Source organism: Rathayibacter sp. AY1E8 (genome assembly GCF_002931415.1).
In the GTDB taxonomy this organism is placed as follows: domain Bacteria; phylum Actinomycetota; class Actinomycetes; order Actinomycetales; family Microbacteriaceae; genus Rathayibacter.
The window spans coordinates 1-52,990 of the sequence record NZ_PSVI01000024.1 but is presented as its reverse complement, the minus strand read 5'-3'; the positions used below and the strand labels follow the sequence as shown (position 1 = coordinate 52,990).

Sequence of the window (52,990 nt, the reverse complement as noted above, 5' to 3'; positions counted from 1 at the left end):
ATTGGCATTGAACATAGTGCACGCTGTTGAGTTCTCAAGAATCGGACACATCCCGCCTCCACACCAGAACGGTGCTTCACAACGGAAGTGATCGAAGATAATGTTGCTTGCGTCATACGCGTCTTCTCGGTAGACTAGGAGAAGTTTCTTTCTCCCTGTCGCCGTGGCAACTTGTATAACTTAGCACATCCGCAGGCCGTGTCAAATTCGGCTTCTTCGCGATGTCGTCACGCTCGTAGGCGCTCCGACGTTGCTCGGTTCAGGACCTGAGTCCTGCGCCGGGCGGCGAAGTTGCTGGATCCGAGGGATCCTGCGAAGGCTTTACATCCGTGCGGCAGACCTGCTCCGAAAAGCTGTCTTGCCGAGTGGATGGTCCCGATTGAGGCCGGGACGTAGGAGCTGCTGCTCTTTCCGTTTCCCTGCGGCCTTTGTGGCGACTCGGAATAAGTTACGCAGCGATCGCGGTGCTGTCAAACGACGGGCCGAAATCGCACATCCCGGGCGTGTCGGGATCGGGGGTCCTCCCCGTCGGCGCCCGGTTCCGCGGGCGGATCCGGGGTCCGAGCCGGCTGCATCGGACCGAGGCGGGCACCCGCGCGCGCGGGATCCGACTCCACCGAGTGGAAGGACCCTCCCCGGAAACGACGAGGAGCGCGCGGCCCGGATCGCTCCGGTACCGCGCGCTCCTCGAGGGGATGCCGGGACTACGCCCCGATGCCGACCGCCTCGGGGGAGACGTCCGCACCGGAAGCCGAGGGCTCGAGCGCCTCGGCGACGCGCTGCGAGAGCGACGAGTCGACGTTCGCCCAGTACTGGAGCACGCGCTGCCGCAGCTCCGGACGGGTGACCTTCGACACGTGGCCGGCGATGTTCGCGACCAGGCGGGCGCGCGCGTCGTCGTCGAGGACCTCGCGGTAGAGCGTCCCCGCCTGACCGAAGTCGTCGTCCTCCGGGTGGAGGGTCGCCGCGGCGCGCGTCAGCTCGCCGTCGGTCTCCCAGCCGGCCGACTCCGCCGCCCGGGCGGGATCGGCGTGGGCGCCGCCCATCGTGTTCGGCGCGTAGACGGGCACCTCGGACTTCTGGAAGTCGAACCGCATGGGGCCGTCCTTCGAGTACGAGTGCACGGGCGACTTCGGCGCGTTCACCGGCAGCTGCGCGTGGTTGGTCCCCACGCGGTAGCGGTGCGCGTCGGCGTAGCTGAAGATGCGCGCGAGGAGCATCTTGTCGGGGCTTGCCGCGATCCCGGGCACGAAGTTCGAGGGGGCGAACGCCGCCTGCTCGATCTGCGCGAAGTAGTTCTCGGGGTTCCTGTCGAGCGTCATGGTGCCGACCTGGATCAGCGGGTAGTCCGAGTGGGGCCAGACCTTGGTGAGGTCGAACGGGTTGAACCGGTAGCTCTTCGCGTCCTCGTACGGCATGACCTGCACGGACAGCGTCCACGAGGGGAAGTCGCCGCGGTCGATGGCGGAGGACAGGTCGCGGATGTGGAAGTCCGCGTCCTCACCGGCGATCTGGTCGGCCTGCTCCTGGCTCAGGATCTCGACGCCCTGATCGGTCTTGAAGTGGTACTTGACCCAGAAGCGCTCGCCGGCGGCGTTGATCCACTGGTAGGTGTGCGAGCCGAAGCCGTCCATGTGCCGCCACGAGGAGGGGAGGCCGCGGTCGCCCATGAGCCATGTGACCTGGTGGGCCGACTCGGGCGAGAGGGTCCAGAAGTCCCACTGCATGTCGTGGTCGCGCAGGTGGCTGCCGGGCAGGCGCTTCTGCGAGCGGATGAAGTCGGGGAACTTGATGCCGTCGCGGATGAAGAAGACGGGGGTGTTGTTGCCGACGAGGTCGTAGTTGCCCTCGCTCGTGTAGAACTTCAGCGCGAAGCCGCGGGGGTCGCGCCAGGTGTCGGGCGAGCCCTGCTCGCCGGCGACCGTGGAGAACCGCGCGAGCATCTCGGTCTCGACTCCGGGCTGGAAGAGCGCGGCACGCGTGTAGGCGCTGACGTCGGCGGTGGTGGTGAAGCGTCCGAAGGCTCCGCCGCCCTTGGCGTGGACGACCCGCTCCGGGATGCGCTCGCGGTTGAACTGGGCCAGCTTCTCGACGAGGTAGTGGTCGTGGAGCGCGAGGGGTCCGTCGGCTCCGACGCTCAGCGAGTGGTCGTCACTCGCGACCGGTGCTCCGGAGTTCGTGGTGGTGAATCGTTCCTCGGTCATGTTCCTCCTGTCGGCGAGGGGCACGGGGCCCGCCGCTGCGGTGTAGCGGATGTCGGTCAGTGGGCCAGGGCCAGGCAGTCGGGGCAGGTGCCCCAGAACGTGACGTCGGCGGTGTCCACGGCGAAGCCGCTCGCGGTCTGCGGATGCAGGCACGGCGCCTCCCCGACGACGCAGTCGACGTCGGCCACGGCCCCGCAGCGCCGGCACACCACGTGGTGGTGGTTGTCGCCGACCCGCAGCTCGAACCGGCGGGGGTGGCCCTCCGGCTCGATGCGGCGGACGATCCCGGCGTCGGTGAACGCCGAGAGCACTCCGTAGACCGCCTGGGCCGAAGCCTCGGGGAGGCCCTCGCGCACTCGGGCCAGGACCGCGTCCACCCCGGAGTGCGGGTGCTCCTCGAGAGCGAGGAGCACCGCGCGCCGGGTGGCGGTGACCTTGAGCCCGGAGGCTCGGAGCCGCTCGTCCACTGTCGTCATGCCGAGGACACTACCCGAGTTGTCTTGAGCGGATCAAAACAACGGGCGGCGTGGCGCGCTCGTCCGGGTGAACGGCCGGGAACGCTCCGGCGGCCACGCGGAGGCTCCGATCAGGCGACCGGACCCTCGACCAGCACGACCTGGGCGGAGCGGGCGGCGCCCGCGGAGTCGGTCCACGAGATCGTCACCGACTCCCCGGGCTCGCGCTGCGCGAGCGAGGCGGACAGCTGGTCGGCCGAGGCGACGGTGACCCCGTCGACCGCGGTGACGACGTCCCCCGCCTCGAGGCCCGCCTGCGCGGCCGGCCCGCCCTCGACGACTCCGCCGATCACGGCGCCGGACGCGGTGGTCGCGAGCGCGCGCGAGGTCGGCGACGCGGTGCCGGAGGAGAGGGAGACGCCGAGGAAGGCCGGATAGCCGATCTCGACGGTGGCCGTGTCGGCGCCCGCCTCGATGGTGGCCACGATGTCCAGGGCCTTCGAGATCGGGATCGCGAAGCCGGTGATGTCGACCGTCCCGCTGGAGGCGGCGGTGTCCATCCCCACGACGCGGCCGGCGGAGTCGACGAGCGGGCCGCCGGAGTCGCCGGAGACGATGTCGGCGTCCGTCTGGATCAGCCCGGTCAGCGTCTCGGCGGAGATCCCCGACTCGGAGCGGGTGGTGATCTGCTGATCGAGACCGGTGACCGTGCCGGTGGCGGCGACCAGGTCGCCCGTCCCTCCTGCGTTGCCGACGGCGGTCACGGTGTCGCCCACAGCGACCCCGTCCGTGTCGAGCGAGGCGGGGGTGAGGCCGGAGGCGTCCTCCAGCTGCAGGACGGCGACGTCGTTCGTCGCGTCGGTGCCGACGACGCGGGCGGTGTAGCTGCGGCCCGTCGACTCCACCGTGACCGAGATCGCGGTGGCGCCCTCGACGACGTGGTTGTTGGTGAGGATCATGCCGTCGGAGGTGAGGATCATGCCGGTGCCGGCCGAGCGGGCGCCCTGGTAGGTGAGCTCGGAGGTGATCGTGACGACGCCGGCGGTCTGCGCGGTGCTCGCGGCCACGGCGTCGGTCGCGCCGGTGGCCGGCTCGGCGGCGGAGGAGCCGCCCTGCGTCGAGCCGTACGGGGAGGAGCCGCCCTGCGTCGAGCCGCCCTGCGTCGATCCGCCCTGCGTCGATCCGCCCCAGGAGGGGACGATCACGTACCCGCCGCCGAAGGATCCCCGCGAGCCGCCGGGGTAGACGATCGTAGCGGCGCCGGCCGAGGCGGAGGAGGCCGCCTCGGTGCGGCCGGCGGTGGCGACTCCGCCTGCTGTCACTCCGATCAGCACGGCGAGGCCGAGGCCGCCGGCGATCAGCGCCCGACGACGACGACGACGGTCGTCCGCGCGCAGCGCGCGCACCTCGTCGGCGCCCGTCGCCTCGGTGATGGCGGGCTGGTCGGTGAGTTCTCGCTCGTCGGATTCGTGTCGCTCGTTCATGGTGTCGTCCTCGTGCCGGGGCCGCCCCTGACGGCGACCGGTTCCCATTCCACGCCCGGCCTCCCCGCGCCGCCTGGACGATGCTTATGCGGTTCCTATGAGCGCTCGCCCCTCTGAATGGTTGTAGCTTCAACCAAAAGCGGGTAGCGTCTCCGCCGTGACCACCTCCTCCCCCGACCTGCTCGCTCCCGACACCGCGATGGGCGCGGTGACCCTCCGCGTCGCCGACCTCGACGGGATGATCGCCTACTACCGCGACGCCGTGACGCTCGAGCTGCTCTCGCATGACGGACCGGTCGCGGTGCTCGGCCGCGGCGGAGTGCCGGCCGTGATCCTCCAGCACGCGCCCGAGCTGGTGCACGCCTCGCCGCGCAGCGCAGGCCTCTTCCACACGGCGATCCTCTTCGAATCGGAGGCGGCGCTCGCCGCGGCCGTGTACAGCGTCGCGACCCGGCACCCCGGCTCCTTCACCGGCAGCTCCGACCACCTGGTCAGCAAGGCCTTCTACTTCGACGACCCCGAGCACAACGGCGTCGAGCTCTACTGGGACCGCGACCGCACGCAGTGGTCGTGGACGCACGGGCGGATCGAGATGAGCACGCTCTTCCTCGACCCGAACGCGTTCCTGCAGGAGCACCTCACCGAGGAGTCGATCGCGCAGCCGCGCCTCGGCGGCGCCTCCGTCGGCCACGTGCACCTGAGCGTGGGCGACGTCGCCACCGCGAAGGAGTTCTACGTCGACCGGCTCGGCTTCGAGACGACGATCGCGTACGGCGGGCAGGCGCTCTTCGTCTCGGCGGGCGGCTACCACCACCACATGGCGATGAACACCTGGAACTCGGCGGGCGCCGGACGCCGGCAGCAGGCCCTCGGCCTCGGACAGGTCGAGATCGTGGTGCCCGGCGCCGACGACCTCGGCGCGCTCGGCGAGCGGCTGGCCCGCTCCGGAGTCGCCACCCGCGACGACGGCCGCACCCTCGCCTTCGAGGACCCCTGGGCGAACGCGATCCGCGTCACGACCTCCTGAGCGCCGCCGACCGCGGGGACCCCCGCGGGTACGATGGTCGCGCGGAAGACCGCACTCCCCCGAGACTCCGGAGAACACGGTGCCCACGATCGTCGTTGAAGTCATGCCCAAGGCCGAGCTGCTCGACCCGCAGGGGAAGGCCGTCGCCGGCGCGCTCGCGCGGCTGGGCCACTCCGCCCTCCACGGCGTGCGGGTGGGCAAGCGCTTCGAGATCACCGTCGACGAGGTGACCGACGAGGTGCGCGCCTCGGTGCAGCGCATCGCCGACGAGATGCTCTCGAACTCGGTGATCGAGGACGTCGTCGGGATCCACTACCCGGCGGAGGCCGCCCGATGAGGATCGGCGTCATCACCTTCCCCGGCTCGCTCGACGACCGCGACGCCCAGCGCGCCGTCCGGTTCGCGGGCGCGGAGCCGGTCGCGCTGTGGCACGGCGACCACGACCTCGACGGCGTCGACGCGATCGTCCTGCCGGGGGGCTTCTCCTACGGCGACTACCTGCGCTGCGGCGCCATCGCCTCCCACTCCCCGATCATGCGCGAGGTCGTCGACGCGGCGAACGCCGGGACCCCGGTCCTCGGCATCTGCAACGGCTTCCAGATGCTCACCGAGGCGCACCTGCTGCCCGGCGGCCTGATCGCGAACGACATCGGATCCTTCGTCTGCCGCGACCAGCGCCTGATGGTCGCGAGCACCGAGACCGCCTGGACGAACGGCTTCGAGCCCGGCCAGGAGATCACGATCCCGCTGAAGAACGGCGAGGGCGGCTACATCGCCTCGGCCGACACGCTGCTCGAGCTCGAGGCGGAGGGACGCGTCGTCGTCCGCTACCTCGGCCACAACCCGAACGGCTCCATGAACGACATCGCCGGCATCAGCAACCGCCGCGGCAATGTGGTGGGGCTCATGCCGCACCCGGAGCACGCCGTCGAGGAGGGCTTCGGGCCCGACACGGCCGCCGCGATGCGCTCGGGTGTGGACGGGCTGACGTTCTTCACGTCGGCGCTGAAGTCGCTGCTCGCCTCCGCCTGACGCATCCGGTCCGGGCGGCTCCGCCCGCCCGCGACGCACGAGACCCCCGGTTCCGGCCGGGGGTCTCGTGCGTGATGGGCGATGTTCGCGGCGCCGCTCAGGGCCCCGTCAGGACCTCGGGCTCGGGGGTCATCGAGATGGTGGGGATCGAGGCGGTGATCACGGTGCCGTCGGAGCGGCGGGTGCCCTCGATGTCGGACGTGGTCGGCGCGCCGTGCAGGCGGCGGCCCTGGTGCGTGAGCGGGACGCGCACGGGGCTGCCGGCGGCGACGTGCACGCGCTCGTCGCGGACGGTGATCGCGGCGGAGTCGCCGGTCTCGACCGTCAGCAGGACCTCGGTCTGCGTCACCTCGACGCGCACGCGCGTGCCGTGGAGGGTGATGCGGAAGGCGAGGCGGTCCCAGTCGTCGGGAAGGCGCGGATCGAGCGTGATCCGGCCGCCGTGGTCGCGCATCCCGCCGAAGCCGTAGACGAGGGCGCTCCAGACGCCGCCCGTCGAGGCGACGTGGATGCCGTCCGCGGTGTTGCGGTGCAGGTCGGCGAGGTCGACGAACAGCGCCGACAGGAAGTAGTGGCGGGCCAGGTCGCTGTAGCCGACCTCGGCGGCGATGATCGACTGCACGACGGCCGAGAGGGTCGAGTCGCCGGTGGTCAGCGCGTCGTAGTACTCGAAGTCGGCACGCTTCTGCTCGGCGGTGAACTCGTTGCCCTGCAGCAGCAGCGCGAGCACGACGTCGGCCTGCTTGAGCACCTGGAAGCGGTAGATCACCAGCGGGTGGAAGTGCAGCAGCAGCGGGCGCTTGCTCGCGGGGGTGTTCTCGAGGTCCCACAGCTCCTTCTCGAGGAAGGCCGCGTCCTGCGGGTGGATGCCCGCCCGCGCGTCGAAGGGGATGTGCATCTTCTCGGCGGCGCGCGCCCACTCGAGCACCTCGCCCTCGTCGAGAGCGAGGCGGTCGGCCATCCGCTCGTACGCGGCGGGCTCGACGGCCTTCAGCAGCTCGACGGCGCGGGCGGCCGAGCGGAGGTTCGCCCGGGCCATGACGTTCGTGTACAGGTTGTCGTTGACGACGGTCGTGTACTCGTCCGGCCCCGTCACTCCGTGGATGTGGAAGTGGTCGTCGCCGTTGCTGCGCCAGAAGCCCAGATCGGCCCACATCCGCGCGGTCTCGACGAGGATGTCGATCGCTCCGCGGGCGAGGAAGTCGTCGTCGCCCGTGGCACCCACGTACTGCATGAGCGCGTAGGAGATGTCGGCGTCGATGTGGTACTGAGCGGTGCCGGCGGCGTAGTACGCCGACGACTCCTGACCGTTGATGGTGCGCCAGGGGAAGAGCGCGCCGCGCTGGTTGAGCTCGGAGGCGCGCGCCCGGGCGGCCTCGAGCATGTTCTGCCGGAAGCGCAGGGCGTTCCGGGCGACGAGGGGCGCCGTGTAGCTGAGGAACGGGAGGACGTAGACCTCGGTGTCCCAGAAGTAGTGGCCGCCGTAGCCGGAGCCCGAGACGCCCTTGGCCGCGACTCCGCCGCCGTCGGTGCGGGCGGTGGACTGGGCGAGCTGGAAGAGGTTCCAGCGGGTGGCCTGCTGGATCGCGGGCTGGCCGTCCAGCTGCACGTCGGAGCGGGTCCAGAAGTCGTCCAGCCACTCGCGCTGCTTGACGAACTGCTCCTCGACCGGCGTCTCGCGGGCGCGGTCGAGCGTGCGGTCGCAGCGGTCGGCGAGCTCGCGCACGGGCACGCCGCGGGAGGTGTGGTAGGTCAGCGTCTTGACCAGGCGGACCGGCCGGCCGGCCTTGGCCTTCACGCGGTAGACGTGCTTGGCGAGGTCGTCGTCGATCTGGGAGGTCTGGTCCCACTCGTTCTCGGTCTCGAGCTGGTGCTCGGCGCCGCAGGCGACGGTCATCTGGGAGTTGGTGGTCCGGTAGCCGAGGAGGTAGCGGGTGCCGCTGACGCGCTTGAGGCGCGGCTGGAGCACGCGGTCCTCGAACGACTCCGCCTTGCGCGGGTCGAAGCCGGCGCCCTCGCTGCCGGAGGGGGCGTGGTACTCGTCCACGCCGTCCTGGCGGTTGAGGATCTGGCTCGAGATCAGCACGGACGCGTCGTGGTCGAGCATCTCGACCTCGTAGTCGAGGATCGCGAGGTGCCGGTCGGTGAACGAGACCAGGCGGCGCGAGCGGATCAGGACGCGCTTGCCGGAGGGGGTGCGCCACTCCAGCTCGCGGGTGAGCACGCCGTTCGCGAAGTCGAGGCGGCGCGAGTAGGCGAGGACGTCGGCCTCGCTCAGCACGAAGGGCTCGTCGTCGACGTAGAGGCGGATGATCTTGGCGTCCGGCACGTTGACGATGGTCTGGCCGACGCGGGCGAAGCCGAACGCCTCCTCCGCGTGGCGGATGGGCCAGGTCTCGTGGAACCCGTTGATGAAGGTGCCGTAGGCGTAGCCGTCGCGCCCCTCCTCCACGTTGCCGCGGAGGCCGAGGTAGCCGTTGCCGGTGGCGAAGAGCGTCTCGGTGCGGCCCTGCAGCTCGGAGGCGAACTCGGTCTCGACGAGGGCCCACTCGTCGATCGGGAAGCGGTTCCGGTCGAGCGGGTCGGAGGTGATGGGGTTCATGCGGCGTCCTCGGGGGCGGGAGCGGTGGGGAGGAAGGGGAGCAGCTCGGCCAGGTCGTCCACGACCAGGTCGGCGCCGTGCTCGAGCAGGGTGTCGGCCCCGACTCCGCGGTCGACGCCGACGACGAGGCCGAAGCCGCCCGCGCGGCCTGCCGCGACTCCGGAGTGCGCGTCCTCGAGGACGGCGCACTCGGCGGCCGGGAGGCCGAGGAGCTCGGCCGCGTAGAGGTAGGTGTCGGGCGCGGGCTTGCCGGCGATCGAGCGCTCGGCGGCGAGGAGCCCGTCCACGACGACCTCGAAGCGGTCGCGGAGGCCGGCCGCCTCGAGCACCGGCACGCCGTTGCGGGAGGAGGTGACGACGGCGACCTGCACGCCCGCGGCGATCGCGGCGTCGACGAAGCGGAGCGAGCCCGGGTAGGGAGCGACGCCGGTCTCGGCGAGGGTGCGGTTGAAGGCGTCGTTCTTGCGGTTGCCGAGCCCGCAGACGGTCTCGAGCGACGGGTCGTCCTCGGGCGCGCCCTCGGGGAGGGTGATGCCGCGCGAGGCGAGGAGCGCCCGGACGCCGTCGTACCGCGGGCGTCCGTCGATGTACCGGAAGTAGTCGGCGTCGGTGTAGCCCTCGGCGATCCCGCGCGAGGAGAGGTACTCCGTGAACAGCCGCGACCAGGCCTGCATGTGGACGTCGGCGGTCGGCGTGAGCACGCCGTCGAGGTCGAACAGGAGCGCGCGGACGCCGCGGAGGGCGGAGGCGTCGGGGCGCGTCGGGGATGCAGTCACGGCGGGGAGGACCTCTGATCGGGGGCAGGCGTTCGGCGGTTCCGCCGATGACGGTCGTCCGCCGCGGACTGCAGGTATCGTATACGCCCCCCGGCCGCCGTGTGGAACCGTTTACACGTCCGTCATCTGCGCGCCGCCGGGGGCGTCGATCCGCTCGGGGGCGAGGCGGTGCCGCCCGAGGGGGAGCATGAGCGGAGTGCCCGAGGTCGGGTCGGTGATGATGCGGCTGTCGAGGCCGAACACGGCGAGCACCGTCTCCTCGGTGAGCACCGCGGCCGGGCTGCCGGAGGCGTGCACCGCGCCGTGCGCGATCGCCACGAGGTGGTCGGCGTAGCGGGCGGCCATATTGAGGTCGTGCAGGACCATCACCACCGTCGTCCCGCGGGTGCGGTTGAGGTCGACGAGCAGGTCGAGCACCTCGATCTGGTGGCTGACGTCGAGGAAGGTGGTCGGCTCGTCCAGCAGCAGCACGTCGGTCTCCTGCGCGAGGGCCATCGCGATCCAGACGCGCTGGCGCTGCCCGCCGCTGAGCTCGTCGACGGAGCGGTCGGCCAGGGCGGCGGTGTCGGTCGCGTCGAGCGCGGTCGCGACGGCCTCGTCGTCGTAGACGCTCCAGCGGCTCAGCATCCCCTGGTGCGGATGGCGGCCGCGGCCGACGAGATCCGCGACGGTGATGCCCTCCGGGGCGATCGGCGACTGCGGGAGGAGGCCGAGCGTGCGGGCGAGCTGCTTCGCCGGCGTCCGGTGCACGGCCCTGCCGTCGAGCAGCACGGCGCCGGAGCGGGGCGCGAGCAGGCGCGACATCGAGCGCAGGAGCGTCGACTTGCCGCAGGCGTTCGCTCCGACGATCGCGGTGATGCGGCCGGGCGGGACGACGAGGTCGAGGCCGTCGACGACGGTCCGGTCGCCGTAGCCGAGGGTGACCCCCTCGGCCGTCAGGGTGTGCGCGGTGGTCACAGTGAGCCTCCCGCTCTGTTGCTGCGGACGATGAGGTAGACGAGGTAGGGCGCCCCGAGGACGCCGGTGACCACTCCGACCGGGTAGCGCAGGCCCAGCCCGAACTGCCCGACGAAGTCGGCGACGAGCACGAGCAGCGCGCCGACGAGGGCCGAGGGGATGAGGAGCGACGCGCCGGGCCCGATCAGGCGGGCGGCGATCGGGCCGGAGAGGAAGGCCACGAACGCGATCGGGCCGGCGGCGGCCGTCGCGAAGGCGATCAGCCCGACCGCGGCGACGATCACGACGAGGCGGGTGGCGTTCACGCGGATGCCGAGCGCGGAGGCGGTGTCGTCGCCGAGCTGCGTGGCGGAGAGGTCGCGCGAGCGCGAGAGCAGGACGGGGGTGAGGACGACGACCGCGGCGAGGACCGGCACGACCTCGCTCCAGCTCGCGCCGTTGAGGCTCCCGGTGAGCCAGCGGGACGCCTCCTGCAGGTCCCACGCGGCGGCCTGCGAGAGCACGTAGGCGGTGAGGGAGTCGAGCATGGCGGCGACCCCGATGCCGATCAGGATCAGCCGGGTACCGGCGACTCCGCTGCGGTAGGACAGGGCGTAGACGAGCAGGGCGACCACGAGTCCCGCGACGATCGCGAGGGCCGAGACCTGCGCGGCCCCGAGCGAGAGCGTCACGATCGCGAATGCCGCGGCGGCGCTCGCCCCGGCGCTGATCCCGATGATGTCGGGGCTGGCGAGCGGGTTGCGGAGCATGGTCTGGAAGCTCACTCCGCCGAGCCCGAAGCACAGGCCCACCAGCAGGGCGAGGACGGCGCGCGGGAGGCGGAGGCGCCCGACGGTGAAGCTCGCCCCGGGGACCTGCTCGCCGAGGATCACGCGGAGCACCTCGTCGGGCGAGTAGACGGTCTGGCCGACCAGCAGGGAGACGGCGAGGACGGCCGCGATCAGGACAGCGAGCACGGCGACGACGATCCGGCGGCGGGCCCCGCGGCGGCGGCGGCCGGCCGCGACGGCGCGGGCGGTGGCGGAGGGCGCCTCGACCAGCGCGGTCACAGCTCGCGCACCTTCTGGCGGCGGACGATCGCGATGAACACCGGGGCGCCGACCAGCGCGGTGACGATGCCCACATCGATCTCGCTCGGGCGCGCGACGACGCGGCCGACGATGTCGGCGGCGATCAGGAGCACGGCGCCGGTCACCGCCGAGAACGGCAGCAGCCAGCGGTGGTCGACGCCGACGAGGAGGCGGCAGGCGTGCGGGACGACCAGGCCGACGAAGCCGATGGGCCCCGTGACCGCGGTCGTCGCTCCGCAGAGCACGACCGCGCCCAGGGCGGCCCCGCCGCGCGCGAGGGCGACCCGCTCCCCCAGGCCCGCGGCGAGCTCGTCGCCGAGCGCGAGGGTGTTGAGGCTCTTGGCCGAGAGAACGCAGAGGACGAGGCCGGCCAGGAGGAAGGGGAGCACCTGCGCGATGCTCGCGGACGTGGCGCCGCCCACTCCGCCGATCTGCCAGGAGCGGATGCCGCCCGCGACGTCGGCGCGCGGCAGGACGATCGCGCTGATCACCGAGACCAGCGCGGCCGAGGTGGCGGCCCCGGCCAGGGCGAGCTTGAGCGGAGTCGCGCCGCCGCGCCCGAGCGACCCGACCGTGTAGACGAAGACCGCGGCGACCGCGGCCCCGCCGATCGCGACCCAGACGTAGGCGGCGGAGCTCGTCAGCCCGAAGAAGACGATGCCCGTCACGACCGCGAGCGAGGCTCCGGTGTTCACCCCGAGGATGCCGGGGTCGGCCAGCGGATTGCGGGTCACCCCCTGCATCAGCACGCCGGCGACGCCGAGGGCCGCGCCCGCGATCGCGGCGAGCACGGTGCGCGGGATGCGCTTGGCGACCGCGGCCTGCGCGAACCCGTCCGTGGACCCGCCGAACGCGGCGACCACGTCGCTCCACGCCACCTCCCGCGACCCCACCAGCACCGAGACCACGGCGGCGGCGAGCAGCACGGCCACGGCCGCGACCAGCCAGAGGGCGCGCAGCCGCCTCGGGCGGCGCACGGCGGCGACGCCCGAGGCGGCGGGAGGAGCGGCGAGGGTCACGCGGGTCGGATCCCGGCTCAGGCGGCCGGAGTGCTCTGCGCGGCCTTGGCGGCGGCCTCGTCGAGCAGGTCCAGGTAGTCGTCGAGGACCCACGAGATCGAGAGCGGCGTCGGGTTGGCGGCGGTGCCGAGCGGGGTGGAGGGCAGGCGCACGATGGCGTCGTCGGCGACCGCGGGGATCTGCGAGAGCAGCGGGTCGGCCTTGAGGGTGCTCACGAGCTCGTCGTCGCCGTAGGTGACGATCACGTCGACGTCGCTGAAGGCGTCGGCCTGCTCGGCGCTCTGCGTGAGCGAGAACTTGTCGGTCGCGGCGGAGGCGGTGGCGATGCTGCCCGGGGTCGCCATGCCGAGGTCCTCGAAGAACGCGGGGCGGGTGTCGTGCGAGGTGTAGAAGCTGACCTGGCTGAGGTCCGTCGGGTCGACGTGGGTGAGGAACATCGCCGAGGTGCCGGCCAGCTGCGGGTGCGCGGCGACCTTCTCCTCGATCTCGCCCTCGAGCTCGGTGATCAGGGCGGCGCCCTCGTCGGCCCTGCCCATCGCCTCGCTGTTCAGCGTGATCATGTCGCGCCAGGAGGTGCCCCAGGCGGTCTCGGGGTAGGCGACGACGGGGGCGATCTCGCTCAGGGTGTCGTAGTCCTCCTGCGTGAGGCCGGAGTAGGCGGCGAGGATGACGTCCGGGTCGGTGTCCGAGACGGCCTCGAAGTCGATGCCGTCGGTCTCGTCGAAGAGGACGGGGGTCTCGGCGCCGAGCTCGTCGAGCTTCTCGCTCACCCAGGGGAGGAGCCCGTCGCCGTCGTCGTCGCCGAAGTTGGCGGCGGCCATGCCTACGGGGACGACACCCAGCGCGAGCGGCACCTCGTGGTTGGCCCAGTTGACGGTCGCCACGCGCTCGGGCGCCGACTCGATGGTGGTGGTGCCGAGAGCGTGCTCGATCGTGATCGGCGTGAAGCCGCTGTCGGCGGCGGCGTCGTCTCCGGCGGCCGAGCCGCTGCAGCCGGCGAGGCCGATCGTCAGCGCGGTGGCGGCGAGCAGGGCGAGGGGCGTGGTGGCGCGGGGCATGGGTCCCTTTCGAGAGGCTGTGCGGGAGGCAGCGCAGGGTCCGAGTGGACCGGCACTAAGGACAGCCTAACCAAAGAATGTGCGTGCTCTCAGCCCCGATTCCTCGCCTCCCGAGGTCGGAGGCGCCCCGAGGTGCCGCTCGCGGAGCCCGGAGGCGGCCCCGCCACGGCCGCGGACGTCACGCCGTCGCGAGCCTCTCGACGGTGCGCAGGTTCCGGGTCGTCGTGGTGGAGCGGTAGGCGGAGCGGGCGAGGATCCGCGCGACCGGAGTGTCCGTCGAGGAGCCGCGCGGGCAGCGCCAGTAGAGGACACCGGCACCCCGGGCGACGAGCTCGACCGCCGGATCCGGCTCGCCGATCGCGGCCTGCGCGGCGTCGAGCGCCTCCTCGTCCGAGCCGAAGACGACGTACGGATGCGCCTCCTCGTCGATCCGCGGGAACGGGTAGGCGGTGAGCACCGCGGCGAGCGCCTCCTGCGTCACGAGCACGATCCAGGCGTCGTAGCCGAACCGCTCGGCGAGCGCCGCCTCGAGCGCGGGCTTCAGCTCGGCGGCCGGGCGGTCGGAGTCGAAGGCCGCGTTGCCGCTCGCGAGGACCGTCCGCACCCGGTCCACGCCGATCCCGGCGACCGTCTCGGCGAGCTCGGCGCTGCGGACGGTGCGGCCGTTCACGTTCACTCCGCGGAGGAGGGCGAGGAACCGGGTCATGCGGCCGACGGTAGCGTGACGGCATGGCACGCGGAAGCGGACGACGACGACCCCGGCGGATCCTCGAGGAGGAGATCCTGCGGGCGAGCGAGCGCGGACCCGGGGCGAGGACGCGGGCGGAGACCGTCCCTCCCTCCGGACGCCGGCTGGTGGCGCCGCCCGCCTCGGGCACCCTGCTCCACGTCGACGTGGACGCGCTGGTGGCGCTCGCCGCGCGGGAGGACCTGCTGATCGCGCTGGAGCGGCGGATCGGCGAGCACGCGGTGGCCGCGACTCCGGTGCTCTCGTGGTGGTCGGCGACTCCGTCGGTCCCGGGCGAGGAGGAGGAGCGCCGGCTCGACGCGCTCGTGCTGCGGACGGTGGAGCTCGGGGCGGGGCCGGCCGAGGACCTGGACTCGCGGCTGCGGGAGCTGGCGCACGAGGGCGGTCTGGACGAGCTGGGCGCCGCTCTGGCGCTGCTCGCGCGGGTCCCGGATCCGCCGGCGGCGTTCCAGGATCCGGACGGGTTCCTGCGCGTGACGGTCCCGGAGTCGCCGTTCGAGCGGCGGCTCGAGGTCCTCGCGGAGGCGCAGGGCCGGGCGGGCGAGCTGCTGGTGCTGCTGCGCGACTGCGCGTTCACCGCGACCCTGCCGCGGCGGCGCTCGGCGATCGCGGCGATGAGCGGGCGGATCCGGGCGGCCGCGGACCCGGGGCGCCTCGACTCCCGGCGGCTGGACGAGCTCGCGGAGGCGGTGGACGCGGCGCTCGAGAAGCGGTGGACCGTGCTCTGACGGCGGTCGGCGTTACGGGCGCGCCTGTCGCAGTGACCGTTCGCGCACCGGTTCAGCCCCCGCGCACTCCGGGTGAATAGGCTGGACGGATGCCTCTCACCGGTCTCGACCTCCGCCGCTTCCCCGCCGCCCTGAACGACGAGGGCGGTCCCGACGCCGCCACCGCCGCGTGGGCCACCGCGATCAACGCGGGCTTCCACGAGAAGGAGTTCACGCCGGAGAAGCTGCGGGACTGGGCCGAGCACATGGTCGCCGACCAGCGCGTGCTCACCGCGGTCGTCGACTCCTCCGCCCCCGAGGGGCTCGACGGCGCGGGCGTGCCGGTCGGCACCTACGCGGCGTTCCCCGGTGCCCTGCAGGTCGGCGGCGGACGCGAGCTGCCGGCGCACCTGGTGTCGCAGGTGACCGTGCGGCCCACGCACCGGCGCCGCGGCATCCTGCGCGCGATGATCACCGAGGACCTGCGCCTGGCGAAGGAGGCCGGCACCCCGGTCGCCGCGCTCACGGCGAGCGAGGCCTCCATCTACCGCCGGTTCGGCTTCGGCCGCTCGGCCTTCACCCGCTCGATCCGCGTCGACACCGGGCCGCGCTTCGGCCTGCAGACCGAGCCCGCCGGCCGCGTCGAGGTGGTCGCGACGAGCTGGCTGCAGCCGCGCATCCCCGCGGTGTTCGCCGCGTTCCAGGCGTCGACCCCCGGCTCGCTGACCCGCCAGTCGCGCTACGAGGCGAACTCCGTCGGCACCGCGTCCGGCGAGACCACGCCCGGCCTCGACGTCCGCTCGGCCGTCCACCTCGACGAGGAGGGGACGCTCGACGGCTTCGTGACCTACCGCGCGGTCGGGCCCGAGGACGACAAGACCCTCGAGATCGTCGACCTCGTCGCCCCCGGCGCCGACGCCTACCTCGCGCTCTGGGGCTACCTCGGCGCGGTCGACCTCGCCTCCGCGGTGACCTGGGACATGGCGCCGGTGGACGATCCGCTGACCTGGGCGCTCCGCGACGCGCGCGTGGTGCAGGTGAGCCACGTGGGCGACCTGATCTGGCTGCGGATCCTCGACGTCGCCGCCGCGTTCTCGGCCCGGCCGTGGACCGCGGACGGCTCGGTCGTGGTCGAGGTGGCCGACGGGCTCGGGCTCGCCGACGGCCGCTACCGCCTCACCGCCTCGGGCGGCTCCGCCACCGTGGAGCGCACCGGGGACGAGGCCGAGCTCGCGCTGGACGTGGCCGACCTGGGCTCGCTGCTGCTGGGCTCGGTGCGGCCGTCGATCCTGGCGAAGGCCGGGCTGGCGCGCGTCACGGGCGAAGCGGGGCGGATGGACCGCCTGTTCGCGCCGATCGCGACGCCGTACTGCATCTCGTTCTTCTAGGGGGCACCGCCCTCCCGGGGGCACCGCCCTCTCGGCGGCAGCGCGCGGCCGGCGGTGTCCGACTCCCGTGCCGCCGCCGCCCCCGCGCACCGCAGCCGCCGCGGACTGCCAGCCGCCTCCGGGCGTCCGCGCATCCCGCGTCGGTCATGCTGGAGGACCCGTCCCCGACACCGGCAGGAGTTCCGCGTGGGTGCATCCGTGATCGTCGACGTCATCGTCGTGCTGAGCCTCATCGGCGCGCTCGTCGACGGTCTGCGGCGCGGCCTGCTCCGGACCCTCGGCGGTCTTGCCGGGATCGTCGCGGGCGCGATCGGCGCCTCGTTCGCCGTGCCCGCCGTCTCGTCGTGGACGGCCGGCAGCGAGTGGCGCCTGCTCGCCGTGATCGGCACCGCCGTGCTGCTGCTGGGCGTCGGCTACGCGATCGGAGCGACGCTCGGCGCGGTCATCGGCCGCGGAGCCGACCGGGTGAAGCTCGGCCTGCTCGACCGGCTCGCGGGCGGCGTCGCCGGCGTCGCGATCTCCGGCCTGGTCTGGATCGCCGTCACCTCGGCCGTCTCCCTCCTCGGCGTCCCCCTCGTCACGACCTCGGTCGCCGGCTCGACGGTCATCCGCACGATCGACGACCTCACCCCCTCCCCCGTCCGCGCCTTCCTCGCCCAGCTGCAGTCGACCGTGGTCGACGAGGGCACGTCCTGGGTCGTCGAGGCGCTCGACGCTCCGACCCAGGCGCCCGCGATCCCGGACGTCTCGACCGACGACCCGGAGGTCGCCGCCGCCACCCGCTCGGTCGTGCGCGTCTCCGGCACGGCCTGGGCCTGCGACGTCGGAGTGACGGGCAGCGGCTTCGTCGTCTCGGACGACCGCGTCATCACCAACGCGCACGTGGTCGGCGGAGTCTCGCAGCCGGTCGTCGAGGCGCCGGGCGAGGCCCCGCGCACCGGCCGCGTCGTCTACCTGGACCCGGCCACCGACCTCGCCGTGATCGCCGTCGACGGGCTCGACGCCTCTCCGCTCCCGCTCGACGACGCCGTCGCCGCCGGGGACGACGCCGTGGTCGCGGGCTACCCCTTCGGCGGCCCGCTGACCCTCGGCTCGGCCGAGATCTCCTCCGACGCCACGGTCTCGCTGATGGTCGACGGAGCACCGACCTCACGGGAGGTGCTGACCCTCGCCGCCGTCGTCAACCAGGGCAACTCGGGCGGCCCGCTGCTCTCTCTCGAGGGCACCGTGTCGGGCGTCGTCTTCGGCAAGGCCGCCTCCGTCGACAACGTCGGCTACGCCATCCCGCTCTCGGTCCTCACTCCCGTGGTCGAGCAGGCCGCCTCGCTGACGGACGCCGTCGATCCGGGGGCCTGCCGCTCGAAGTGAGCGGTCACGGCAGCGGTCCGTCGACCAGCACGAGGGTGAGGTCGTCGAGCCGCACCGTCTCGGGCCGCGCCGACTCGAGGTAGGCGGACACGCGCGGATCGACCGGGAAGCGCGCCGACAGCTCGATCGCGATGGCGACGATCCCTGCGGACGACGGATCGGTCGTCACCCGGTCGCCGATGTAGGGCACGTAGACGCCCGAGGACATGCCCTGCGCGAGGACCAGGCCGCCGTCGAGGCCGCGCTCGCGCAGCACGTCGGCCACCCGCGCGATCCCGGTCGGCCGCTCTTGGGCGATCCCCGCCGTGGTGGCGATCGCGATCACGAGGGAGGCGGCCACCAGCACCGCGCCGACGCCGCGGGCGAGGGGTGCGGGCAGCACGATCCCGCCGCGCAGCGCCTCCGCGATGCCGATGCCCGCCAGCGCGCAGAGGAGCCACGCCCACGCCGCGTAGTAGTGCGGCAGCGCGACCGAGCTGATCGCCAGGTGGAACACGAGCAGGAGCAGCGTCGCGGCGCCCAGGTAGAGCACCAGCGCGCGGCGCCGCGGAGCGAGCAGGGCCAGCAGGGTCCCGAGGAGCAGCACGGCGAGCGCCGCCGGCCCGATGCCGACGACCATGAACCACAGGTTCGCCCACCACGGAGGGAAGACGTACGCGGTCCCGGCGACCTCGATCAGGTGGCCGTCGGCGTTGTGCTCGGACTGGAACTCGAGCAGGTACCGGATCGCCTCGACCGGGTGCACCGGCAGGTAGGCGAGCACCCCGGTGACGACGAACGCGACGGAGAGGGCGAGGCCGCCCCGCAGAGCCCGGGCCCTGCTCCCCGACCACAGCAGCGGCAGCAGGAGCACGGGCGCGAGGACCGCGGTGGTCAGCTTCGAGGTGACCGACAGCGCCAGCAGCGCACCGGCCAGCGCGATCAGCCAGCCGCTCCGCCTGCCCGGCGAGGCGCGCGACCAGGTCCACGCCGCCGCCATCGCCGCGACGGCGAAGAGCACCATGAAGGGCTCCAGGAGCGCGAGGCGGTCGATCCGGGTGCCGGCGCCCACGGCGGTGCGCGGGAGGAGGAGGAACAGGCCGGCCGGGACGAGCGCGAGCGTCGGGCCGAGCTCGCGCCGGAACCAGAGCCAGAGCACCACCCCGGTGAGGAATGCGGCCGCGCCGGCGGCGATCCTGCCCGCGAGCAGCCCCTCGCCGAGCAGCACCTGCGCGAGCCCGATCAGGTACTTCGCCGTCGGCGGATGCTCGAGGTTCGCGCTCACGTCGCCGTGCAGGTAGTCCCAGCCCGCGGCGAGGTACACGGGCTCGTCCGACGAGATGTTCGCCGCTCCGAGGTTCCCGAAGCACTGGTAGAGCCCCCACAGCACGGTCCCGATCAGAGCCGCCCGCTTCACCCGCCCGATCCTAGGCGCCGGTGCCCGCACCGCTCCACCGGAGGGCCCGGGCCCCGGCGACCGCGGCGGGTAGGATCGACGCGCATCCCGTCCCCCTCCCCTGGAGCCTCCAGCACATGGCAGACAGCCGCACCGCCGTTCCCGACACCACTGCGAACGCGGAGGCGACGCCCGAGCGGGAGCAGCCCTACGCGGCCCTCGGACTCAAGCCCGACGAGTACGCGAGCATCCGCGAGATCCTCGGCCGCCGCCCCACGAGCGGCGAGCTCGCGATGTACTCGGTGATGTGGAGCGAGCACTGCTCCTACAAGTCGTCGAAGATGTACCTCCGCCAGTTCGGGCAGAAGGTCTCCCCCGCCATGAAGAAGAACCTCATGGTCGGCATGGGCGAGAACGCCGGAGTGGTCGACGTCGGCGAGGGCTGGGCCGTCACCTTCAAGATCGAGAGCCACAACCACCCGAGCTACATCGAGCCCTTCCAGGGTGCGGCGACGGGGGTCGGCGGCATCGTCCGCGACATCATCTCGATGGGCGCCCGGCCGGTCGCGGTCATGGACGCGCTGCGCTTCGGGGCGATCGACGACCCCGACACCGCGCGCGTGGTCCACGGCGTCGTGGCCGGCATCTCCTTCTACGGCAACTGCCTCGGCCTGCCGAACATCGGCGGCGAGACCTACTTCGACTCGGTCTACCAGGGCAACCCGCTCGTCAACGCGCTGGCCGTCGGCGTCCTCCGCCACGAGGACCTGCACCTCGCGAACGCCCGCGGTGTCGGCAACAAGGTCGTGCTCTTCGGGGCGCGCACCGGAGGCGACGGCATCGGCGGCGCGTCGATCCTCGCCTCCGACACCTTCGCCGACGGCGGACCGACCAAGCGCCCCGCGGTGCAGGTCGGCGACCCGTTCGCCGAGAAGGTGCTCATCGAGTGCTGCCTCGAGCTGTTCCGCAAGGACCTCGTCGAGGGCATCCAGGACCTGGGCGCCGCGGGCATCTCGTGCGCCACCTCGGAACTGGCCTCCAACGGCGACGGCGGCATGTTCATCGAGCTCGACTCGGTGCTGCTGCGCGACCCGTCGCTCACGGCGGAGGAGATCCTCATGTCGGAGTCGCAGGAGCGGATGATGGCCGTCGTCACGCCCGAGAAGCTCGACGCGTTCCTCGAGGTCGTCGGCAAGTGGGACGTCGAGACCAGCGTGCTCGGTGAGGTCACCGACTCCGGCCGCCTCATCATCAACTGGCACGGCGAGGAGATCGTCAACGTCGACCCGCGCACCGTCGCGGTCGACGGCCCGGTCTACGAGCGCCCGATCGAGTACCCCTCCTGGCTCGACGCACTGCAGGCCGACTCCTCCTCCCGACTGCCCCGCTCGACCGGCGGCGACGCGCTGCGCGCCGAGACCCTGGCGCTCCTGGGCTCGGCGAACCTCGCCGACAAGAGCTGGATCACCTCGCAGTACGACCGCTACGTGCTCGGCAACACCGCGCTCAGCTATCCCGACGACGGCGGCATGGTCCGCGTCGACGAGGAGTCGGGCCTCGGCTTCGCGGTCGCGACCGACGCGAACGGGCGCTGGTGCCAGCTCGACCCGGCGCAAGGCGCCCGCCTGGCGCTGGCGGAGGCGTTCCGCAATGTCGCCGTCACCGGAGCGACCCCGGTCGCCGTCTCGGACTGCCTCAACTTCGGCAGCCCCGAGAACCCCGAGGTGATGTGGCAGTTCCGCGAGGCCGTGGGCGCGCTCGCCGACGCCTGCCTCGAGCTCGAGATCCCCGTCACCGGCGGCAACGTCTCGTTCTACAACCAGACCGGCGACGTGCCGATCTTCCCGACCCCCGTCGTCGGCGTCCTCGGCGTGATCGACGACGTCGCGCGCCGCATCCCCTCCGGCTGGCAGGACGAGGGCGACAATCTCTACCTCCTCGGCACCACCCGCGACGAGCTCGACGGCTCCGCATGGGCCGGCACGATCCACGACCACCTCGGCGGGCTGCCCCCGCAGCTCGACCTGGCCGCCGAGCGCGCGCTGGCCGAGCTGATCTCGGCGGGCGCGAAGGAGTCGCTCATCGCCTCCGCTCACGACCTCGCCGACGGCGGGCTCGTGGTGGCGCTGGCCGAGTCGGCGCTGCGCTTCGGCGTCGGGGCGCGTATCTGGCTCGACGAGCTGATGGAGCGCGACGGCGTCGACGCGACGGCCGCGCTGTTCTCGGAGTCGACCGGCCGCGTGCTCGTGTCGGTGCCGCGCGAGGACGACGTGAAGTTCCGCGGGCTCTGCGAGGGCCGGGGCTACCCGGTGCTGCGCATCGGCGTGACCGACGCGGCGACCCCCGCGGTCGAGGTGCAGGGCCTCTTCACGCTGCCGCTGGACGAGCTCCGCTCGGTGAACGGCGCCGTGCTGCCGCGCCACTTCGGCTGAGCCTCCGGGCGATCCGAGTCCGCAGGAGTCGCGGTGGTCGAGCTGGACCACCGCGACTCCTGCGGTACCGGCTCCGCTCCGGAGTTCCGTGATTACGGAATGTTTGCAATAGTGAAGGCATGACCTCCTCCCGCGACCTCGCCGGCGAGGTCGACGAGCTCCGAGCGCGGCTGGACCGCCTCGAGCGCGCCGACACCCCCGCCGCGCCCGCCGCCGACGATCCGCTCTGGGCCCTGACCGCTCTCCGCGAGCGCCTGCCCTCTCCCGGCGGAGTCGTCTTCGCCGGCTCGGTCGCCACTCCGGCCGGCCCCGTCGAGTGGCAGTACGGCCTCAGCACCGACGCGTTCTTCGAGCGCGACTGGGGAGCGAGCCCCGGGCCGACCGCGCTCGCCGCGCTGGGCAGCCCCGTGCGCCTGCGGTTCCTGCAGGCGGTGGCCGGCGGAGTCGAGACCGTCGCCCAGCTCGCCGAGAGCGAGGGCGCAGGCACCACCGGGCAGATCTACCACCACGTCAACCAGCTGGTCGCCGCCGGCTGGCTGGAGGCGCGCGGCCGCGGCCGCTACGGCGTCCCGCCGGAGCGCCTCGTCCCCCTGCTCGTGATCCTGCTCGCCGCCGGAGGACCCCGATGACCCGCCGCCGCCTCGCCCTCGCCGCCGCCTCCGCCGCGGCCGTCGTCCTGCTCGGCGGAGTGCTGCTCCGTCCCTCCGCTCCGACCCTCTCGACCGAGGAGACGGGCAACGTCGAGATCGCCGGGTGGCTCCGGACCGACGTCGGAGACGGGGCGCGGAACCACCTCGTCGCCGCCGTGATCACGCCCGACGGCGTGCGCTACGGCGGACTCGGAGCCGACGAGCGGACCGAGGTCGAGATCGGATCGGTCACGAAGACGATGACCGCGCTCCTCCTCGCCCGGAGCGCCGCCGAGGGGACGGTCGGGCTCGAGGACCCCGCCGCGGAGCACGCCGACGTCGGCGGCTTCACCGGGACGCTCGAGGAGCTGGCGACCCATCGCTCCGGCCTGCCGCGACTCCCCACCGGTGTCGGCGACCTCGCCTCGACGCTCGTCGCCCAGCTGCGCGGCACGGACCCCTACGCGGGCTGGTCGGCCGACGACGTCCTCCGGCAGGCCGCCGAGGCGGACCAGGGCGAGCACGTGCACGCCTACTCGAACCTCGGTGCGGCGGTGCTGGGCCAGACGCTCGCCCGCGCCGAGGGCCGCGACTACGCCGACCTCCTCCGCGAGCGCGTCCTCGATCCGCTCGGGATGACCGCGACCTCCGTCCCGGAGACCGCGGACGCCCTCCCCGGCGACGCGCCGACCGGCTTCTCGGCGAGCGGGCGGTCCGTCGACGCGTGGACGATGGCGGGCTACGCACCGGCGGGCGGCGTCCGCTCCACCGCGGAGGACATGCCCCGCTACGCGCAGGCCCTCCTCACCGACGACCCCGCGCTGGGCGTGCCCGCGGCGAGCGTCCTGGATCCCCGGTTCGACGCCGACGGGGCGCGGATCGGCCTCGGCTGGTTCACCTCGGAGTCGGAGGACGGCGGATCCGTCACCTGGCACAACGGAGGGACCTCCGGCTACTCGACGATGCTCGCGATGGACCGGGAGCGCGGCCTAGCCGTGTTCGTCAACGGGGACACGGCGAGCTCGGTCGACGAGCTCGGTCTGCGCCTGCTGCAGCGCGCCGGGGAGGAGTCGTGATGATCGCCTCGATCCTCGTCCTGCTCGTCGTCGCGTTCACCGTCGGCCGCTTCGCCCTGGGGAGCGTCCCCCGGCGCCGGGCGGCCGGGTTCCTCGACCGCGACCGCGTCCGGACGCTCGCCCGCGGCGTCGAGGCCGTCGCCGTGCTGCTGCTCGGGCGGGCACTCGTCGACTGGTCGGCGCTGACGCTGCTCCCCTGGGCCGTGCTGGTGGCTCTCACCGCGGCCGGGGCGGCCGGCGCCGTGCTGCGCTGGGACGGGCTGCCGTGGTTCGAGGACCCGGCGCGCCGCCGCTCGCGGACGACCGGGCTCGCGGCGACCGTCGCCGTGTCCGCGGTCCTGATCGGCGTCCTGCGCTGAGTGCCGCGCGCGTGCCGTCGGGTCCGCGCCTTCCGCGGTGGTCGCGTGCTGCTGCGAGGCGGGAGGAGTGGCGGCGGGCGTCAGCGGCGTCAGCCGGTCTGCGCGGGGAGGTCGTCGGGCTCGGCGTTGTCGAGGACGCGGCCGTTCTGGTCGCCGACGCTCAGGACGGTCGTCGGGCGGAGGTTGAGGGTGTCGCCGCCGTAGAGGCTGTCGATGTCGACGCCGTCGCGGCGCACCGAGTTCAGCGCGGAGAGGTAGTCGGAGCTGATGCAGAACCGGTCCGCGATCCGCTCGCTGATGTCGCCCGCTGCCACCAGGTAGGAGGCCGGGGCGCCGTCGGAGGCGGTGCTCGCCGTCCCGGTCGCGCCGACGCGGGTGCCGCGGTCGCGCACGCGCTCGAGGTCGACGCCGTCGAGCGTCCCCTCGTCGAGCGCCTGGACGACGCACTCGGCCGAGACGTCCTCGACGGGCGCGGGAGTGGTCGAGACGCTCGGCACCGGCCGCGGCGTGGACTCGGCTCCGGCGGCGGGCGGCGCCGTGGAGGCGGTCGGCTCGGCGGGTGCGGCGGCGGGGCTCGTCGCCTCCGCCGTGCAGCCGGCGAGCAGGACCACGGCGGAGAGGGCGATCACGAGGCGCTGCGTCGTCCGGACCATTCCGCGACTCTAACCCGGCACCCGGGCGGCCGAGCGCCACCGCGCCCAGCGGGCTGCGGGCGATCCGGTCGAGGCCGCTGGACCCGGCCGACGCGCAGGCCCGAGGCGGGGCGCGGGGCGGCCCCTGGACGGCGCGCCCCCGATTGACCTCCCCCGTCGATCGCACCCATGCCGAGCACCTGTTGGACACGCGGCCCGAACCGGAGTCGACTGGGACCATGCAGTACACGCACCTCGGCCGCACCGGCCTGTCCGTCTCCCGCACCGTCCTCGGCACCATGAACTTCGGCATGCAGACCGAGGAGAACGACTCGTTCGCGATCATGGACCGCGCGCACGAGCTCGGCGTCAACTTCTTCGACACGGCCAACGTGTACGGAGGCGAGGCCGGCCGCGGCGCCACCGAGGAGATCGTGGGCCGCTGGTTCGCGCAGGGCGGCGAGCGCCGCGAGCGCACCGTCCTCGCGACCAAGGTCTTCGGCGACATGGGCGAGTTCGCCGCTCCCGGAGCCGAGCGCGGCCGCGACTCCTGGCCCAACGGCGGCCGTCTCTCGGCGCTCACCCTGCGCCGCGCGCTCGACGAGAGCCTCCGCCGCCTGCAGACGGACCACATCGACCTCTACCAGTTCCACCACGTCGACCGGACGACTCCCTGGGACGAGATCTGGCAGGCGATGGAGGTCGCCGTCCAGCAGGGCAAGGTCCTCTACGTCGGCTCCAGCAACTTCGCCGGCTGGCACCTCGCCCAGGCGCAGGAGGCGGCGCGCGCCCGCCACTTCACCGGCCTCGCCTCCGAGCAGTCGATCTACAACCTGCTCGTCCGCGACGTCGAGCGCGAGGTCCTGCCCGCCGCGCTGCACTACGGGCTCGGCGTCATCCCCTGGTCGCCGCTGCAGGGCGGACTGCTGGGCGGCGTGCTCGAGAAGACCGCGGAGGGCGGGCGCCGCTCCTCCGAGCGCACCCTCGCCGCGATCGAGGAGCACCGCCCCGCGCTCGAGCAGTGGGAGGCGTTCGCCCGCGAGCGCGGCGAGGCGCCCGGCGAGCTGGCGCTGGCGTGGCTCCTCCACCAGCCCGCCGTCACCGGTCCGATCACCGGGCCGCGAACGCTCGAGCAGCTCGAGAGCGCCGTCGCCGCCGTCGACATCACCCTCGACTCGGAGGCCCTCGCGCGCCTCGACGAGATCTTCCCCGGCCACCGGACCGCCCCCGAGGACTACGCCTGGTGACCACCCACCCCACTGCGAAGGAGCATTCATGAAGCAGCGCACTCTCGGCGACGTCCAGGTCGGCGCGATCGGACTCGGCGGCATGCCGATGTCGATCGAGGGCCGCCCGGACCGCGAGCGCTCGATCGCCACGATCCACGCCGCCCTCGACGCCGGCGTGACCCTGATCGACACGGCCGACGCCTACCACCTCGCCACCCAGGACGACCTCGGCCACAACGAGCTGCTGATCGCGGAGGCGCTGCGCAGCTACGGCGGCGACACCTCCGCCGTGCTCGTCGCCACCAAGGGCGGCCACCTGCGGCGCGAGCCCGGCCCCTGGGACCAGGATGGCCGCCCCGAGTACCTCAAGGAGGCGGCCCGCGCGTCCGCGAAGCGCCTCGGCGTCGACGCGATCGGCCTCTACCAGTACCACCGGCCCGACCCGGCGGTCCCCTACGCCGACTCGATCGGAGCGCTGGCCGAGCTGCTCGACGAGGGCGTCGTCCTCCGCGCGGGCATCTCGAACGCCGACCCGGACCAGATCCGCGAGGCGCACGGCATCCTCGGCGAGCGCCTGGTCTCGGTGCAGAACCAGTTCTCGCCGTCGTTCCGCTCCAGCGAGCCGGAGCTCGAGCTCTGCGCCGAGCTGAAACTGGCGTTCCTGCCGTGGAGCCCGCTCGGCGGCATCTCCTCGGCGGGCGAGCTCGGCTCGCGCTACTCCGCGTTCGCGGCGGTCGCCGAGGCCCGCGGCGTGACGCCGCAGGTCGTCTGCCTCGCCTGGGAGCTGGCGAAGGCCCCGGTCGTGCTGCCGATCCCGGGCGCCTCCCGCCCCGAGAGCATCCGCGACTCCGCCACGGCGGCCGACCTGGAGCTCACGCCCGAGGAGTTGGCCTCGCTCGACTGAGCCCGTTCATGACGGAGGAGGGATCCGGTCGAGGCACCGGTCCGACGCGCATCGCGGGATCTCGGCGCTGGTCCCTCCTCCGTTGCGAGCACGATCCGGCTCAGACCGCGTCCTGCAGCGGCTGCGGGAGGGCCGAGACGAACGCGCGGGCCGCGGCGCTCGGCCGTTCCGGCACCGCCACCATCGTCCGCCACACCAGGAGCGGATCGGCGAGCGCCACCGCCCGCAGCCCGGCCGGGCGCTTCTCGGCGAAGTGCGCCGGCACGACCGCGATCCCCATGCCGTACTCGACCAGGTCGAGCAGCGTGTGCACGTCGTTCACCTCGAGCTCGACCTCGAACGCGAGGCCGTGCGCCGCGAACGCCCGCGCCGCGAGGTGACTCGCCGCCCAGTGCTCCTGCAGTCCCACGATCGTCTCGCCCGCCAGGTCCGGGATGCGGCAGCCGACGCGGCTCGCGAGCGGGTGACCCGGGCGCACGAGCACCGCGAAGCCCTCGCTCGCCAGCGGCATCGTCCGCACGCCGCCCGGCACGGCTCCGATGTCGGCGACCAGCGCCAGGTCGAGGCGGCCGGCGGCGACGGAGTCGAGCAGCGTGCCGGACCCCTCGTGGATCAGCCGGAGCGCGACTCCCGGGTGCTGCTCGCGGAAGTTCGCGAGCTCGCGCGGCAGGTGCACGCCGCCGAGGCACTCCTCCGTGCCGACCGCGAGGCTCCCGCGGAGCACCCCCTGCACGGCGAGAACCGCGTCGCGGGCGGCGAGCGCGCTGGCGACCGAGCGCTCCGACTCCGCGAGCATCGCCCGACCGGCCGGCGTCAGCTCGACCCGGCGCGTGCTGCGGGTGAAGAGGGGGCTGCCCAGCTCGCTCTCGAGCGCGCGGATCGACGCCGAGAGGCCCGACTGCGAGATCTGCAGAGCGCTCGCGGCGCGGGTGAAGTGCTGCTCCTTCGCGACGGCGAGGAAGTGTTCGAGCTGACGCAGTTCCATGGGTCCATCCTCGTCGCGCGGGCGGAGGAGCGGGGACCGGACCCGGCACTCCCCAGCGGCCGCTCGGCCTCCCGGTGCGGAGCCGGCCGTCTGGTACGGCGGCGGCCGTCGCGAGGGCCGGCCCGGCTCAGGCGTCGGCGGCCGAGATCGCGAGGACGATCGCCGTCAGCGTCGCCCGCAGGCGCTCTAGCGACGCGGGCTCCGACTCGTCCTCGAGGATCGACTGCTTGACCGCGTCGTCGTAGCCCGCCACCAGCAGGCGCACAGCCGTCGTCGGCTCGAGGGAGAACTCGCGGCGCACCTGGCGCAGCGCCCCGTGCACGATCTGCACGAGCGAGGCGTCGAAGCCGGCGCGGAAGTCGCGGTACTGCGGAGCGATCCGGGGGTCGCGGAGCGCGAGCAGCTCGAACTCCGACTCGACCACGCACCAGCGGCGGTTGTCGGTGGCAGGACCCTGGAGGAAGTCGAGGATGACCACGGCCAGCGTCTCGGCCGTCAGCGGCTCGTCGGCCGAGACGACGCGCGGGATCGTGCGGTCCATCTGCTCGACGAGGGCGGTCACCCGGGCGCCGTTCTCCCGCTCCATGAGCGCGAAGAACAGCTCCTCCTTGGTGGAGAAGTTGGAGTAGAAGGCGCCGCGCGAGAACCCGGCGCGCTCGCAGATCTGCTCGACGGACGCGCTGTGCACGCCGGTCTCGGCGAAGACGTCGTAGGCCGCGTCGAGCAGGCGCTCGCGGGTGCGGCCGCGGCGGGAGGTCTCGGGAGGGGTGGAGTCGATCGCCGTCATCACCAGCCTCCTGCCCGCCCTGTCAACACCTTCGACGCCGTTCACCTTATCCGATACATTCACGTATCGAATACGGTCCTGTATCGGATACGCTCGTGTATCGGAGCCCGGCTCCGCCCTGGTACAGAGACGTATCGCCACCCTCCCCACCCATCGTCAGGAGACCGCGTGTCGTCGCTGCTCTACCGTCTCGGTCGTCGCGTGTACCGCGCCCACCGCCTCGTCGCCGTCCTGTGGCTGCTGATCGTGGTGGCGGGCGGAGGAGGAGCGCTGCTGCTCAACCAGGGCACCGACAACACGTTCTCCATCCCGGGCACGCAGTCGCAGACCGCCCTCGACCAGCTCGAGCGCACCTTCCCCCAGGTCAGCGGCACGTCCGCGCGGTACGTGGTCGTCGCGCCCGACGGGGGCAGCGTCCAGGACGCCGACGTGAAGGGCCCCGTCAGCGACGCGGTCGCCGCGCTCGGCGACGTCGACGAGGTCGCGGCCGTCACGGACCCCTACTCCGACAGCGTGTCCGGCACGATCTCCGACGCCGGGAACGCCCTCGTCATCACCGCCCAGATGGACGGCTCCGCCACCATCACGAGCCCCGAGAGCCGCGACGCGCTGAAGGCCGAGGCGACGACCCTCCAGGACGCGCTGCCCGCCGGCTCCGTGGTCTCGCTCGGCGGCGACCTCTTCGCCCAGAACCTCCCCGGCGTGACCATCACGGAGGCGATCGGCCTCGTGGTCGCCCTCGTCGTCCTCGTGCTCACCTTCGGCTCGTTCCTGGCCGCCGGCATGCCGCTGGTCACCGCACTGCTCGGCGTCGCCCTCTCGATGTCGGCCATCTTCATCGCCACCCGCTTCGCCTCGATCTCCTCGACCACCCCGCTCCTCGCGCTGATGCTGGGCCTGGCGGTCGGGATCGACTACGCCCTCTTCATCATCAGCCGCCACCAGGACCAGCTGAAGCAGGGCATGGACCCGGAGGAGTCGACCGCGCGGGCGACCGCGACCGCGGGCTCCGCCGTCGTCTTCGCGGGCCTGACCGTGATCATCGCGCTCGTCGGCCTCTCGGTCGCGGGCATCCCGTTCCTCACCACGATGGGCGTCGCAGCGGCGGGCGGAGTCGCGATCGCCGTGGTCATCGCGCTCACCCTGACCCCCGCCCTCCTCGGCTTCGCCGGCGCGCGGCTGCGCCCGAAGGAGCGCCGCGCGAAGAAGAAGGCCGCGAAGGCCGCCGCCGCCGCGGGCACCCACGTCGACACCGAGGCGCACGAGGAGGCGGCGACCGCCTCCCCCGGCGGCCACGTGCACGCCGAGGTCCCGCGCGGGTTCTTCCGCGGCTGGGTCCGGGTCGTCACGCGCTTCCCGATCGTGACGATCATCGCGGTGATCGGCGTGCTCGGCGTCGCGAGCATCCCGGCGCTCAGCCTCCGCCTCGCTCTGCCGGACGCCGGCTACCAGGCCGAGGGCACTCCCGCGCGCACCACCTACGACCTGCTCGCCGAGAACTTCGGCGCCGGCTACAACGGCCCGCTCATCGTCACCGGCACGATCATCGGCTCGACCGATCCGCTCGGCCTGATGGACGACCTCAAGGGCGAGATCGAGAAGCTCGACGGAGTCGCCTCGGTGCCGCTCGCGACGCCCAACGAGACCGCCGACACCGGCATCATCCAGGTGATCCCCGAGGGCGGCCCCGACTCCGAGGCCACCAAGGCGCTGGTCGCCGAGATCCGCGACAAGCACGACTACTTCCAGCAGGAGTACGGCGTCGACCTCGCAGTGACCGGCCAGACCGCGGTCGGGATCGACATCTCGGACACTCTCGCCAAGGCCCTGCTGCCGTTCGGCCTGCTCGTCGTGGGCCTGTCGCTGGTGCTGCTGACGATGGTGTTCCGCTCGCTCTGGGTGCCGATCAAGGCGACGCTGGGCTACCTGCTGTCGGTCGGTGCGTCCTTCGGCGCCGTGGCGGCGGTGTTCGAATGGGGATGGTTCTCGGACGCTCTGCACGTCGACAAGACGGGCCCGATCATCAGCTTCATGCCGATCATCCTGATGGGCGTGCTCTTCGGCCTCGCGATGGACTACGAGGTGTTCCTGGTCTCGCGGATGCGCGAGGACTACGTGCACGGGAGGCCGGCGCGCGCCGCTGTCGAGTCGGGCTTCGTCGGCTCGGCCAAGGTGGTCACGGCCGCCGCGGTCATCATGTTCTCGGTCTTCGCCGCCTTCGTGCCGGAGGGGGACACCAACATCAAGCCGATCGCGCTCGGGCTCGCCGTGGGCGTCTTCGTCGACGCGTTCATCGTGCGGATGACGCTGGTGCCCGCCGTGCTGCACCTGCTCGGCGACCGCGCCTGGCACATGCCGCGCTGGCTCGACCGCGTCCTGCCGTCCTTCGACGTCGAGGGCGAGGGCCTCACGAAGGAGCTCGCGCTGGCCGACTGGCCGGAGCCCGGATCCACGGACGTGATAGCGGCCGAGGACCTCCGCCTCGACGGACCCGACGGTCCCGTCTACAGCGGCGTCTCGCTGCGGGTCGCGCCCGGCTCCTCTCTCGTGGTCCACGGGCCGCACCGCTCCGGCCGCACCGCGCTGCTGCTGAGCATCGCCGGTCGGCTCGCCCCCGACTCCGGGCGCCTGAAGGTCGCGGGCCTGGTCGTGCCGATCCGCTCCGCCGCCGTGCGCGGCCGGGTCGGGCTGGTGCGCCTCGCCGGAGCCGCCGACCCCGTCGCCGACGTCCGGTCGGCCCTGGAGTCGGCTCCGCCGATCCTGGTGCTCGACGACCTCGACACGGTCACCGACCCGCAGCTGCGCGGCGCGATCCGGGCCGAGCTCGACGCCGCCCGCGCCGCCGACGACGCGTTCACCGTGGTCGCCTCCTCCGTCGACGCCGAGGCGCTCGACGACCTCCTCCCCTCCGACCGCGGCGTGCTCGCGGTCTCGCCCGCGGCCGAGCGCCGCGCGATCGCAAAGGTCCTCTGACAGATGGCTCTCCTCTCCCTCGAACGCCCCCGCGGCGTCAAGAAGGTGTCCTGGCTGACCCTTCTCGGGATCGTCCTGGTCCCCCTCGTCATCGGCGGCCTCCTGGTGTGGGCGCTGTGGAACCCGACCGAGCGCCTCGACACGATCACGGCCGCCGTGGTCAACGAGGACACCCCGGTCGAGATCAACGGGCAGACCGTGCCGCTCGGGCGCCAGCTCGCGGCCGGCCTGGTGACGGGCGGCACCGACTCCGCGAGCTCGGACGCCCCCTCCTCCACCCCCTCGGCGAGCGCGACGCCGTCCGCGAGCACGACCCCGGTGCCCAACGTCTCCGGCTCGGACTCGACGGGCAACTTCACCTGGGTCCTCACGGACAAGGACGACGCCGCGAAGGGCCTCGCCGACGGCAGCTACGCGACCGTCGTGACGATCCCCTCCTCCTTCTCCGCCGCCGCCACCTCGTACTCGGGCGACGCCGCGGAGGCGACGAAGGCGACCATCGACATCGCCACCAGCGAGAAGGCCAAACTCGTCGACGACGCCATCTCGGCCACGGTGACCAGCACCGCCACCTCGCTGCTCAACACGCAGCTGACCACGGCCTACCTCGAGAACGTCTACGTCGGCTTCAACACCCTCAACGAGCAGATCGGCCAGGCGGCCGAGGGCGCGGGCACGCTCGCCGACGGCGCCGACCAGCTCGGCACCGGCGCCTCCACCCTCGCCGACGGCACGAGCAGCCTCGCCGACGGGATCGACGAGCTGGCCACCGGCGCCTCCTCGCTCTCGGACGGCGTCGGGCAGATCGGCACCGGAGCCTCGTCCCTCGCCGACGGCGTGGGGCAGCTGGGCACCGGGGCCTCCGACCTCTCCGGCGGAGTCGCGCAGCTGGCCACCGGTGCGCGCGGCCTCTCCGGCGGAGTGGGACAGCTCGCGACGGGCGCCCGCGACTCGGCGACCGGGGCGACCGCGCTGCAGGGCGGCGCCTCCGACCTGGCCGACGGGCTCGACCAGCTGAGGGAGGGAGTGGTGAGGACCGGCGACGGGACCCAGCAGGTCGCCGCCCTCAGCGCCGGCGCCGCCGCCGCCACCGCGGGGACCTTCGAGGCGCTCAGCGCGGCGCTCGAGGGCTGCGAGACGACGCAGTGCCTCGCCGCGCGCGCCGTCATCGCCTCGGCCGACGGACCCACCGGCGCGACCACCCTCGCCACGACGACCGCGGGAGCCGTCGCCGGGATCGACGCGGGCATCCGCCTCGGCGGCGACGGGCAGCCCTCGCTGATCGACGCGGTCGGGCAGTCCGCCACCGGCGCCCGCACTCTCTCGGGAGGCATCGGACAGCTGTCCGGCGGCCTGACGCAGCTCGCCGACGGCGCGGACGACGCCGCGGGCGGAGCGTCCCAGCTCGCCGACGGCCTCGACACCACGGCGGCCGGGTCGGCGCAGCTCGCGACCGGCGCCACCGCCGCCGCGGCCGGCGCCCGCGACCTCGCGACTGGCGCGACCACCGCCGCGGGCGGCGCCGCCGACCTCGCCACGGGAGCCTCCTCCGCCGCCGACGGAGCCGACCAGCTCGCCGACGGCGCGAGCGGGGTCTCGGACGGCGCCGTAAAGCTCGCCGACGGCACCCGCACGCTCGCGACCGGCCTCGACGCCGCGGTCGCGCAGCTCCCGACCTACACCGAGTCGGAGTCGACGAACCTCGCCGACGTCGTCTCGGACCCGGTCGAGAACGCGAGCAGCGCGACCGACCTGTTCGGAGCCTCCAGCGTCCCGTTCTTCGCGACGATCGCCCTCTGGCTCGGCGCCCTCGCGACGTTCCTGGTGCTCGCGGCGTTCTCGCACCGTGCACTCTCCTCGACGCGCTCCTCCGCCGCGCTCGCCCTCTCCTCCTACGTGCCGGCGCTCGTGATCGGCGTGGTGCAGGGACTCGCGGTCGCGATCGTGATGAGCGGGGTCGCGGGCCTGGAGCCGGGCCGCTGGGTCGGCTTCGCCCTCCTGGCGATGCTCACCGGCGCCTCGTTCGCCGCGGTGAACCAGGGGCTGGTCGCCCTGCTCGGAGGGATCGGCCGCTTCCTCGCGATGGTCGCGGCGGTGATCGCGCTCGGCGCGGGCATCATCTCGACGGTCCCCGGGCTGTTCGACGACGTGCTCGGGTTCCTGCCGCTCTCGGCGGCGCAGAACGCGCTGTCCGGAGTGGTCGAGGGCACCGACGGCACGGCCGGCGCCGTCGTCGGCCTGGTGATCTGGCTGCTGTTTGGCCTGCTGCTCACCGTCGCCGCGATCGCCCGCCGCCGGGTCGTCTCGGTCCGCGCCCTGCACCGCACCGCGGAGGCGTAGGCCGCGCCTCGCGCCACTCCTCCCCCGAACCGGGGACGGGTGGCGCGAGGATCGCGCCACCGCCGCGCCTCTCCGGGCGACCGGCCCCGGCCGGGGCTAGCCTGACGCGATGGAGTCGGAACCGATGGCGATCCGGACGCGACGGGTGTACGGCCCATCGGTCCTGCGGCGCCTCCGCGCCCTCCTCCTGCGGCTCCTCGGCGCCGGCCTCGCGGCCGTGCTCATCCCGTTCGCCGTCCTCGCGGACCGCCGCGGGGTCCTCGACGAGTCGGTGCTCGCGCTCGGGCTCCTCGCCCTCACCGTCGTCATCGGACTGGCCTCGGCGGTCTCGCTCTTCGTCGTCTCCCCCACCCGCGTGATGACGACCGAGACGCAGGTCGTGCTGATGCGCGGCCGCCGCCGCCGCGAGCAGTGGCCCCGCCGGTCGGTCCGCTTCCTCGAGTCCGCCGACGGCGACGGCTTCGTCGCCTGGTGCCGCGGAGACGGAGTCGAGGTCCGCTGCGGCCACTTCCGCCCGGAGGACCTCGCCGCCCTGCTCGCCGACCTCGGCGCCGCCGCCCGCGTCCGCGACGCCCTGCCGCCCGCTCTGGCCGGGCCCGCCTCGGCCGTCCGCTTCCGGCCGCACCGCGCTCCGCTCCAGCGCCGGGCGGTCGCCCTGGTCGTCGTCGCCACGGAGGCGTTCGCCGCCGGCGTCCTGGCCGTCGCCCTCGCGGGATCCCCGTCGGGCGACCGCGCGCAGATCGCGCTGGGGGCGGTCGTCGTGGCGCTCTCCCTCCCGCTCGGGCTGGTCGCCGCGCGGCTGGCGCTGCGGCCCGGGCTGCCGGGCTCGATCGTGGTGTCGGAGTCGGCCATCCAGATCGACGGGCTGATCTTCCCGCTCGAGGCTCTGCGCTCGGTCGTCGCCTCGAGCCCGACGGGGAGCCGGAGCCTCCGCCTGACCCTCACCGAGACGAACGGCCGCATCACGGAGGTCCCCCTCGGGCTGCGGGTGCCGACGCTGCGGCGCGACCAGCTCTTCCCCGACTACCCGCTGCTGCTCGGCGTGCTGCGCGAGCGCACGGCGGGGCTGCTGCGGATCGAGGGCTGAGCCTCAGTCCTCGGCGCCGTCGGCGATGCGCTGGTGGTGGTGGATGACCTCGGCGACGATGAACCCGAGGAACTTCTCGGCGAACGCCGGGTCGAGGTGCGACTCCTCGGCGAGCGCCCGCAGCCGCGCGATCTGGCGGGCCTCGCGCTCGAGGTCCGCGGCGGGCAGCCCGTGCGCGGCCTTCAGCCGGCCGACCTTCTGCGTGAACTTGAAGCGCTCGGCGAGCAGGTGGATCAGCGCCGCGTCGATGTTGTCGATGCTCTGACGGATCTGCACGAGCTCGGCCCGCGCCAGGGACTCCTCGTGCGACGGCTCCTCGTGCGACAGCTCCTCGGTCATGCCCCGACCCTAACGGACCGCCCCCGGACACGACGACGGCCCCTGCCCGGAGTCCGGGAGGGGCCGTCGAGAGGGCCCGGTCAGTCGACCAGGTTGATCTGCACGGGGATGTTGCCGCGGGTGGCGTTGGAGTACGGGCAGAGCTGATGCGCCGCGTCGGCGACCTTCTGCGCGTCCTCGGAGCTCGCCTTCGGCACGTAGACGTCGAGCTCGACCGAGAGGCCGAAGCCGTCGGAGTCGTTCTTCCCGATCGAGACGCTGGCCGAGACGGCCGCGTCGGTCGTGTCGATCTTCAGCTGGCGACCGGCTCCGTGCAGGGCGCTGAGGAAGCAGGCGGAGTAGCCGGCCGCGAACAGCTGCTCGGGGTTGGTCCCCTCGCCGGAGCCGCCGAGCTCCTGCGGGGCGCGGGTGTCGAGGTCGAGACGGTCGTCCTCGGTGCGGACGTGGCCGTCGCGTCCTCCACCGGAGGCGTGGGCGATGGCGGTGTAGAGAGCATCCATCCCCCCATCCCACCACTCGGCCGCCGTGAGTCGGGTGAACGCGGGATGCACGTCCGTGCGTTCTCCCGAGAATCCCCCTCGGGAACGCTCCGGGGAGCGTCAAGCCCCTCCCCCTCGGCGCCCTCCGGGTGTGCGGTGGAGGGACACCGACCCCGACCGGCGCGAGCCGGAGAACGGACACGAGCATGCGAGCACTCACCTGGCAGGGCATCGAGAAGGTCTCGGTCGAGACCGTCCCCGACCCCCGCATCCAGCAGCCGACCGACGCGATCGTCCGGATCACCTCGACCGCGATCTGCGGCTCCGACCTGCACCTCTACCGCCTCCTCGGGCCCTACATCGACCGCGGGGACGTGCTCGGCCACGAGCCCATGGGCGTCGTCGAGGAGGTGGGCTCCGGAGTCACCACCCTGAAGCCCGGCGACCGCGTCGTCGTGCCCTTCAACATCGCCTGCGGCGAGTGCTTCATGTGCCGCCGAGGGCTGCAGTCGCAGTGCGAGACGACGCAGGTCACCGAGTACGGCTCGGGGGCGGCGCTCTTCGGCTACACGAAGATGTACGGCCAGGTCCCCGGAGGGCAGGCCGAGCTGCTCCGCGTGCCGCTGGCCGACTACAACACGATCGTCGTCGGCACGGACCTGCCGGACGAGCGCTACCTCTTCCTCAGCGACATCGTGCCCACCGCGTGGCAGGGCGTGGAGTACGCGCAGGTGCCCGACGGAGGGACCCTGGTCGTCTTCGGACTCGGCCCGGTCGGCCAGTTCGCGGCGCGGATCGGCGCCCACCGCGGCTACCGCGTCCTCGCCGTGGAGCCCGTCGCCGAGCGGCGCGCGATGGCCGAGCGGTACGGCGTGGAGACGTTCGACCTGTCCGACGACATCGCCGCGCAGCTGCGCGACCTCACGGACGGGCGCGGCCCCGACTCCGTCGTCGACGCGGTCGGCATGGAGGCGCACGGCTCGCCGGTCGGCTCGTTCGCTCAGTCGATGGCGGGGCTCCTGCCCGACCCGATCGCCCGCAAGGCGATGGACACGGTCGGCGTCGACCGCCTCGCCGCGGTCCACGCGTCCCTCGACCTGGTCCGCCGCGGCGGCACCGTCTCGCTGAGCGGGGTCTACGGCGGAGAGGCCGACCCGATGCCGCTGAAGTCGATGTTCGACAAGCAGGTGACGGTGCGGATGGGCCAGTGCAACGTGAAGCGCTGGATCGACGACCTGCTGCCGCTGGTGGAGGACTCCTCCGATCCGCTCGGCGTGATGGACCTCGTGACCCACCGGGCGCCGCTCGAGGACGCTCCGGCCCTCTACGAGACCTTCCAGAAGAAGGAGGACGGCTGCATCAAGGTCGTCCTGCACCCCTAGCCGGGGAACAGCGAAGGCGGCGCCCCCCGAGGGGAGCGCCGCCTTCGCGGTATTGCCGAGACCTACTTGAAGACGTCCTTGACGTCCTCGCCGGCCTTCTTGGCCGAGGCCGCGGCCTGGTCCTTCTGGCCTTCGGCCTTCAGGCTGTCGTCGTTCTTGTGGTCGCCCAGGGCTTCCTTCGCTTTGCCGGCGATGTCCTGAGCGGCGTTCTTGATCTTGTCATCGAGCCCCATGGTGGTGCCTCCTTCGCTGATCGTTGGCACGACCGTAGGACCGGGAACTGCCCGCTTCCTGGGAGCGGGAAGGGGCTTGCCCGGGTGCCCGCTGGACTGCGATGATTCGCGCCCTCGACCGGGGCCGGCCGGCCGAGGGCGCGGGATCAGGTCGCCGGGGTGGCGGACTCGGACGGAGCGGACTGCGAGGGCGCGTTAGTGGGCGTCTGCGACGATCCGTCGTCGGCGCTGGTGGGCACCGCGCTCCCCGACTGGTACGGCGTCTGGGCGTCGCCGGTGCAGCCGGCCAGCAGGCCGATCGTCAGGGCGGAGGCGCCGAGCGCCCCGAGGACCCTTGCGGCGCTCACTTGCCCGTCACCGCGTCCTTGACGGCCCCCACTGCCTTCTCGACGATGTTCGGCTTCGGGTCGGTGCCGTAGAGGCGCTCGTCCGGCTGGGTGGGCGGGGGCATCGGGACGTTGCCGCCGGGCTCCGCGACGCGGTAGCTGAACTCTCCCTTGCCGTCCGGGGTCGGGCCCGAGGCCCAGCTGCCCTCGGAGGCCGCTGCTCCGTCCGAGAAGTTGATGTACTCGTACGACACGGAGCGCTCCTCCTTCGAGATCGGGAAGTTCGAGGGCACGGGCAGGTCCTCCCGGCCCTCCGCGCGCAGCTCGGCGGCCGCCGCGATCCACTGGTTCTGGTGCATGGTGTCGCGGGCCAGGAGGAACGACAGGAGGTCGCGCACGCCGTGGTCGTCGGTCATGTGGTAGAGCCGGGCGACCTGGAGCCGACCCTGCATCTCCGCGTTCGCGTTGGCGGTGAAGTCGGCCAGCAGGTTGCCGCTGGCGGTGATGTAGGAGCCCTGCCACGGGTTGCCCATGCTGTCGACGGGGCGCGCGCCGGCGCCGGCCACGATGGCGTGCTGCACGTCGGAGCCGCCGATGACCGCCGCGAGCACGGGGTCCTTCTTCATCGCGTCCTCGGACTGCTCGACCGGGGCCTTCTCGAGCAGCTGGGCGATCATCACGGCGATCATCTCGACGTGGCCGAACTCCTCGGCGCCGATGCCGAAGAGCAGGTCCCGGTACTTGCCCGGGTCGTGGGCGTTCCAGGCCTGGAAGCCGTACTGCATCGCCACGGTGATCTCGCCGTACTGGCCGCCGAGCACCTCCTGGAAGCGGCGGGCGAAGACCGCGTCGGGCTTCGAGGGCGTGGACGTGAATTGGAGTTCCTGACGGTGGAAGAACATGACTGGTTGCCTTTCCGGGGTAGCCGGGCGGATCCGGGTGCGGACGTCCGATGTCTGTCCTCTCGACGGTAGGGAGCCCTGTTCGCGGGTCAGAAGGGGCTTGACGCGGTGGCGGAGCAGTCGATCCACGGGCTCTCGGGCCCCGCCCTCGTGGGCGCGGGATGGTAGCCCCATCGGGGGGTCAGCCGCTATGCCCTTCCCGGTACTCGAGGGCCCGAACAGACTGGCGACGCCGGCACGCATTCATTCCCCACTCGATCCTGGAAGGGACAGACGATGTCGAACATCGATCCCGCTTCACCTCCGTTCGGAGACGGCGCCGCGAACTTCGGCGCGACCGAGACCCCCATCGACAGCGGGGCGCACGTCGCCTCCACGGACACCTCCTCCGGCTCCTCCTCGGGCAGCACGGCCGACTCCGCGAAGGAGAAGGCGAGCGCCGCCGCGGGCACCGCCAAGGACCAGGCCGGCGCCGTCGCCGGCGACGCCAAGCAGGCCGCGAGCGAAGTGCTCTCGACCGGCAAGGACGAGGCCGCCAACGTGGTCCAGGAGGCCAAGGTCCAGGTCAAGGACCTCTACGACCAGAGCCGCACCCAGCTCACCGAGCAGGCCCACGCCCAGAAGGAGAACGCCGCCAAGGGCGCCCGCGCCTTCAGCGACGACCTGACCGCGCTGGCCAACGGCGAGGGCGGCAGCGACAACGCCGCGGCGAAGCTCGTCTCCCAGGCGGCCACCCGCGTGCAGGGTGTGGCCTCGTGGCTCGAGAACCGCGACCCGTCCGAGCTCCTCGACGACGTCCGCGCGTTCGCCCGCCGCCGCCCGGGTGCCTTCATCCTCATCGCCGCGGCGACGGGACTCGTCGGCGGGCGCCTCATCCGAGCCCTGACCGCCGAGGCGAAGGACGAGAAGGAGGCGACGAGCACCCGCACCGACGGGCCCGAGTTCGACGCCCCCGCCTCGACCACCGCGTACTCCGACGCCTCCGCGTACGACGCGCCCGTCGCGTCCGCCTACGGCACCGTCGGATCGAGCTCCCTCGAGCGCGACTACGCGCCGACCGAGCCCGTCGCCGACCCGCTCGACGGCGGCTTCCCGAACGGCGGCCGGCTGTGACCGACCCGACGGGCGTCCACCGCTCGACGGAGACGCCCGACCAGCGGGCCGGGTCGACGTCGCTGGGCGATCTGCTCGGCGAGGTCTCGCGCGACCTCTCCACCCTGATCCGCCAGGAGATGGCCCTCGCCAAGGCCGAGCTCAAGGAGTCCGCCGGCAAGGCGGGCAAGGGAGCGGGCCTCCTCGGCGGGGCGGGGTACGCCGCGCTGATGGCCGTGCTCTTCCTCTCGATCGCCCTCTGGTGGGGCCTGGGCACTCTGATCGGCAACGGCTGGTCCGGAGTGGTCGTGGCCGTCATCTGGGCGATCGTGGCCGCGATCCTCTACGCGGTGGGCCGCAAGAGCCTGAAGCAGGTCGACGGCGCTCCCGAGACGGTCGACTCCCTCAAGAAGATTCCCGACACCCTCAAGCCGAACGGGGCAGGACGATGACGTACGACGCAGGACAGAACAAGACACCCGAGGAGATCCGGGCGGACATCGAGCGCACGCGCCTCGAGCTCGGCGGAGACGTCGACGCGCTGGCCGAGAAGGTCAGCCCGTCCGCCATCGCGCAGCGTCAGACCGACAAGGTCAAGTCGGCCGTGGGCTCCGTCCGCGACCGGGTGATGGGCTCGGCGCACGACGCCTCCGACTCGCTCTCGAGCGGTGCGGGCTCGGCGAAGGCCAAGGCCGAGGGCAACCCGTTCGCCGTGGGGCTGATCGCCCTCGGCGCCGGACTCCTCGTCGCCTCGCTCATCCCCGCCTCCAGCAAGGAGAAGGAGGCGGCGAGCCGCGTCAAGGAGCAGGCCCAGCCGGTCGTCGACAAGGTGACCGACGCGGCCAAGGAGGCGGCGAGCGAGCTCCGCGAGCCCGCGCAGCAGGCCTTCGCCTCCGTCAAGGAGACCGCGACCGACGCCGCGCAGAACGTCAAGGAGGCGGGCACCTCCGCCACCGACGACGTGAAGGACTCGGCCCGCGAGGCCAAGCACGCCGTCCAGGAGGACGTGCAGCACTGATCCGTCGGCGCTGACAGGGCGGTGGGCCTCCGGGCCCGCCGCCCTTCGTCGTGCCGCCGGGAATACACCGCCGCCCGCGCTCCTTGCCCTCCGTATGCGATCGATCGTCTACTCCCGCACCGGTGACTCCTCCGTCCTCTCCCTCGTCGACCGGGAGGAGCGGGCGCCGGGCGCCGGCGAGGTCCGCGTCCGCGTCCTGGCGTCGGGCGTGAATCCGACCGACTGGAAGGCGCGCGCCGACGGCGACCTCGCGTTCGACGAGGTCGTGCCGAACCAGGACGGCGCCGGTGTCGTCGAGGCGCTGGGCGAGGGCGTCGAGGGCCTGGCCGTCGGCGACCGGGTCTGGATGTACCTCTCCGCGCACCGCCGCCCCACCGGCACCGCGCAGGAGTCGGCGGTGCTCGCCGCCGAGCACGTCGTGCGCCTGCCCGAGGGCGTCGGCATCGACGTCGCCGCGAGCCTCGGCGTCCCCGCGATGACCGCCCACCGCGCCCTCACCGTGCACGAGCACGGCCCCTCCCGTCTCGCGCCCGGCGCCCTCGCCGGCCGCACCGTCCTGGTCCAGGGCGGCGCCGGAGCCGTCGGGCACGCCGCGATCCAGCTCGCGGTCTGGGCCGGGGCGACCGTCATCGCGACGGTGAGCAGCGACTCCAAGGAGCGGCTCGCCCGTGCGGCCGGCGCGCAGCACGTGCTGCAGTACCCGGACGACGCGCTCGCCGATCGGATCCGCGGGCTCGCCCCCGAGGGCGTCCAGCACGTGGTCGAGGTCGCACCGGCTCAGAACGCCGCGCTCGACGTCGAGGTGCTCGCCAACCACGGCAGCATCGGGTACTACGCGAACAACAACGGCGACGAGTTCACCGTGCCGATCGTCGCGAGCTTCGCGAAGAACGCCCGGTGGCAGGGCCTGCTGCTCTACACGGTGGGCTAGGAGGCGCTGCAGGCCGCGGCCGAGGACATCACCGCGGCGCTCGCCGACGGCGCGCTCCCGGTGGGCGAGGAGGCGGGCCTCCCGCTGACCTGGTTCCCGCTCGAGGAGACCGCGGCCGCCCACGACGCGGTCGAGCAGGGCGCGACGGGAAAGGTGCTCATCCGCGTCGCCGACTGACCGCGAGGGCTCGCCTCCGATCGACGACCGGCCGGATCATCCCCGGAGCGGGGGCGAGCCCGGGACGGTCGAGCGGTCGGCCAGGCCGGCCACGAGCTCGGCGAGCGCCTCCTCCGCCGTGCGGGTCGGCGCCCAGCCGAGCTCGGCGCGGGCGCGCTCGGTCGACATGACCGGGACGTTGCCCGCGATGTCGAGCCAGCCCGCGTCGGTGCGCTGCAGGCGCAGGTGCCAGGTCGCCGTGACGACGGAGCGGAGCAGCCCGAACGGCACCGTGACCAGGCGGGCGCCGAAGGCGTGCGCCAGCCGCTCCGGAGTGAGGACCGGCTCGGCCGCGATGTTGAAGGCCCCGCCGGCGCGCCGGTCGAGCGCGCGCCAGAAGGCGTCGGCCACGTCGTCGGCGTGCACGCCCTGGAAGACGATGCTCCTCGGCAGCGGAAGGACCGGGATCCGGACCGCCTTCAGCCACCGCGTCGGGTAGTGGGGTCCGGCGAAGAGCCCGGCGATCTCGGTCGCCGCTCCGCGCTGGAAGACGAGCCCCGGGCGCAGGCGTGTGACGACGATCTCGGGGTGCCGCTCCTCGAAGGCGTCGAGCTGCCGCTCGTTCGCGGCCTTGTGGCGGCTGTAGGTCGAGGTGTGCAGGCCGCCCGTGGGCCAGTCCTCGGTCACCCGGATCGACTTCGGCGCGGCGCTGTAGGCGCCCACTGACGAGGCGACGGCGACCTGGCCGACTCCCGCGGCGGCGACCGCCTCGAGCACGGCCGCAGTGCCTCCGACGTCGACCAGCCGCTGGAACGGCTCGTCGTGGCTGGGCTGCAGCGCCCAGGCGAGGTGGACGACGGCGTCGACGCCGGCGAAGGCCTCGCGGAGCCGCCGTGGGGCGACGCTCGACGCGAGGTCGATCTCGACCCAGCGCACGTCGCGGTACTCCTCCGAGCGGAGCCGAGGGGCCCGGCGGGCGATGCCCACGATCTCCTCCACCCCGGCCTCGCCGTGCAGGCGCCGCAGCAGGGCCGTCCCCAGGTTGCCGGTCGCCCCGACGATCGCGATCCGCATGGCGTCATCCCTCCGGGAGCGGCGCACGCCGGCCCCCTCCTCCGAGGCTAGGCAGGGGCGCCGCCGCGGAGGAGCCGCTTGACAGCGGGGACGACGGGACGCTCGGCGGGGACCGCCGGCCGCCGGCGGGGTGAACGCTCCTCCCCAGGGCGGACGCGGCCTAGACCACGGCGGGAGCGGGCGCATCCCCCCGCGCGGCCGGCCGACGATCCCTAGCCTGGGACGATGCTGCCGACACCGCCCCGCCGCGTCCTCCCCGTGCGACACGAGGTCGAGGGCGTCACGCTGCGGACGGTCGACACCGGTCCGGCCGGGGCGGGCGCGGTGTTCGTCCTGATCCACGGGATCGGGATGTCGCACCACACCTTCTCGCCGCTCGCCGCCCGCCTGAAGCGGCACGGCCGGGTGATCGGCGTCGACCTCGCCGGCTTCGGCGCGAACGGGCGACCGCGGCGGAGGGTCGGCCTCGAGGACCACGCGCGGCAGGTCGAGCAGGTCCTCCGCGGACTGGGCGTCTCGCGCGCGGTCGTCGTCGGGCACTCGATGGGGTCTCAGGTGGCGGTCGAGCTGGGGCTGCGCGCGCCCGGCCTCGTCGACGGCGCGGTGCTCATCGGGCCGGTGGTGGATCCGCAGCGGCCCGGAGCGGTCCGCCAGGGGCTCGCGCTGCTGCGGGACTGCCTCGGCGAGCCGGTGGGCGTCGACGCGATCCTGCTGGCCGACTACCTGCGCGGCGGCCTGCGCTGGTACCTGCGCCAGCTGCCCGAGATGCTGCGGCATCCGGTCCAGGAGCGCGTCGCCCGGCTGGAGGTGCCGGTCCTCGTCGCCCGCGGCCGCGACGATCCGATCGCCACCCGTGACTGGTGCGAGCGGCTCACGGCCCACGCGCGCGAGGGGCGGCTCGTCGAGTTCGCCGGCTCGCGCCACGTCGTCCCCCGCACCGAGCCCGGAGCGCTCGCCCGCGAGATCCTCCGCTTCGCCGCCGCGCTCGGCGAGAGGCCCGCCGCCCCGCTCCCCCTCCGGTCGGAGCCGGCCGCATGAGCCGGCTCCGGCGCCTGGTCCGCGACGCCGTCTGGTGGATCCGCGACTACGCCTACGCCGTCGCCTGGCAGGTGCGCGGCGTCCTCTCGCGCCGTGCCCCGGACGACTACCTCGACGGCGACCGGCGGCCCGTCGTGGTCCTGCCGGGGATCTGGGAGACCTGGTCCTTCCTCCGCCCGATCATCGATCCGCTGCACGAGCGCGGACACCCTCTCCACGTACTGACGAGCCTCGGCCGCAACGGCCGCCCGGTCGCCCGGACGGCCGAGGACGTGGCCGCCTACCTCGCCGAGCACGGGCTCCGCGACGTGGTGATCGTCGCCCACAGCAAGGGCGGACTGATCGGCAAGTACGTGATGACCGAGCTCGACCCGGACGGCCGGGTCGACCGGATGGTCGCCGTGGCGACCCCGTTCGGCGGCTCCCGCTACGCGCCCTACCTGGTCCTCCGGAGCCTGCGCGCCTTCTCGCCGCGCGACGCCACGACCCTGCTGCTGTCGAGCCGCTCCGGAGCGAACGCGCGGATCACGTCCGTGTTCGGCCTCTTCGATCCGCACATCCCCGAGGGCAGCATGCTCGAGGGCGCGGTCAACGTCCGGATCGAGACCGGCGGGCACTTCCGCATCCTGAGCGACCCCGAGACGCTCACCGCGGTCGTCACGGCGGTCTCGGCGGAGGAGCGCGCCGACGGAGAGGCGCCCTGACGACGGCGGAACCCCTGACGACTCCGTAGCAACCCGCGTCGCCGCGGCGGAACCCCCTGGCGCCTCCGGCCCGCGAGGCGGAGCGTGGAGTCATGCCCGCCTCCTTCACCGGCCCGACCGAGCTCCTCCTCGTCCGTCACGGCGAGAGCCTCGCCAACATCGCGGCGAGCGCCGCCGAGGCCTCGGGGGCGCACGAGATCGCCGTCGACCGCCGCGACCCCGACGTCGAGCTCTCCCCCGCCGGCGAGGAGCAGGCGCGCGCGCTCGGCCGCTGGCTGGCCGAGGAGGCGTGGCCCGCCTCCGCCTGGACGTCGCCCTACCGCCGCGCCTCCGCGACCGCCCGCCTCGCCCTCGGCGAGGCCGGCATCGACCTGCGGCTGCGCCCCGACGAGCGCCTGCGCGACCGCGACCTCGGCGTCACCGACCGCCTCACCTCCGCCGGCGTGCGGGCCCGGATGCCCGAGGAGGCGGCGCGGCGCGAGTGGCTCGGCAAGTTCTACTACCGGCCGCCGGGAGGCGAGGCCTGGACGGACCTCGCGCTCCGCGTCCGCGCCTTCGTCGACCACCTCGCCGTCGCCGCGCCTCCCGGGCCGGCGATCCTCTTCTGCCACGACGCGGTCGTCCTCGTCCTCCGCTACGTCCTCGAGGGCCTCTCCGAGCACGAGCTGCTCGACATCGGCGCTTCGACGCCCGTCGCCAACGGCTCCGTCACCCGTCTCGTCCGCGACGGCGACGCGTGGCGCCTCGAGCTCTTCAACCGCACGTCCCACCTCGAGCGCTCCGGCGCCCCCGTCACCCGGCACGACAACCGCGCGGACGGAGAAGGAGACCCTCATGAGTGACCTCGTCTCCCGCGCCCTGCTCGAGCAGCGCTGGCCCCTCCCGGAGCCCGGAGGCTCGAAGCACTCCCGCGGCGACGTGGTCGTCGTCGGCGGCGCCCGCAAGACGCCCGGCGCCGCGATCCTCGCGGGGATCGCCGCGCTGCGGACCGGCGCGGGTCGCATCACGCTCTGCGTCGCCGAGTCGGTCGCGTCGGCCACCGCGGTCGCGCTGCCGGAGTGCGGAGTGGTCCCGCTCGCGGAGACGCGCACCGGCTCCGTCTCGGGCCGCGGGCTCGACGTCCTGGCCGGCGAGCTCTCCTCCGCCGACGTCGCCCTGATCGGACCCGGCCTGGACGACCCGCGCGCGACCGCCGCGACCCTCCGTGCCCTCGCTCCGCTCCTCGACGACGTGCCGGCTGTGCACCTCGACGCCTTCCCGCTCGGGGTCCTGCCCGGGCAGCGCCGTCTCGCGCGGAGGCTCGCGGGCCGGCTCCTGCTGACCCCGAACTCGGAGGAGGCGTCCCGGCTCCTCGGCGAGGAGGTCGACGACGTCGAGCGGGCCGCCCTCGCGGTCGCCGAGCGCTACGGCGCGGTGGTGAGCCTGTTCAACACCATCGCCTCGCCGGACGGCGACGCGGTGCGGATCGAGGGCGAGCACCCCGGGCTGGCCACCGCGGGCAGCGGCGACGTGCTCGCCGGAGCGACGGCGGGCCTGCGCGGGCGCGGCGTCGATCCGATGGGCGCGGCCGCGTGGGGCGCGTTCCTGCACACGGAGGCGGACACGCGCCTCTCCGCACGGATCGGCCCGGCCGGGTACCTCGCGAGCGAGATCCCGGGGGAGTTCCCGCGCGTGCTGGCGGGCTGAGCGGGGCGGGTGCGCTGAGATCGGCAGTCGTTCCGAGGCGGGCCGGCGGTGCGAGCGCCCCGGCCCGGGCCGGCGGCGATCACCGTGACCGCGGCGTCGACCTCAGTGCGCGACGTCGGCGACCGAGAACGCCACTCCCGGCGTGATCAGGATCGAGGTCTCGCGGGGCTCGCCCTCGCCCTGGTTCACCGTGATCCAGCGCGACGCGGAGCCGTCCAGGGCGCGGTCGATGCTCTCGCGCACCTCCGCGGCCGACGTCTCGCTCAGGCTGAACGGCGCTCCGCCGTAGATGATCTCGACGCGCTTCACAGCATGCTCTCCTCGCTCTGACGGGCGGTCCCGTGGGGCTCCTCGCTGATCCGCAGCCCGTGCGCCGTGTGCGAATCGGCGAGCAGCTGGCGGATCCAGTCCGGGTTGATGTTCGGGGCACGGCCGCCGTGGTACTTGAAGCGCAGCGGGATGGCGGGGTGCAGCCAGATCGAGGTGCGTCCGTCGCCGACCGCCTGCGAGTCCTTCCACGAGAAGTAGAAGGACTCGTTGCGCGCGAGCTTCGAGCCGATCACGATCTGCAGGTGCGCCAGCAGACGGTCGTCGAAGTCGGCCTCGAGGGTCGAGTCGTAGATCAGTCGCCCCATCAGGCGGTTCTCCGTTCGGGAAGTCGCCCGTCCGCGAAGGGTCGGGCGGAGTCGTGAGTGTCGATCCTACCGGCGCCCCGGATGCTCACCAGGAGTCGTCCTCGCCGTGGAACTGCGGGATCTCGGTGTCGACAGCGGAGAGCGGCCCGGCGCCGCCGTCCTCCTCGGCCACGGGGTGCGAGACGCCCAGACGGGCCGTCTCGCGGGTGAAGCGCTCGACGAGCTCCTCGTCGAGCAGCTCCTCGGCTCCGTCGTCCTCGGACTCCGAGAACAGCTGGCTCGCCGGTCCGATCAGCAGCGCCGCCCGTCCGGGCCGGCCGGACTCCTGGCGGATCGGGATGTCGACCGTGATCGACCCCTTGGTGAGCGCCAGCGCCTCCGCGTAGGCCAGCAGCGACCGCGCGATGGCGGTACCCGTCAGCACGGAGCTGCCGGCGTAGTGGATGCGTTCCATGCCTCCTTCCTACTCCTCGGGCGGCCGCCCGGTCAGCGGTTGCGCGGTCGAGGGAGGGAGCGCTAGCGCCGCGTCGATCCGGCGGTCGAGCGCGTCGCGGACGGCCGGCCACTCGGCCGCGAGGATCGAGTGGACGGCCGTGTCGCGCCACGAGCCGTCGGCCCGCCGCTGGTCGTGGCGGAGCACCCCCTCGAACGCGGCGCCGAGGCGGAGGATCGCGGCCCGCGAGCGCGCGTTCACCGCATCCGCCTGGAGCTTCACCCGCTCGTAGCCGCTGTCGAAGGCGAGTCCGAGCACCAGCCGCTTCGCCTCCGGGTTCACGACGGTGCCCCACGTCTCGGGCGCGTAGGCCGTCCAGCCGAGGTGGGCCGCCTCGCGCGTCTCGTCGAAGTCAGCCAGCGAGGTCGTGCCGACGACGCGCCCCTCCTGCAGCACGGCGAACGGCAGGCCCGTGCCCCAGGGGTAGTAGCGGTCGACGAAGGCGCGGAACTCCTCCGGGGTGCCGGGGAGGCCGGACGGTCCTCCTCCGTAGCCGCCGGCGAACACCTCCGGACGTCCGATCGCCCGCCCGAGCGGCTCGACGTGCTCGACGGCGAGCGGCTCGAGGACGATCGAGCGGCCGACGAGCGTGACGGGACCGGGGCGGCGGGGGCTGCTCATGCGATCAGTGTGGGGCACCGTGCCAGCATGGCTCCATGAGCACCGCCGCGCTGTTCGAGTCCGCCGCCGCCGCCCTCGTCGGCCTGCTCGCGCAGGTGCGGGACGATCAGTGGGAGCAGCCGGGGCTCGGCGTCTGGGACGTCCGCGGCCTCGCGGGCCACGCGTCGCGGGCGGTGCTGACGGTCGAGGCGTACCTCCTCGCTCCGGAGCCGCCCGAGCCGACCATCGAGGACGCGCTCGACTACTACGCCGCGCTGGCCGGGAACGTCGCCGACCCCGCGGCGGTGGCGCGGCGCGGGGTCGAGGCGGGGCTGCTGCTCGGCGACAGGCCGGCTCAGGCGCTGGCGGAGGCGGCGGGCCGCGCGGTCGAGCTGGTCGCCGCTCAGCGTCCCGGCCGCCTCGTCGCCGTGGGCGGCCACGCGATCGAGCTGGACGAGTACCTCCGGACCCGGCTGCTCGAGCTGGTCGTGCACACGCTCGACCTCTCGCGGGCCACCGGGATCCCGCACGTGCTGCCCGCCGAGGCCGTCGAGGCGTGCTGCGCGCTGACCGGTGGGCTGGCCGCTCGAGCCGGACGCGGCGAGGAGCTCCTGCTCGCGCTGAGCGGGCGGGAGCCCCTCGCCGCGGGGTTCTCGGTGGTGTGAGGGCGCCGGCCCCCCCGGCTGCGGGTTCTGCGCGGCGCCGGCCCTCCGGCCACCGGGCCCTCCGCGGTGGGGGCGCCGATCCTCAGGCCGCGGGGTCGGCGCGGCGCCGGCCTTCAGGCCACCGCGAGAGCGGCGACCGGCGACACCTTCGTGGCGCGGCGGGCGGGCAGCACGGCCGAGACGACCGTGATCACGACGCCCACCACGAGCACCGCCACCAGGATCGGCACCGGGACGGTCGGCGGGATCAGTCCGATGCCCGGCAGCGAGCCGAACACCGAGATCGCGCCGCACCAGCCGTAGACGACGCCGAGCACGATGCCGAGCACCGCGGCAGCGATGATCATCTGCGCCGCCTCGAGCACCACCATCGACCGCACCTGCGAGCCGGTGAAGCCGAGCGCGCGGAGCAGGCCCAGCTCGCGCCGGCGCTGCAGCACGCTGAGCGACAGCGTGTTGACCATGCCGACGGCGGCCAGGACGACCGAGAAGCCGAGCAGGACGCTCATCACCGCGGTGCTCACCTGGATGAACTGCTCGAACGCCGCGATCACCTCGGGATTCGTCTCACCCGAGCGCTCCATGATCGTGCCGAAGGTGGCGGCGGCGACCGCGAACATCGTGACCAGCGACACTCCGATGACCAGTCCGATGACGGCGCGGGCGCTGCGCGCCGGATTGCGGACGGCGTTGGCGGACGCCAGTCGGGCGACGGGGCCCCGGCCGAAGGCGCGGCCCACGAGGGCCGTGAGCGGAGGGAGCAGGACGGGCGCCCCGAGGATCACGCCGGTGAAGGACGCCATGCCTCCGACCAGCCCGAGGAGGACGCCGCCGGGGTTGGCGAGCCCGAGGACGACGCCGGCGGCGAGCAGCAGTGCGCCGACCACGACGAAGACGATCGCCGTGACGTTGCGGGCGGTGCGGCCGCGCAGCTCCTCGTAGCGGGGCTCGGCGGACGATCCGGCGGCCTGCGACGGCGCGACCGCGAGCACGCGGCGCGATCCGGACCACGAGGCGATGACCGTCGAGGCGACCACGGCGATCAGCGGCAGCACGAGGCCGGGCGAGACGAGCGGGTAGTCGAAGCGGGGCAGGGTGCCGCTCCGGATGGCGAGCTCCGCGGCGAGCGCCACGAGAGCGACGCCGGCGACCAGGCCGATCGCCGCTCCGAGGAGCCCCTGCAGGAGGCCCGTGCGGACGATCCCGCTGCGCAGCGACCGGCCGGAGGCGCCGAGCAGGCGCAGCAGGGCGATCTCGCGGGTGCGCCCGGCGATGACGGTCGAGACCGCGTTGGCCGTGACGATCCCGCCCACGAACACCGCGATGCCGAAGAAGACGGCGCCGACCATCCCGAGCATGAGGGCGACCTGGCCGATGCCGTCGATCCCCGCTGCCGCGAAGGCCGCGACCATGTCGGCGATGACCTGCACGAGCACGGCGCCGAACGCCGCGGCGAGTGCGGCGACGGTGACGATGGCGCCCCCGCCCTGGCTCGAGCCCGTGCGCACGCCGCTCACGCCGCGCCCTCCATCGTGAGCATCGCGCGCGAGATCTCCTCGGCGCTCATCCCGCGGCGGTCGTCGACCACGGCCCCGTCGCGGAGGAAGACGATGCGGTCGGCGTAGGCCGCCGCGATCGGGTCGTGGGTGACCATCGCGATCGACTGGCCGTACTCGCGGGTGGAGGCCCGGAGCAGGCTGAGGACCTCGCGGCCGGTGCGCGAGTCCAGGTTGCCGGTGGGCTCGTCGGCGAAGATCAGCTGCGGCCGGGTGGCGAGGGCGCGGGCGATCGCCACGCGCTGCTGCTGCCCGCCCGAGAGCTCGTGGGGCCGGTGCGTGAGGCGCTCGCGGAGCCCGAGGGACTCGATCAGCCGGGCGATCCACTGCTCCTCGTCGCCGGTCACGGAGCGGCCGTCGAGCTCGAACGGGAGGCGGATGTTTCCGCGCACGTCGAGCGTGGGGACGAGGTTGAAGGCCTGGAAGACGAAGCCGACGCTGCGGCGGCGGAGCACGGTCAGCTCGGCGTCGCTCATCGAGGTGATCTCGGCGTCCCCGAGGAACACGCGGCCGGAGGAGGCGGTGTCGAGGCCGGCGAGGACGTGCATGAGCGTCGACTTGCCGGATCCGCTGGGGCCCATCACCGCGGTGAACTCGCCCCGCTCGATCGAGAGCGTGACGTCGTCGAGGGCGACGACGGGCGGCGTGCTGCCGTAGAGCTTGCGCACGCCCTCGACGCGCGCCACGACGGAGGAGGTCTGGTTCTGCATGTCCTCGACGCTACGGAGGCACCCGTGTCGCCGGCGTCGTCCGCAGTGGCTCGCGGCGTCATCCCTCCGGCGGACCCGCGATGGTCCTGCGGGGTCAGCGGGGCCGGAGTCCCGCCCGGCGGAGGGCGAGGGCCGCCAGCGCGGCGGTGACGGCGGGGTCGCCGGTCCTCCAGCCCGCGGCGGCCTCCGGGTGCGCGGCGAGGATGTCGCGGGGGGACGCCTGGGTGAGCGCGCGCAGGGCCAGCAGCTCGGTTCCGCCGCCGGTCGAGCCGAGGGCGCGCAGCTCGGCGGTCCGGCGGGCGAAGCGGAGCCGGGGCCGGAGCCAGAGCACGGCCAGGAGCAGGAGCGGGAGGCCCCCGACGGCGAGCCCGGCGACCACGGCCAGGGCGCTCGCGAGCTGCTGCTGGTCGCGTCCGGCGGCGGCCAGCACGGAGCCGGCCCCGCTCGCCTCGTCGAACGGCGCGCGCACGGCGTCGCCGAGCAGGGGGATGCCGCCGAGGGTGGTCCCGGCGTCGCTCATGGTCGAGCCGAAGCCGCTGCCGGCGCTCTCGAGCCGCCGGCCGATCTCGGCCAGGCCGGCGATCAGCGAGCCGACCGCGATCCCCGCGGCGATCGCCACGACGGCCACGCCGAGAGCGAGGGCGTCGGCCAAGATCTGCCGCGCGCGGACGGCCGGGAGGTCGGCGTAGATCTGCATGCGCCGATTATCCGGCGCGCTCGGCGGCGGTCGTGTCCACACCGGAGGCAGGATTCGTCGAGAGGGCCCGGGATCCGCGTCACTCCGCGAGGTCCCCGATGTTCTTCCTCGGTTGTGAACACGTGGGCCGCCTCCGAGAGGGCTGCCCGGCCCGGCTCCTCGCCGCTTCTAGTCGAGCAGGTCGTGCAGCACGACGACCTGCTCGCGCTCCGGGCCGACGCCGATCGCCGAGAACCGGGCGCCGCTCATCGCCTCGAGCGCGCGCACGTAGTCCTGCGCGGTCCGCGGCAGGTCCGAGAACTCGCGGCAGCCGGAGATGTCCTCCTGCCAGCCGGGGAACTCCTCGTAGATCGGCTTCGCGTGGTGGAAGTCGCTCTGCGAGACCGGGACCTCGTCGTGGCGCACGCCGTCGACGTCGTAGGCGACGCAGACGGGGATGGTCTCGAGGCCCGAGAGCACGTCGAGCTTGGTGAGGACGAAGTCGGTGACCCCGTTGATCCGCGCCGAGTAGCGGGCGATCGGGGCGTCGTACCAGCCGCAGCGGCGCGGGCGGCCGGTCGTGGTGCCGAACTCGAAGCCCTGCCGGCGGAGGTACTCGCCCCACTCGTCGAAGAGCTCGGTCGGGAACGGGCCGGCGCCGACACGGGTCGTGTACGCCTTGATGACCGCGATGACGCGGTCGATGCGGTTCGGCGCGACTCCGGAGCCGGTGGCCGCTCCTCCCGAGGTCGCGTTGGAGGAGGTGACGAACGGGTAGGTGCCGTGGTCGACGTCGAGCATCGTGGCCTGGCCGGCCTCGAACAGCACCGTTTTGCCGGCGTCGAGCGCCTGCGAGAGGACGAGCGACGTGTCGGCGACCATCGGGCGCAGGCGCTCGGTGTACTGCAGCAGATCCTCCAGCACCTGCTCGACCAGGATCGCGCGGCGGTTGTAGACCTTCACCAGCAGGTGGTTCTTCTGGTCGAGGGCGCCCTCGACCTTCTGGCGGAGGATGTTCTCGTCGAAGAGGTCCTGGATGCGGATGCCGACGCGGTTGATCTTGTCGGCGTACGCCGGGCCGATGCCGCGGCCGGTGGTGCCGATCTGGCGCTTGCCGAGGAAGCGCTCCGTCACCTTGTCGAGGGTGCGGTGGTAGCTGGTGATGACGTGCGCGTTGGCGCTGACGAGCAGCTTCGACACGTCGACCCCGCGCGCGCTCAGCGCCTCGAGCTCGTGGAACAGCACCTCGATGTCGACGACGACGCCGTTCGCGATGACCGGGACGACGCCCGGGGTGAGGATGCCGGAGGGGAGCAGGTGCAGGGCGTACTTCTCGTCGCCCACGACGACGGTGTGCCCGGCGTTGTTGCCCCCGTTGAACTTCACGACGTAGTCGACGCGGCTGCCGAGGAGGTCGGTGGCGCGTCCCTTGCCCTCGTCGCCCCACTGGGCGCCGGTGATGACGATTGCTGGCATGGCGTGTCCTTCTCGACGGGAGGGGCGGCCGAGGCGATCGGAGCGGCGGTGGCGGCTCCGAGTGCAACGACGGCGAGGAGGCTTGCGGCGCGGAGTCTGCGCATCGTGGTCCTGTT

General features: G+C 73.4%; 52 protein-coding genes and 1 pseudogene. 25 read left to right on the top strand and 28 right to left on the bottom strand.

The window, feature by feature from the left end; all coding sequences use genetic code 11:
- Window positions 1–704 precede the first annotated feature (704 nt).
- The 3 genes from C5C74_RS09115 to C5C74_RS17705 all read right to left on the bottom strand — a co-directional run bounded on the left by C5C74_RS09115 (window position 705) and on the right by C5C74_RS17705 (window position 4,143).
- Complete coding sequence (locus tag C5C74_RS09115) at window positions 705–2,204, bottom strand: catalase (RefSeq protein ID WP_104351377.1); 1,500 nt, start codon at window positions 2,202–2,204, stop codon at window positions 705–707.
- 56 nt (window positions 2,205–2,260) lie between these two features.
- Window positions 2,261–2,680, bottom strand: coding sequence for a Fur family transcriptional regulator (locus C5C74_RS09110; protein ID WP_104222735.1), 420 nt, complete (start codon window positions 2,678–2,680; stop codon window positions 2,261–2,263).
- A gap of 110 nt (window positions 2,681–2,790) precedes the next feature.
- Window positions 2,791–4,143 carry a S1C family serine protease gene (locus C5C74_RS17705; protein ID WP_219813451.1) on the bottom strand — a complete coding sequence of 451 codons (1,353 nt, stop codon included), beginning with the start codon at window positions 4,141–4,143 and terminating at the stop codon, window positions 2,791–2,793.
- A 199-nt stretch (window positions 4,144–4,342) separates the two neighbouring features.
- Here C5C74_RS17705 and C5C74_RS09100 point away from each other — a divergent pair, with 199 nt between their 5' ends.
- The 3 genes from C5C74_RS09100 (at window position 4,343) to purQ (ending at window position 6,202) form a co-directional block, all read left to right on the top strand.
- The gene (locus C5C74_RS09100; protein WP_104239376.1) at window positions 4,343–5,170 is read left to right on the top strand and encodes a VOC family protein; all 828 of its coding nucleotides are present in this window, start codon (window positions 4,343–4,345) and stop codon (window positions 5,168–5,170) included.
- A 79-nt stretch (window positions 5,171–5,249) separates the two neighbouring features.
- Window positions 5,250–5,507, top strand: a complete 258-nt coding sequence (purS, locus tag C5C74_RS09095) for a phosphoribosylformylglycinamidine synthase subunit PurS (protein ID WP_104222736.1) — start codon at window positions 5,250–5,252, stop codon at window positions 5,505–5,507.
- Window positions 5,504–6,202 (top strand): phosphoribosylformylglycinamidine synthase subunit PurQ, encoded by a 699-nt coding sequence (purQ, locus tag C5C74_RS09090; RefSeq protein WP_104222737.1) that lies wholly within the window; start codon window positions 5,504–5,506, stop codon window positions 6,200–6,202. The genes purS and purQ overlap by 4 nt, the downstream gene beginning before the upstream one ends.
- Before the next feature lie 97 nt (window positions 6,203–6,299).
- Here purQ and C5C74_RS09085 read toward each other — a convergent pair whose 3' ends face one another.
- From C5C74_RS09085 to C5C74_RS09055, 7 genes are all read right to left on the bottom strand, one after another.
- Window positions 6,300–8,804 carry a glycoside hydrolase family 65 protein gene (locus C5C74_RS09085; RefSeq protein WP_104222738.1) on the bottom strand — a complete coding sequence of 835 codons (2,505 nt, stop codon included), beginning with the start codon at window positions 8,802–8,804 and terminating at the stop codon, window positions 6,300–6,302.
- Window positions 8,801–9,580: an HAD family phosphatase gene (locus C5C74_RS09080; protein WP_104222739.1), complete on the bottom strand. Its 780-nt coding sequence runs from the start codon at window positions 9,578–9,580 to the stop codon at window positions 8,801–8,803. The genes C5C74_RS09085 and C5C74_RS09080 overlap by 4 nt, the downstream gene beginning before the upstream one ends.
- A 111-nt stretch (window positions 9,581–9,691) precedes the next feature.
- On the bottom strand, window positions 9,692–10,537 hold the full coding sequence (locus tag C5C74_RS09075; protein ID WP_104269007.1) for an ABC transporter ATP-binding protein: 846 nt from the start codon (window positions 10,535–10,537) through the stop codon (window positions 9,692–9,694).
- Window positions 10,534–11,586 carry an iron chelate uptake ABC transporter family permease subunit gene (locus C5C74_RS09070; RefSeq protein ID WP_244230540.1) on the bottom strand — a complete coding sequence of 351 codons (1,053 nt, stop codon included), beginning with the start codon at window positions 11,584–11,586 and terminating at the stop codon, window positions 10,534–10,536. Before C5C74_RS09070 ends, C5C74_RS09075 begins: the two co-directional genes overlap by 4 nt.
- The gene (locus C5C74_RS09065; protein ID WP_104247462.1) at window positions 11,583–12,626 is read right to left on the bottom strand and encodes an iron ABC transporter permease; all 1,044 of its coding nucleotides are present in this window, start codon (window positions 12,624–12,626) and stop codon (window positions 11,583–11,585) included. The genes C5C74_RS09070 and C5C74_RS09065 overlap by 4 nt, the downstream gene beginning before the upstream one ends.
- Window positions 12,627–12,643: 17 nt before the next feature.
- Window positions 12,644–13,684 (bottom strand): iron-siderophore ABC transporter substrate-binding protein, encoded by a 1,041-nt coding sequence (locus C5C74_RS09060; protein WP_104222743.1) that lies wholly within the window; start codon window positions 13,682–13,684, stop codon window positions 12,644–12,646.
- A 178-nt stretch (window positions 13,685–13,862) separates the two neighbouring features.
- Entirely contained in the window at window positions 13,863–14,390 is a 528-nt protein-coding gene (locus tag C5C74_RS09055) for a DUF1697 domain-containing protein (protein WP_104255976.1), read from the bottom strand.
- Window positions 14,391–14,413: 23 nt separating this feature from the next.
- Here C5C74_RS09055 and C5C74_RS09050 point away from each other — a divergent pair, with 23 nt between their 5' ends.
- The 3 genes from C5C74_RS09050 to C5C74_RS09040 all read left to right on the top strand — a co-directional run bounded on the left by C5C74_RS09050 (window position 14,414) and on the right by C5C74_RS09040 (window position 17,895).
- Window positions 14,414–15,160, top strand: coding sequence for a DUF2254 family protein (locus C5C74_RS09050; protein WP_104351376.1), 747 nt, complete (start codon window positions 14,414–14,416; stop codon window positions 15,158–15,160).
- Window positions 15,161–15,249: 89 nt separating this feature from the next.
- Window positions 15,250–16,527 (top strand): GNAT family N-acetyltransferase, encoded by a 1,278-nt coding sequence (locus tag C5C74_RS09045; protein WP_104222746.1) that lies wholly within the window; start codon window positions 15,250–15,252, stop codon window positions 16,525–16,527.
- A gap of 186 nt (window positions 16,528–16,713) precedes the next feature.
- Window positions 16,714–17,895 (top strand): MarP family serine protease, encoded by a 1,182-nt coding sequence (locus C5C74_RS09040; protein WP_258064135.1) that lies wholly within the window; start codon window positions 16,714–16,716, stop codon window positions 17,893–17,895.
- A 4-nt stretch (window positions 17,896–17,899) separates the two neighbouring features.
- Here the strand turns inward: C5C74_RS09040 and C5C74_RS09035 are convergent, their stop codons facing one another.
- A complete protein-coding gene (locus tag C5C74_RS09035; protein WP_146083044.1) occupies window positions 17,900–19,291 on the bottom strand; it encodes a glycosyltransferase family 39 protein in 1,392 nt (463 codons plus the stop codon).
- 116 nt (window positions 19,292–19,407) lie between these two features.
- Here C5C74_RS09035 and purL point away from each other — a divergent pair, with 116 nt between their 5' ends.
- The 4 genes from purL (at window position 19,408) to C5C74_RS09015 (ending at window position 23,766) form a co-directional block, all read left to right on the top strand.
- A complete protein-coding gene (gene purL / locus C5C74_RS09030; RefSeq protein WP_104234263.1) occupies window positions 19,408–21,702 on the top strand; it encodes a phosphoribosylformylglycinamidine synthase subunit PurL in 2,295 nt (764 codons plus the stop codon).
- A 119-nt stretch (window positions 21,703–21,821) separates the two neighbouring features.
- Window positions 21,822–22,331: a winged helix-turn-helix domain-containing protein gene (locus tag C5C74_RS09025; protein WP_104319368.1), complete on the top strand. Its 510-nt coding sequence runs from the start codon at window positions 21,822–21,824 to the stop codon at window positions 22,329–22,331.
- Window positions 22,328–23,407: a serine hydrolase gene (locus tag C5C74_RS09020; RefSeq protein ID WP_104351374.1), complete on the top strand. Its 1,080-nt coding sequence runs from the start codon at window positions 22,328–22,330 to the stop codon at window positions 23,405–23,407. Before C5C74_RS09025 ends, C5C74_RS09020 begins: the two co-directional genes overlap by 4 nt.
- Complete coding sequence (locus tag C5C74_RS09015) at window positions 23,407–23,766, top strand: hypothetical protein (RefSeq protein ID WP_104351373.1); 360 nt, start codon at window positions 23,407–23,409, stop codon at window positions 23,764–23,766. Before C5C74_RS09020 ends, C5C74_RS09015 begins: the two co-directional genes overlap by 1 nt.
- Window positions 23,767–23,855: 89 nt before the next feature.
- Here C5C74_RS09015 and C5C74_RS09010 read toward each other — a convergent pair whose 3' ends face one another.
- Window positions 23,856–24,419 (bottom strand): hypothetical protein, encoded by a 564-nt coding sequence (locus C5C74_RS09010; protein WP_104337164.1) that lies wholly within the window; start codon window positions 24,417–24,419, stop codon window positions 23,856–23,858.
- Between the two features lie 218 nt (window positions 24,420–24,637).
- On the opposite strand from C5C74_RS09010, the gene C5C74_RS09005 reads away from it, so the two are divergent.
- Window positions 24,638–25,645, top strand: a complete 1,008-nt coding sequence (locus C5C74_RS09005; protein ID WP_104262635.1) for an aldo/keto reductase — start codon at window positions 24,638–24,640, stop codon at window positions 25,643–25,645.
- A gap of 28 nt (window positions 25,646–25,673) precedes the next feature.
- A complete protein-coding gene (locus C5C74_RS09000) occupies window positions 25,674–26,531 on the top strand; it encodes an aldo/keto reductase (protein ID WP_104351372.1) in 858 nt (285 codons plus the stop codon).
- Window positions 26,532–26,631: 100 nt separating this feature from the next.
- On the opposite strand, the gene C5C74_RS08995 is transcribed toward C5C74_RS09000, so the two are convergent.
- Both C5C74_RS08995 and C5C74_RS08990 read right to left on the bottom strand, forming a co-directional pair.
- On the bottom strand, window positions 26,632–27,516 hold the full coding sequence (locus C5C74_RS08995; RefSeq protein ID WP_104247471.1) for a LysR family transcriptional regulator: 885 nt from the start codon (window positions 27,514–27,516) through the stop codon (window positions 26,632–26,634).
- 127 nt (window positions 27,517–27,643) lie between these two features.
- Entirely contained in the window at window positions 27,644–28,303 is a 660-nt protein-coding gene (locus C5C74_RS08990) for a TetR/AcrR family transcriptional regulator (RefSeq protein WP_104351371.1), read from the bottom strand.
- Window positions 28,304–28,471: 168 nt separating this feature from the next.
- Here C5C74_RS08990 and C5C74_RS08985 point away from each other — a divergent pair, with 168 nt between their 5' ends.
- The 3 genes from C5C74_RS08985 to C5C74_RS08975 all read left to right on the top strand — a co-directional run bounded on the left by C5C74_RS08985 (window position 28,472) and on the right by C5C74_RS08975 (window position 34,703).
- The gene (locus C5C74_RS08985; protein WP_104351370.1) at window positions 28,472–31,276 is read left to right on the top strand and encodes an MMPL family transporter; all 2,805 of its coding nucleotides are present in this window, start codon (window positions 28,472–28,474) and stop codon (window positions 31,274–31,276) included.
- A 3-nt stretch (window positions 31,277–31,279) separates the two neighbouring features.
- Complete coding sequence (locus tag C5C74_RS08980; RefSeq protein WP_104338735.1) at window positions 31,280–33,616, top strand: YhgE/Pip domain-containing protein; 2,337 nt, start codon at window positions 31,280–31,282, stop codon at window positions 33,614–33,616.
- A 109-nt stretch (window positions 33,617–33,725) separates the two neighbouring features.
- Window positions 33,726–34,703, top strand: coding sequence for a hypothetical protein (locus tag C5C74_RS08975; RefSeq protein WP_146076942.1), 978 nt, complete (start codon window positions 33,726–33,728; stop codon window positions 34,701–34,703).
- Window positions 34,704–34,706: 3 nt separating this feature from the next.
- On the opposite strand, the gene C5C74_RS08970 is transcribed toward C5C74_RS08975, so the two are convergent.
- Together C5C74_RS08970 and C5C74_RS08965 are read right to left on the bottom strand one after the other, a co-directional pair.
- Window positions 34,707–35,042: a chorismate mutase gene (locus C5C74_RS08970; RefSeq protein ID WP_104222760.1), complete on the bottom strand. Its 336-nt coding sequence runs from the start codon at window positions 35,040–35,042 to the stop codon at window positions 34,707–34,709.
- An 80-nt stretch (window positions 35,043–35,122) separates the two neighbouring features.
- Window positions 35,123–35,542 carry an organic hydroperoxide resistance protein gene (locus tag C5C74_RS08965; RefSeq protein ID WP_104222761.1) on the bottom strand — a complete coding sequence of 140 codons (420 nt, stop codon included), beginning with the start codon at window positions 35,540–35,542 and terminating at the stop codon, window positions 35,123–35,125.
- Window positions 35,543–35,727: 185 nt separating this feature from the next.
- On the opposite strand from C5C74_RS08965, the gene C5C74_RS08960 reads away from it, so the two are divergent.
- Window positions 35,728–36,903, top strand: a complete 1,176-nt coding sequence (locus tag C5C74_RS08960; RefSeq protein ID WP_104247475.1) for a zinc-dependent alcohol dehydrogenase — start codon at window positions 35,728–35,730, stop codon at window positions 36,901–36,903.
- 62 nt (window positions 36,904–36,965) lie between these two features.
- On the opposite strand, the gene C5C74_RS08955 is transcribed toward C5C74_RS08960, so the two are convergent.
- The 3 genes from C5C74_RS08955 to C5C74_RS08945 all read right to left on the bottom strand — a co-directional run bounded on the left by C5C74_RS08955 (window position 36,966) and on the right by C5C74_RS08945 (window position 38,364).
- Window positions 36,966–37,136, bottom strand: a complete 171-nt coding sequence (locus C5C74_RS08955) for a CsbD family protein (RefSeq protein WP_104222763.1) — start codon at window positions 37,134–37,136, stop codon at window positions 36,966–36,968.
- A 146-nt stretch (window positions 37,137–37,282) separates the two neighbouring features.
- Entirely contained in the window at window positions 37,283–37,483 is a 201-nt protein-coding gene (locus C5C74_RS08950) for a hypothetical protein (RefSeq protein WP_104222764.1), read from the bottom strand.
- Window positions 37,480–38,364, bottom strand: a complete 885-nt coding sequence (locus C5C74_RS08945; RefSeq protein ID WP_104222765.1) for a manganese catalase family protein — start codon at window positions 38,362–38,364, stop codon at window positions 37,480–37,482. Before C5C74_RS08945 ends, C5C74_RS08950 begins: the two co-directional genes overlap by 4 nt.
- Before the next feature lie 276 nt (window positions 38,365–38,640).
- Between C5C74_RS08945 and C5C74_RS17840 the strand changes: the two genes are divergently transcribed.
- From C5C74_RS17840 to C5C74_RS08925, 4 genes and pseudogenes are all read left to right on the top strand, one after another.
- The gene (locus tag C5C74_RS17840; protein ID WP_104261171.1) at window positions 38,641–39,477 is read left to right on the top strand and encodes a hypothetical protein; all 837 of its coding nucleotides are present in this window, start codon (window positions 38,641–38,643) and stop codon (window positions 39,475–39,477) included.
- The gene (locus C5C74_RS17835; protein WP_104222767.1) at window positions 39,474–39,908 is read left to right on the top strand and encodes a phage holin family protein; all 435 of its coding nucleotides are present in this window, start codon (window positions 39,474–39,476) and stop codon (window positions 39,906–39,908) included. Before C5C74_RS17840 ends, C5C74_RS17835 begins: the two co-directional genes overlap by 4 nt.
- Complete coding sequence (locus C5C74_RS08930) at window positions 39,905–40,474, top strand: DUF3618 domain-containing protein (protein WP_104222768.1); 570 nt, start codon at window positions 39,905–39,907, stop codon at window positions 40,472–40,474. Before C5C74_RS17835 ends, C5C74_RS08930 begins: the two co-directional genes overlap by 4 nt.
- Window positions 40,475–40,568: 94 nt before the next feature.
- Window positions 40,569–41,582 (top strand): annotated as a pseudogene (locus C5C74_RS08925) (NADPH:quinone reductase).
- Between the two features lie 36 nt (window positions 41,583–41,618).
- Here C5C74_RS08925 and C5C74_RS08920 read toward each other — a convergent pair.
- The gene (locus tag C5C74_RS08920) at window positions 41,619–42,635 is read right to left on the bottom strand and encodes an NAD-dependent epimerase/dehydratase family protein (protein WP_104222770.1); all 1,017 of its coding nucleotides are present in this window, start codon (window positions 42,633–42,635) and stop codon (window positions 41,619–41,621) included.
- A 225-nt stretch (window positions 42,636–42,860) separates the two neighbouring features.
- On the opposite strand from C5C74_RS08920, the gene C5C74_RS08915 reads away from it, so the two are divergent.
- From C5C74_RS08915 to C5C74_RS08900, 4 genes are all read left to right on the top strand, one after another.
- Window positions 42,861–43,673 carry an alpha/beta fold hydrolase gene (locus C5C74_RS08915; RefSeq protein ID WP_104222771.1) on the top strand — a complete coding sequence of 271 codons (813 nt, stop codon included), beginning with the start codon at window positions 42,861–42,863 and terminating at the stop codon, window positions 43,671–43,673.
- Window positions 43,670–44,377, top strand: a complete 708-nt coding sequence (locus C5C74_RS08910; protein WP_104239324.1) for a triacylglycerol lipase — start codon at window positions 43,670–43,672, stop codon at window positions 44,375–44,377. The genes C5C74_RS08915 and C5C74_RS08910 overlap by 4 nt, the downstream gene beginning before the upstream one ends.
- A gap of 92 nt (window positions 44,378–44,469) precedes the next feature.
- Entirely contained in the window at window positions 44,470–45,219 is a 750-nt protein-coding gene (locus tag C5C74_RS08905) for a histidine phosphatase family protein (protein ID WP_104351369.1), read from the top strand.
- The gene (locus C5C74_RS08900) at window positions 45,212–46,063 is read left to right on the top strand and encodes an NAD(P)H-hydrate dehydratase (RefSeq protein ID WP_104273158.1); all 852 of its coding nucleotides are present in this window, start codon (window positions 45,212–45,214) and stop codon (window positions 46,061–46,063) included. The genes C5C74_RS08905 and C5C74_RS08900 overlap by 8 nt, the downstream gene beginning before the upstream one ends.
- 102 nt (window positions 46,064–46,165) lie before the next feature.
- Here C5C74_RS08900 and C5C74_RS08895 read toward each other — a convergent pair whose 3' ends face one another.
- The 4 genes from C5C74_RS08895 to C5C74_RS08880 form a co-directional block, all read right to left on the bottom strand.
- Window positions 46,166–46,372, bottom strand: a complete 207-nt coding sequence (locus tag C5C74_RS08895; RefSeq protein WP_104222775.1) for a hypothetical protein — start codon at window positions 46,370–46,372, stop codon at window positions 46,166–46,168.
- The gene (locus C5C74_RS08890; protein ID WP_104222776.1) at window positions 46,369–46,698 is read right to left on the bottom strand and encodes an ATP-dependent DNA ligase; all 330 of its coding nucleotides are present in this window, start codon (window positions 46,696–46,698) and stop codon (window positions 46,369–46,371) included. The genes C5C74_RS08895 and C5C74_RS08890 overlap by 4 nt, the downstream gene beginning before the upstream one ends.
- 85 nt (window positions 46,699–46,783) lie before the next feature.
- Window positions 46,784–47,152, bottom strand: a complete 369-nt coding sequence (locus tag C5C74_RS08885) for a hypothetical protein (protein ID WP_104225704.1) — start codon at window positions 47,150–47,152, stop codon at window positions 46,784–46,786.
- Window positions 47,153–47,161: 9 nt separating this feature from the next.
- Window positions 47,162–47,812, bottom strand: coding sequence for a GNAT family N-acetyltransferase (locus C5C74_RS08880; protein WP_104351368.1), 651 nt, complete (start codon window positions 47,810–47,812; stop codon window positions 47,162–47,164).
- Between the two features lie 35 nt (window positions 47,813–47,847).
- Between C5C74_RS08880 and C5C74_RS08875 the strand changes: the two genes are divergently transcribed.
- Entirely contained in the window at window positions 47,848–48,456 is a 609-nt protein-coding gene (locus C5C74_RS08875; RefSeq protein WP_104351367.1) for a maleylpyruvate isomerase N-terminal domain-containing protein, read from the top strand.
- 113 nt (window positions 48,457–48,569) lie between these two features.
- On the opposite strand, the gene C5C74_RS08870 is transcribed toward C5C74_RS08875, so the two are convergent.
- The 4 genes from C5C74_RS08870 to C5C74_RS08855 all read right to left on the bottom strand — a co-directional run bounded on the left by C5C74_RS08870 (window position 48,570) and on the right by C5C74_RS08855 (window position 52,874).
- On the bottom strand, window positions 48,570–49,973 hold the full coding sequence (locus C5C74_RS08870; protein WP_258064134.1) for an FtsX-like permease family protein: 1,404 nt from the start codon (window positions 49,971–49,973) through the stop codon (window positions 48,570–48,572).
- Window positions 49,970–50,722: an ABC transporter ATP-binding protein gene (locus C5C74_RS08865; RefSeq protein WP_104222781.1), complete on the bottom strand. Its 753-nt coding sequence runs from the start codon at window positions 50,720–50,722 to the stop codon at window positions 49,970–49,972. The genes C5C74_RS08870 and C5C74_RS08865 overlap by 4 nt, the downstream gene beginning before the upstream one ends.
- Window positions 50,723–50,816: 94 nt before the next feature.
- Window positions 50,817–51,419 (bottom strand): hypothetical protein, encoded by a 603-nt coding sequence (locus tag C5C74_RS08860; protein ID WP_104225708.1) that lies wholly within the window; start codon window positions 51,417–51,419, stop codon window positions 50,817–50,819.
- A gap of 168 nt (window positions 51,420–51,587) precedes the next feature.
- Window positions 51,588–52,874 carry an adenylosuccinate synthase gene (locus tag C5C74_RS08855; RefSeq protein WP_104351366.1) on the bottom strand — a complete coding sequence of 429 codons (1,287 nt, stop codon included), beginning with the start codon at window positions 52,872–52,874 and terminating at the stop codon, window positions 51,588–51,590.
- Window positions 52,875–52,990 lie beyond the last annotated feature (116 nt).

Excerpts from the sequence above, each read along its gene's own strand:
- C5C74_RS09115 (WP_104351377.1), bottom strand. The coding sequence starts at position 2,204 with ATGACCGAGGAACGATTCACCACCACGAACTCCGGAGCACCGGTCGCG.
- C5C74_RS09110 (WP_104222735.1), bottom strand. The coding sequence starts at position 2,680 with ATGACGACAGTGGACGAGCGGCTCCGAGCCTCCGGGCTCAAGGTCACC.
- C5C74_RS17705 (WP_219813451.1), bottom strand. The coding sequence starts at position 4,143 with ATGAACGAGCGACACGAATCCGACGAGCGAGAACTCACCGACCAGCCC.
- C5C74_RS09100 (WP_104239376.1), top strand. The coding sequence starts at position 4,343 with ATGGGCGCGGTGACCCTCCGCGTCGCCGACCTCGACGGGATGATCGCC.
- purQ (WP_104222737.1), top strand. The coding sequence starts at position 5,504 with ATGAGGATCGGCGTCATCACCTTCCCCGGCTCGCTCGACGACCGCGAC.
- C5C74_RS09085 (WP_104222738.1), bottom strand. The coding sequence starts at position 8,804 with ATGAACCCCATCACCTCCGACCCGCTCGACCGGAACCGCTTCCCGATC.
- C5C74_RS09060 (WP_104222743.1), bottom strand. The coding sequence starts at position 13,684 with ATGCCCCGCGCCACCACGCCCCTCGCCCTGCTCGCCGCCACCGCGCTG.
- C5C74_RS09055 (WP_104255976.1), bottom strand. The coding sequence starts at position 14,390 with ATGACCCGGTTCCTCGCCCTCCTCCGCGGAGTGAACGTGAACGGCCGC.
- C5C74_RS09050 (WP_104351376.1), top strand. The coding sequence starts at position 14,414 with ATGGCACGCGGAAGCGGACGACGACGACCCCGGCGGATCCTCGAGGAG.
- C5C74_RS09045 (WP_104222746.1), top strand. The coding sequence starts at position 15,250 with ATGCCTCTCACCGGTCTCGACCTCCGCCGCTTCCCCGCCGCCCTGAAC.
- purL (WP_104234263.1), top strand. The coding sequence starts at position 19,408 with ATGGCAGACAGCCGCACCGCCGTTCCCGACACCACTGCGAACGCGGAG.
- C5C74_RS09025 (WP_104319368.1), top strand. The coding sequence starts at position 21,822 with ATGACCTCCTCCCGCGACCTCGCCGGCGAGGTCGACGAGCTCCGAGCG.
- C5C74_RS09020 (WP_104351374.1), top strand. The coding sequence starts at position 22,328 with ATGACCCGCCGCCGCCTCGCCCTCGCCGCCGCCTCCGCCGCGGCCGTC.
- C5C74_RS09015 (WP_104351373.1), top strand. The coding sequence starts at position 23,407 with ATGATCGCCTCGATCCTCGTCCTGCTCGTCGTCGCGTTCACCGTCGGC.
- C5C74_RS09010 (WP_104337164.1), bottom strand. The coding sequence starts at position 24,419 with ATGGTCCGGACGACGCAGCGCCTCGTGATCGCCCTCTCCGCCGTGGTC.
- C5C74_RS09005 (WP_104262635.1), top strand. The coding sequence starts at position 24,638 with ATGCAGTACACGCACCTCGGCCGCACCGGCCTGTCCGTCTCCCGCACC.
- C5C74_RS09000 (WP_104351372.1), top strand. The coding sequence starts at position 25,674 with ATGAAGCAGCGCACTCTCGGCGACGTCCAGGTCGGCGCGATCGGACTC.
- C5C74_RS08995 (WP_104247471.1), bottom strand. The coding sequence starts at position 27,516 with ATGGAACTGCGTCAGCTCGAACACTTCCTCGCCGTCGCGAAGGAGCAG.
- C5C74_RS08990 (WP_104351371.1), bottom strand. The coding sequence starts at position 28,303 with ATGACGGCGATCGACTCCACCCCTCCCGAGACCTCCCGCCGCGGCCGC.
- C5C74_RS08980 (WP_104338735.1), top strand. The coding sequence starts at position 31,280 with ATGGCTCTCCTCTCCCTCGAACGCCCCCGCGGCGTCAAGAAGGTGTCC.
- C5C74_RS08975 (WP_146076942.1), top strand. The coding sequence starts at position 33,726 with ATGGAGTCGGAACCGATGGCGATCCGGACGCGACGGGTGTACGGCCCA.
- C5C74_RS08970 (WP_104222760.1), bottom strand. The coding sequence starts at position 35,042 with ATGACCGAGGAGCTGTCGCACGAGGAGCCGTCGCACGAGGAGTCCCTG.
- C5C74_RS08965 (WP_104222761.1), bottom strand. The coding sequence starts at position 35,542 with ATGGATGCTCTCTACACCGCCATCGCCCACGCCTCCGGTGGAGGACGC.
- C5C74_RS08960 (WP_104247475.1), top strand. The coding sequence starts at position 35,728 with ATGCGAGCACTCACCTGGCAGGGCATCGAGAAGGTCTCGGTCGAGACC.
- C5C74_RS08955 (WP_104222763.1), bottom strand. The coding sequence starts at position 37,136 with ATGGGGCTCGATGACAAGATCAAGAACGCCGCTCAGGACATCGCCGGC.
- C5C74_RS08945 (WP_104222765.1), bottom strand. The coding sequence starts at position 38,364 with ATGTTCTTCCACCGTCAGGAACTCCAATTCACGTCCACGCCCTCGAAG.
- C5C74_RS17840 (WP_104261171.1), top strand. The coding sequence starts at position 38,641 with ATGTCGAACATCGATCCCGCTTCACCTCCGTTCGGAGACGGCGCCGCG.
- C5C74_RS08930 (WP_104222768.1), top strand. The coding sequence starts at position 39,905 with ATGACGTACGACGCAGGACAGAACAAGACACCCGAGGAGATCCGGGCG.
- C5C74_RS08920 (WP_104222770.1), bottom strand. The coding sequence starts at position 42,635 with ATGCGGATCGCGATCGTCGGGGCGACCGGCAACCTGGGGACGGCCCTG.
- C5C74_RS08915 (WP_104222771.1), top strand. The coding sequence starts at position 42,861 with ATGCTGCCGACACCGCCCCGCCGCGTCCTCCCCGTGCGACACGAGGTC.
- C5C74_RS08910 (WP_104239324.1), top strand. The coding sequence starts at position 43,670 with ATGAGCCGGCTCCGGCGCCTGGTCCGCGACGCCGTCTGGTGGATCCGC.
- C5C74_RS08905 (WP_104351369.1), top strand. The coding sequence starts at position 44,470 with ATGCCCGCCTCCTTCACCGGCCCGACCGAGCTCCTCCTCGTCCGTCAC.
- C5C74_RS08900 (WP_104273158.1), top strand. The coding sequence starts at position 45,212 with ATGAGTGACCTCGTCTCCCGCGCCCTGCTCGAGCAGCGCTGGCCCCTC.
- C5C74_RS08890 (WP_104222776.1), bottom strand. The coding sequence starts at position 46,698 with ATGGGGCGACTGATCTACGACTCGACCCTCGAGGCCGACTTCGACGAC.
- C5C74_RS08885 (WP_104225704.1), bottom strand. The coding sequence starts at position 47,152 with ATGGAACGCATCCACTACGCCGGCAGCTCCGTGCTGACGGGTACCGCC.
- C5C74_RS08880 (WP_104351368.1), bottom strand. The coding sequence starts at position 47,812 with ATGAGCAGCCCCCGCCGCCCCGGTCCCGTCACGCTCGTCGGCCGCTCG.
- C5C74_RS08875 (WP_104351367.1), top strand. The coding sequence starts at position 47,848 with ATGAGCACCGCCGCGCTGTTCGAGTCCGCCGCCGCCGCCCTCGTCGGC.
- C5C74_RS08865 (WP_104222781.1), bottom strand. The coding sequence starts at position 50,722 with ATGCAGAACCAGACCTCCTCCGTCGTGGCGCGCGTCGAGGGCGTGCGC.
- C5C74_RS08860 (WP_104225708.1), bottom strand. The coding sequence starts at position 51,419 with ATGCAGATCTACGCCGACCTCCCGGCCGTCCGCGCGCGGCAGATCTTG.
- C5C74_RS08855 (WP_104351366.1), bottom strand. The coding sequence starts at position 52,874 with ATGCCAGCAATCGTCATCACCGGCGCCCAGTGGGGCGACGAGGGCAAG.